Source organism: Sphingobacterium sp. MYb382 (assembly GCF_037572665.1).
Lineage (GTDB): Bacteria > Bacteroidota > Bacteroidia > Sphingobacteriales > Sphingobacteriaceae > Sphingobacterium.
Window position 1 is genome coordinate 1 of record NZ_JBBGZT010000029.1, and the last position, 57,671, is coordinate 57,671.

Sequence of the window (57,671 nt, forward strand, 5' to 3'; positions counted from 1 at the left end):
TCATTAACTAATGTAGTAATTGTCTCAAATCCTTTGACAATCTCTTCAATATTCAAATTCTGAATATTACCACTTCCATCAATGTAAGTGAACTCAGAACCATTATACGTTACGTTACATGCATTTTCATTAATAAACGTATTCAAGATCTCTTGAACTTCTGTCTTATTAAAGATCTCTTGGAAATTGTTTACCACATCCGCTGGAACATCGATCTTAACCTCAGCACCTGCTTCGTTAGTATAGGTGTAAACACCTGAACCATCATTAACTAATGTAGTAATTGTCTCAAATCCTTTGACAATCTCTTCAATATTCAAATTCTGAATATTACCACTTCCATCAATGTAAGTGAACTCAGAACCATTATACGTTACGTTACCTGCATTCTCATTAATAAACGTATTCAAGATCTCTTGAACTTCTGTCTTATTAACGATCTCTTGGAAATTGTTTACCACATCCGCTGGAACATCGATCTTAGTCGTTGTTCCATTTTCCGATGTATACGTATATGTACCGTCACCATTGTTTGTTAACGTAGTAACCGTTTCAAATCCTTTGACAATCTCTTCGATATTCAGGTTCTGAACATTACCACTACCGTCGATGTAGGTAAACGAACTACCATTATACGTTACGTTACCCGCATTTTCATTAATAAACTGGTTCAAGATTTCTTGAATTTCTTTCTTATTAACGATCTCTTGGAAATTGTTTACCACATCCGCTGGAACGTCGATTTTCGTCGTTGTTCCATTTTCCGATGTATACGTATATGTACCGTCGTTATTATTAATGAATGTAGTAATCGTCTGATTAGCAAGAATAATTGCTGGCAGATCAATTACAACGGGGTTCCCCGCGTCATCGATATAACTAATAATATAAGTTGTTGGGTCATAATGAATATTACCTGAAGCATTCGCTCCACCCGCAGCAATCCATTTAGTACCATCATTATAAAAAATACCTGGTTTAATGGCTGCGCTGGACGTGGTATTATATACCATCATACCCGCTACATGACTCTGCAATGGTGCAGGAAGACTTGTATCAACTAACTCTACCCTCGAAAAGAGTAATCCTTTAAATTTACTTTCAAGCTCAAAGAGGGCATCTTTATTTGGCATGCTTGTCCCATTCGGAAGCGTGCCATCGAAAACCTTCTGCTGAGCGCGAACTGCCCCTACCGAAAGAAACAAGATGAAAGCAAATACATAAAACTGCTTATTCATATGTTAAAAATTTATTTTCACTTTATATTTCATTTATTAAACACTGGTTGCACTTTTAACTAACAATAATCTTTTGTAAACTTACCCTCGACCTCGAACTTCAAGCAATCTCAGTAAAAGAGAGAGTCAAGAGTAAAACTATTTATTATCTATTAGTAAAATAATTTCACACAAAGGTAATCAGACTATCTATTAACGAAGGCCAAATTAAGCCATGATACTATTAAAAAAAGACCAAAAACGAACACTGAACAAAAACACAACTAGCTAAAAAACAAAATGATAAATATAAAAAAGGACTATAATCACTCTTTTATCAAATATTTAAGACTGTTTTTCAATTACTGGTTATTAAGATTAAGCTTCTAAAAAGGCTTAGTCCATTCATTATTTACAAGGCAAGAAATGAGTTAGTTACAAAATATATCACTATACACATTATTAAAAAACAGTAGAATATCCATTTTGTTCAGCCGATTATCGTAATAGTTAACAACATGTTTAAACAACATCCTGTTTCGGAATAAATAATGCAATCAATTATCAATAAAATGTTATAAGACAAAAAAGCTATTGATTTTCAAATAAATACGGTCAACTATTCTTAAAGGGATAAAATTGAACGAACAGCCTTCAATTTTTAGGAGTAACAGAAAAAAAATAAAAAAAAACTATTTTTTTATTGAACTATTCAATGGAATATCTTTTTACCCAAAATTAAATTCTTATTGAGTGAGAATAGTTTATTATTATACAAGACTAACGGTGAAATTCCGGTTATTACAATAGCACAACTTCTATGTTATGAGTCTATGCTCCTATCCAAATCACAGACAGACACTTTATACGCTGTAGCATTTTTATTTAGTTTCAGCAGCACGGTAACTTTCGCCTTAAAAATATAGTAAATTTGATTTTTCGATTTTAGAATATGAGTCGGTGATGTAGCTCCGGTTCCAATTCAGTATTTAATTGGAGTTCAATAAACCATAGCGTAAACATGTCCAAACACAATAAGAATATACCGACGAACTCAATGGCCGATGATTTCAGCCAAGGTATTTCTATTGACAAAATCTACATCAATAGTTTTAACGAAAATAAAGACGAACACTTTCATGAGGCCACACAATCTCATCGTGATGAAGGCCATACCTTCCATATCGTTGAAGAAGGAACCGTGCTTATCGAGATTGATTTTAAAAAATATACGATAACCGCCCCCACCATTGTATATATGCACCCCAATCAGGTACACCGTATCTTAAATTTCACAAACACAACAGTGTGTTCGCTATCTATCAAGAATGAGAATCTAAATCCTGAGTATATAAAACTTTTAGAAGAAATAGCCCCTACCGAGCCATTGCCCTTAACGACAGAAATACATATTGATCTCTCTACCACCTTTTCACTCTGCTTACATTTTTCCAAGCAGAAAAGTAATCGTATGCATCACTTGATTCTAAAGGATAGCTGTAACACATTAGTAGCCCTAATTATATCACTTTTCTTAAGTCAAGCAAAATGTTCAAACAAACAATCTAGGGATGAATTCATAACAAAATCATTCAAAAACAATTTAGAAGAAAACTATGCTTCCGTTAAGCGACCTGCCGATTATGCAACTCGCCTCAACATATCCACCCATTATTTAAATCAAAGTGTAAAAAAAACAACGGGCCTACCTGTATCCCAACATATTCAAGATCGTATTATACTAGAAGCGAAACGCCTCCTACATCACACCGATAAATCGGTTAAAGAGATAGCCGTACTATTAGGCTATGAAGATTATTCCTACTTCTCTAGACTCTTTTCAAAAGCTACAGGAATGTCGGCTCTATCATTTCGAAGCAAAAGACACGGATAGTCCACTATTTACCCCGATTGGTTATTTACAATCCATAGCCCACACTAGAACTTTGTGCTCTAGTGTTTAAAAGAAAAATATATGGAGCAAAATAAAAAAGTGCTAATATCAGGAGCTAGCTTCGCGGGATTAACGACAGCCTATTGGATGCATAAAATGGGCTACAAGGTAACTATCATAGAGATTGGTAGCGGTATAAAAAAAGGAGGTACCCCCGTAGATATTAAAGATCAGACAGTAGATATCGTAAAGCGTATGGGTATTTTCGAATCTATAAAAGCAAATAGAATTGGCCCTGAAAAATGGGAGTTTAAAAATACGGACGATGTAACGGAGCATACTATGCTATTGGATAAATTGCCCGAACATGAGTTTGAAATAGAAAGAGACATCCTCCTCAACATGCTTTTTGAATTGATAAAAGACAACGTTGACTTCCTATTCAACAATAGCATTGTTGCTATAGATGAAAAAGAAGACTCCGTAGATATTACCTTCAAAAATGGATCTAGCGACCAATTTACCTTTCTATTTGGCTGTGATGGCATACATTCCACTGTTCGGAAGATATGGTTTGGAGAAGAAAGTAACTATTGCCATTTCTTAGGTCAATATTTCTCGATAGCCATAGCAAATAAGCTGTTAGTTGAAGAAGGTACTTATCAAATGTATACCGAACCGAATAAAGGCCTAGCACTATACGCTTACAACGGTAAAACCGACATTGTCTTCACCTTCCGTCCGGAAGAGGAAATACGATATGATTTCCGTGATACAGAGCAACAAAAGGAGATAATTTCAAAATATTTTGACGGTTTGGGATGGAGGGCCAATGAACTCCAAAAAGAACTCCTCAATTCTACATCTTTTTACTTTGACAAGTTCTGCCAAATAAAGATGCCTACCTGGACGAAAGGTCGCGTAGCCTTAGTGGGTGATGCTGGCTATTGTGCATCCCCCGCAGCAGGCATGGGGGGGGCGCTAGCCATAGTTGGAGCAACAGCTTTAGCTGATGCTTTTGAACAACACAATGGAAACTTTAAACTTGCTTTTGAAACGTACGAAACTGACCTACGTCCTTTTGTAGAAGAGGTGCAAGCGGGCGCTGTAGAGATGTTAGAAAAACTACTACCACGAACGGAAGAAGAGATACGCCAGAGAAATAAAAATGGATTTGATTTTTAGTAAATTTCACATCAACAAAACATCGTCCTCGTTTGTAACGAGGATGCCTTAGAAAAGCGTTTGTAACGATGAGGCTTTAGGCACTCCCTTCAACAAACTCAGGATGACATCCTCCGATTTCTAGCATTGCACAGACCTACCCACTTTGTCATGCTGAGCCCGTCGAAGCATCGTGTTGTGCCCTTTTACCGCAACAAACATCGTCCTCGTTTGTAACGAGGATGCCTTAGAAAAGCGTTTGTAACGCTGAGAAAAACACTACCCTAAAATACCGTCATCTCGAGCGAGCGAAGGAAGCGTTAAGAAAGTTTAGTCCTTAGTTATTAAGAGATTATGCGTAACCCTTCGACAGGCTCAGGGTGACATAATCGGTTTGTAGGATTGCTCAGACCTACCCAAATTGTCATGCTGAGCCTCTCGAAGCATCATGTTGTGCTCTTTTACCACAACAAACATCGTCCTCGTTTGTAGGATTGCACAGACCTACCCACTTTGTCATGCTGAGCCCGTCGAAGCATCGTGTTGTACTTTTTTACCACAACAAAACATCGTCCTCGTTTGTAACGAGGATGCCCTAGAAAAGCGTTTATAACGCTGAGAAAAACACCTCCCTAAAATACCGTCATCTCGAACGATCGCAGGAAGCGTTAAGAAAGTTTAGTCCTTAGCTATTAAGAGATTATACGTCACCCTTCGCATCATATTGTGCTCTTTTACCACAACAAAACATCGTCCTCGTTTGTAACGAGGATGCCCTAGAAAAGCGTTTATAACGCTGAGAAAAACACCTCCCTAAAATACCGTCATCTCGAACGATCGCAGGAAGCGTTAAGAAAGTTTAGTCCTTAGCTATTAAGAGATTATACGTCACCCTTCGCATCATATTGTGCTCTTTTACCACAACAAAACATCGTCCTCGTTTGTAACGAGGATGCCCTAGAAAAGCGTTTATAACGCTGAGAAAAACACCTCCCTAAAATACCGTCATCTCGAACGATCGCAGGAAGCGTTAAGAAAGTTTAGTCCTTAGCTATTAAGAGATTATACGTCACCCTTCGCATCATATTGTGCTCTTTTACCACAACAAACATCGTCCTCGTTTGTAACGAGGATGCCCTAGAAAAGCGTTTGTAACGCTGAGAAAAAAACTACCCTCAAATACCGTCATCTCGAGCGACCGTAGGAAGCGGTGAGAAAATTTAGTCTTAGCTATTAAGAGATTATGCGTAACCCTTCGACAGGCTCAGGATGACATAATCGATTTGTAGGATTGCACAATCCTAACATACGCTCGGGATTGGCTCAGCCCCACAATCCCCCCACACAGCCCTGAGCCTCCTGCGGACCGAACCCCGGCCCACGCAAGGTTCGAACCCTCGCTAACGCAAAAACCCTTCTTTGGGAAGGTCTTTTCTGCGGAGAGCAGACCTATAAATATCATTCATTTACAATGAATATCATTTGCACAATCCTAACATACGCTCGGGATTGGCTCAGCCCCACAATCCCCACACACAACCCTGAGCCTCCTGCGGATCGAACCCCGGCCCACGCAAGGTTCGAACCCTCGCTAACGCAAAAACCCTTCTTTGGGAAGGTCTCTTCTGCGGAGAGCAGACCTATGAATATCATTCATTTACAATGAATATCATTTGCTCAGACCTAACATACGCTCGGGATTGGCTCAGCCCCACAATCCCCACACACAGCCCTGAGCCTCCTGCGGATCGAACCCCGGCCCACGCAAGGTTCGAACCCTCGCTAACGCAAAAAATCCCTCATCTTTCGATGAGGGATTTTTCTGCGGAGAGCGAGGGATTCGAACCCCCGAACCTGTGACAGTTAACAGTTTTCAAGACTGCCGCATTCGACCACTCTGCCAGCTCTCCGCGACAAAAGTACAAATTTTATCCTTCTCTCAAAATTTTATTTCACTTTTACCGAAAGAAAAACCGCACTCATGATCTATTAAACTGATTTTTAAGTCAATATAAATTGAATATTAGCTTCAAATTTCACATCGCTACTCACCATTACACCTCCTGTTTCGAGTACGGTGTTCCAAGTCAAGCCGAAATCCTCTCTTTTTATTTCACCTTTCACGGTAAATCCAGCTTTTTTATTCCCCCAAGGGTCAACAGCTACACCACCATTCTCTAGATTAAGCTTAACGGCCTTTGTTTGTCCTTTAATACTAAGCTCTCCTTCTAGGGTATAATCGTCGCCTCCTTTCGCTGTAAGCTGCGTTGAAGTGAACGTAATTTTAGGAAAGGCGCCTACATTAAAGAAATCCTCACTACGTAAATGCTGATCACGCTGCTCATTCTTCGTATTGATAGAATTTACAGCAATGCTCACCTCGACATGTAAACTAGCAAGATCAGCAGGATCCCCTTGAACATGAACATCGAAATCATCGAACAGTCCTTTTACCGTTGAAATCATCATGTGCTTGATGCGAAACTCTAGTTCGCTATGCGCTTTGTCTAAACTCCATGTAGCCATCGTAATTAAATTTTATGTTTCTAAATAAACGATGAAACAGCAAAAATGTTCTCACAAAAATGATATTCATAAGCGACTTAACAAGCTTTAACATATCCTCAAATCGACAGTCCGTAAGAACAAAAAAAATGCTGCTTTTACAAAAGTATAAGCAGCATAGCAGACGTTAAGACTAGCCCCATTATAAGATAACGAAACAGCTTTTCTGGTAATATTTTGACGAGTCGAATTCCGATGATTCCACCCAACAGGATGAAAGGTATAGCCATCACATTGAGATAAAAACCTGCCCAACTCAGATTGTGCCATACAAAAGCCTGCAAAGGTACCTTCGTGAGATTTAAAAGCATAATAAACCAGGCAGACGTTGCAGCGAAGGTGTACTTATCCAATCGCTTAGAAAGCATATAAACGGATAGCGCAGGCCCCGCAGCATTGCCAATCATGGTGGAGAAGCCTAGTATAAAGCCAAAGAAAGGTGCATAAGCTTTATGCTTCACTAAACGGTCTTGACGCTCCTTGGAGCTACGCTCTAAACCTAGCATCACGATAATACCGACAATAATACAAGCGCCCATCAAGATTTTAAACAATTTATCATCAATAAACTGTCCGAGAAACAAGCCCGTGAATAACCCGATTAAAGACATGGGCAGTAGTTTCTTTACTTCCGACCATAGAAAAGCCTTACGGTAGTAGATGACAGCAATAAGGTCGGCGAAGCATAGGAGGATAAGCACAATCCCTGTAGACTGCTTAGCACCAAAAAGTAGCACAAACAGCGGAACGGTGAGTGTCCCTACATTTTGAATTCCCGTTTTGGACATACCGATGAGCATGGCACAACAGAAGTACAAGGCCCAGCCTTGTGGCGAGCCTATTAAAGCTAAACTTTCCGATAACATCACTTACCCTTTTAGCAGCTCCATAACTTTAGCTGCATTAATTTCCGAATAGTCGTTGATATAAAAAGAGCAAGGCGGCAAATCAGCTTTAGCATGGGTGCTCAATACGCCCACTACCTTCATTCCTGCGTTCAAACCAGCCGTTATCCCGGAGAAAGAGTCTTCAAAAACAAGACAATTTTCTGGCGGCACGCCAATAGTATTCGACGATTGTAGGTATACTTCAGGATGTGGTTTGTGGAGCTTAACATCCTCACTTGCTAAAATAGATTGCATCATGGTTCGAATACCCAATACATCAACAATCAGATCCATATTCGCACGCGGTGCGGAAGTAGCAATAGCTGTCGCAAAACCAGCCTCTTTTAACCCATTTAAGAAAGGAATATAGTGAGGAATCGTCTCTACGTGATCGGCATAAATCTTACGGAACAACCCTTCTTTTTCTTCCTCTAGCGCTACCAGTTCGGCACCATGAATAGGACGTTTAAAGAAGTACGTCATAATATGGCTATTATGCTTACCATACATATGATCTTCAAATTCCTTTTCGGTGTAAGGAATATTGTACTTATCGAAAAAAGCTTGAAAAGCCAAAGCATGAAAAGGATTCGTGTGACAAATCACCCCATCCATATCGAAAATAACGGCATATTTACTCATACCGGCAAAGGTACAAAAACTACAAAGCCCAGACGATGCCTGGGCTTTGTAAAATAAGTTATATTTTTAGATTGAAAAATAAGTCTTCATAATTTGCGCTAGATCTTCGGGGGTATCAACTGCCACAGTCTCTAAGGTTGTTTCAGCGACTTTCACCCGGTAGCCGTTCTCTATCCAGCGTAGCTGTTCTAAAGATTCAGCCTGCTCAAAGGGAGAAGCCTCCAATTGGGTAATACCCTTTAAAATGGCACGACGGTAGCCATAGATACCGATATGCTTGTAATAGGCTTGCTTATCCAGCCACTGTTCTTTGGCTACGCCACGTTGAAATGGAATCGTCTGCCTAGAGAAGTACAAAGCCTGCTTATTCGTGGTAAAAACCACCTTCGGCGAATTTTCATTAAACAGCTCCTCATAATTGTGAATACGCTTCACCAAGGTACCGATATCCGTATCGGCCTCTTCAAATAAAGAACATAGCAAACTGATCTGCTCGGGATTGATGAAAGGCTCATCGCCCTGAATATTAATTACGACATCGTAGTCCGGAAAATCCTGCATCACTTCGGCACAACGGTCTGTTCCCGAGGGATGCGCCGCGGAGGTCATAGCCACTTTACCGCCAAAGGATGCTACATGTTCTTTTATACGTAAATCATCCGTAGCAACGATTACCTCAGACAGCGCAGCACAAGCCTTCACTTGTTCATAGACACGTTGAATCATGGACTTACCAGCGATATCAACCAGAGGCTTGCCCGGAAACCGGGACGACGCATAACGCGCAGGAATAACACCTATAATTTTCATGCTTTCTATTTTATTGCTTTAAAAGAGCGACTACCTGCATCTCGTATGCATCCACAAACGGACAACAAAAGGACATAAAATCAGCTCTTCTACAAAAATAGAAAAATACAAGTAGCGACATCGCTCATCTACCTATTTTTAATCAATATCTTCTTACTTTGAAGCAATCAAAAGATCTTTATATTCGGGGAAACGCTCAAATACAGAAAGCGCAAACTCCGATTGCAATTTAATTTTCAATTGCAACACCTTCGCCATATCTACTGCCGCCAATAACAAATCGCCCACCACACTATTACTACGATAATAGGGCTCTATTTCCATCGCTGTAATTACTAACTCCTGACCTTCTAAAAGGTAATGTAGTTCGCCTACCTGAATCTCATCATTTAACGCCAACCATTTACTTTTTTCATTGATGTGTGTAATTTCCATAATGTTTCTTTTTAAAGGGTTTTTGAATCTTTTAGGATCTCGCAAAGCGAGAATTTACTAAAACCGAATAGCCTTAAAAGCATCTACCTACTTAGAACGAAAAATTATTCTTTCTATTTTCTGTATGGTTATAAATTAGGTAGCGATTGACTTTTAAAGTAGCAGTCAGCTTGGACAAATAACAGCCCTGTGAACGGAAAAGCGTCCTAGAGAGCCTCATTATTATTTGTGTAAGGTTAAATATAGTAATAAAAAAATAAAGTAAAGCATTACTATGTAACAACTTAGCATAGTATCACAAACTAAACAAACCTTGAAACCTACTACTTTAAGACAAGATAGCTATTTGCATATAAGCTCATGATGAAGTAATTATTAGCTTTTTGTAAACAAAAAAGGTCTACCCAAATTTAAATTAGGCAGACCTTTTCAGCTTACGCTCCCTCGGGAGCATAGTGCTACTTAATGATGTGGATAGACTTCCAGCACTACACGTTGTCTTTCGGCCTGGTCGAAAGTCGATAATAAAGGAAGAATATCTTCGCATTTATCTAGGATAACGACGTCTTTCTCTTGACTTTCTAGGCGCATAGCCAGATCATTCAATGTATCAACATCATCATCAACCAAAATAAAACGATCATAGCTGGCGATGGCGTCATCATTGATGGCTGTCATGGTGCCAAGAGCATCAGGGTGTACAAGAACGAAAGTACGGTTAATGTGCATAGGGTAATAGTCTAAAAAATATAGTTAAAACATGCTGAGGCTTATCACAAACGCATAGAAAGCCTCAGCAATATGTTATAGGGCGCCGCCGCCCAGAGATCTATACAAGACCGCAATAGCCTGTAGTTTTTGCGCTTTTATCGTTGCTACATCAAGCTCCGCTTGAAGCTTATTGGTTTGTGCACTGATAACTTCTAGATACGTAGCATCATTGTAGGTATACAGCTTTAATGCATGATTGACCAACTGGCTCGAACGACCTAAGATCGATGCCGCCACTTGCTCCTGCTCTTGCAATTTTTCGATGCGTATTAATGCATCGGAAACCTCCCCTACTGCGCCCAATAAACTTTGCTTAAAGTTAAGCTCCGCTTGATCGGCCGCAATCTTAGCCTGCTCATAGCGTGTTCTCAACTGACGACCATTAAAAATGGGCTGTGCAATAGTTCCTGTTGCTAAACCAAACAAGGAACCTGGTACATTAAACCAGTTATGTGCTTTTAAAGCATTCAACCCCCCTTGTGCGGTGATATTTAAACCTGGATACATGCTTACTTTCGCGACATGGATGGAAGCAGCGCTACGACGTACATCGAGCTCACGGCTTCTGATATCAGGTCTATAGCTCAACAACTCGGTAGGTACACCTGTTGCTAAGTTCTGCGGCACAAACACCTCATGTAGGCTACCTTTACGCGCAATACGATCAGGCATCGACCCTGTCAAAAGGCTCAATGCATTTTCCTGAATCTGAATAGCACTCTCCAAAGCAGGGATGCTTTTCTTAATCTGATCAACCACCAAAGCTTGTTGCTCGACCGCCAAAGAATTGACAATACCCAACTGCTGCTGCTTATCGATAATCGCTAAAGTGCTATCCGCAAAGAGCAAGTTCTCCTTCGTCACCCCCAGCTGCGTATCGAGCATCAACAAATTGTAATAGCCTTGTACCACTTCGGTCACCAAGCGTGTTTTCACGGCACGGCTGGCTTCTTGAGTTTTCAAGATATCAATCAATGCCTCTTGCTTCTGCCCTTTGATCTTTCCCCATACGTCCAACTCCCACGATATATTTACCGCCGAAGTATAATCCATCGTATAGCGCTGTCCCATAAATTGGCTAGCCATCATCCCGTTCATACTGTTATTAGAAGGACGATTGACGGAAACATTACCCACATTAGCCTGCACCACGGGTGCATAAAGCCATTTCGCTTGCTTATACCCTTGTTCGGCAATATCTATTTGTTTCAAAGCTACCTGCAGATCATTATTCTGTGCCATCGCTTTGTCGATTAAACCTACTAGAACGGGATCTTTGAAGAAGTCTCCATAGCCAATTTTCGCAATGCTACTATCCAGCTCCAAAACCTTATTATCCTGTCGAAAGGTATCTTGAAGCACCAAGGCAGGGCGCTCCCGCTGCTGTACGCTACACGAACTCCACAGCACGGTGGCCAAGAGCGACATACTGCTTACGTATCCTATATTTTTACTCAATTTCATGTGTCTACATTATTTTTCAAAGGCTACCGCCTACCCTAGAGCAGGCAGCTACCCTGTTTTACATTAAGATTCCCAAACGCTTTCTTCGATTTTCTTACCGCTTATGCGCTCTTGGAAATACTGGAATACCACAAACAATACCGGCGTCAAGAAGATACCTAACGCAGTACCAACAAGCATCCCGAAAATTGCCGCATAACCAATAGAATGGTTTCCTAAAGCTGATGGACCGACTACCGATACCAAAGGAGTGATACCCAAGATAAAGGCAAAAGAAGTCATCAAGATAGGTCTCAAGCGTGCTTTAGCACCCTCTACCGCCGAGGCGATAAGGCTCTTTCCGGCCAAACGGCGTTGCAAAGCGAACTCCACAATCAAAATACCGTTCTTCGCCAAAAGCCCAATCAACATGACCATCGCAATCTGTACGTAGATATTATTAGCAATACCACCGATACCGATACCCATAAATACACCCGACAAACCAGCAGGGATAGATAATAGAACCGCAAAAGGCACTAAATAGCTTTCATATTGAGCAGATAACAAGAAGTATACAAAGACAATACACAAGATAAAGATGACCGTCGTTTGCGAACTCGCCTGACTTTCCTCACGGCTCATCCCTTTATAATCGTAGCTATATCCTTGCGGTAAAGCATCTTTACTAACCTCCTGCACCGCCGCCATCGCTTGACCTGTACTGAAGCCTGGAGCTGCCATTACCGTCAAGTTGGACGCATTAAACAAGTTGAAACGCTCTACGACCTCTGGCCCTGTGATAGACTTCAACGTCACCATTGTGCTCACTGGTACCATCTCTTGTTTTGCATTTTTCACGAAGATGCTCTCCAATGACTTGGAATCTGTACGCGTCTCCGGCGTAGCCTGCACCAACACACGGTAATATTTACCAAAACGGTTGAAGTCGGAAGCCTGAATACTACCATAGTACCCTTGCATCACGCCCAAAATATCACTCACCGTAACCCCTAACTGGGCAGCCTTCACCTCGTCAACAGCGACCTCATATTGTGGAAATGTAGCGTCAAACGTCGTAAATGCGAAAGCTATTTCTGGACGCTGCATTAACGCACCCATCATACCGTAAGATACATTACCTAGCTGCTGCAAATCACCGTTGTTACGATCTTGCAAGACCAGCTCCATACCACTGGTATTACCGAAACCATCCACCGTAGGTGTGTTCAACACGAAGAAATTAGCACGCTTATCGACACTCAATCCTTGCTGCACTTGGCCAATAACGGTATTAATATCTTTAACCTCACCACGGTGTTTTGGGTCTTTAAGTTTAATAAAAAATACACCCGCTGCTGAAGATGAAGATCCACTAAAAAGGTTAAAACCATCTACGCCGATTACTTCATTTACAGCCGGTGTTTTCAGCAGAAAATCTTCTGCATCACTCATCACCTTCGCTGTACGATCTTTCGATGCACCTGGTGCTAAGTTTACCGTAACGATAATAAAGTTTTGATCTTCATCAGGAATGAATCCTTTCGGAGTCGTCATGGTATACCAGCCAAACAAACCGGCGAAAATAGCCAGGATAGAGAAAGCTAACCATTTGCGCTTCAGCAATAGCAACACGGCACGACCATAACGCATCGTTAGCTTGTCGAATGCCGCATTGAAGCCCGCGAAGAAACGCTGCTTGAAGCTCAATTTCTTATGCTCCTCACCTGGTGCATGATCATGCTGTTTCAACAAAAGCGCACACAAAGCTGGGCTTAGCGTCAAGGCATTTACCGCCGATATGATAATCGCAATGGCCAAGGTCAACGCAAACTGCTGGTAGAAAAGACCTGTAGAGCCATCCATGAAGGCTACCGGAATGAATACCGCCGACATGACCAAGGTGATAGATACAATCGCTCCCGAGATCTCGCTCATCGCCGACATCGTGGCAGCGCGTGCATTCAATCGCTTTTTCTCCATCTTAGCATGGACGGCCTCGACGACGACAATCGCATCATCCACCACAATACCGATGGCCAATACCAACGCGAAAAGCGTTAATATATTAATCGAAAAGCCGAACAACTTGATAAAGAAGAACGTACCTACAATAGATACAGGCACGGCTATCGCCGGAATTAAAGTCGAGCGGAAATCCTGTAAGAACAAGAATACCACCAAGAATACCAAGATAAAGGCTTCTGCCAACGTGGTCATTACTTGTTTGATCGACTGATCTAAAGACTCCTTCGTCGCGTACGGAATTTTATATTCCATCTTCCCTGGGAAATATTTCCCCAGCTCTTTCATGCGCGCTTCAATCGCGATTTGTACCTCATTAGCATTGGAACCTGCCATCTGGAAGATCGCCATCGATACGGCACCTTTTTTATTATAGCTGGATATTACACCATAGTTGTATGCATCAAATTCTACACGAGCCACATCACGCAAACGTAATACGGAACCGTCATTCTGCGCGCGTACCACCAACTCTTCGTATTGAGCGGGCTCGGTAAATTTACCTTTATAGCGCATCATGTATTCCTTAGCTTCCGTGCTACGCTCACCAAAACGACCTGGAGCAGCCTCTAAGTTTTGCGACTGTATAGCACGTGCAATATCATTAGGCGTTAATCCGTAAGATGCCAGCTTCGCTGGATCCAACCAGATACGCATGGAATAATCTTTATTACCATACACCATCGCATCACCAACGCCTTTGATACGCTTAATCTCTGGAACGACGTTAATCTTCGCATAGTTTTCTAAGAAAAGGTCATCCATAGAGCCGTCCGTACTCGTAAGCGTCAATAAAGCGATCATACTATTTTGACGCTTCAAGGTGGTGATACCACTCTGGATAACCTCTGCAGGCATCTGGTTGGTCACCTGCGATACCCTATTCTGCACGTTAATAGCCGCCTGATCGGGATCGGTACCCAACTTAAAGATCACCGTGATGTTCAACGTACCATCGTTACTCGCTGTAGAAGTAATATAATCCATATTCTCTACACCATTGATTGCATTCTCTAAAGGAGGAGCTACCGAACGGGCAATAGTTTCCGCATTGGCACCCGGATAGATGGCCGTCACCATCACCGTTGGCGGTGCGATATCTGGAAATTTTGTAATCGGGAGACTCAGCATCCCCACCACCCCGAGGATCACCAATAGCACGGAAATAACCGTTGCTAATACGGGGCGTTTTATAATTTGCTTTAACATGTAAAGGTTTTTTTATTTTTTGTTTTCAACTTGTTTTTGCTCCACAACAGGCATTCCGTTTTGTAATCTTTCAAAGCCGGTAGCGATATACTTATCACCTTCTTTAAGACCTTCGCTCACCATGTAGTCATTGCCAGACTTACCGCTTACCGTTACCGGTACTTGCGCCACTTTGCCTGCTGCATCAACGAGGTATACAAAAACTTTATCCTGAATCATCACCGTCGAGGCTATAGGAAAAAGCAATACATTTTCCATATGTCTTTCGATTTTGATTTTGCCCGTGTTTCCACTGCGCAATTCTCCTTTAGGGTTGTCAAAACGAGCACGTAAAGTAATCGAGCCTGTACTTTTGTTGAACTGACCTTCTACCGCATCAATACGACCTTGAACGGCATACGTTTCTCCATCGGATAGCAACAAGGAAACAGGTGCACTATTCTTCAGTTTCTCCGCAATATTATTACCTGTATGTTCGCGTTGGAAAGCCACAAAATCATTTTCACTTAAGCTGAAATAAGCATATACCTGGTGATTATCAGACACCACTGTCATCGGCAAAGCATTGCTTGGCGCAATTAAGCTTCCCAAACGGTAGTTAAAACGACCGATATAGCCACTTACAGGTGCTTTGATAGTCGCAAACTCCACATTGATACGTGCCGAAGCTACGGTAGACTTCGCTTGCGCTACGGCCGATTTTGTAGCGTCATAGGCTGCCTGTGCTTCGCGCACCTGCAAATCAGACACAATTTTGCTCGTCGCTAACTCTTGCTTACGGTCTAAGTTTATTTTTGCCGTCACCAAGTTCGCTTCTGCTGTTGCTACAGCAGCTTTAGCCTGGTTTAATTGCTCTTCGTAAACACGGTCTTCGATTTTAAAAAGTACTTGTCCCGCGCGCACATAATCGCCCTCATCGACCATAATTTTGGTCAAATAGCCGGATACTTGTGGACGGATTTCAATATTAGAAAGCCCTTCTATGGCTGTCGCATACTCGCTTTGGATAGTCGCATTTCCTGTAGCGACCGTTGCCATCGGTACTTCAGCTGGTCCCTGCTGATGCCCCTCGCCTGCGTTGCCTTGTCCGCAACTAGCAAATAGTAGTAAGGAAGAAAGAATGAATAAGGATGTCGTAAAAACGAAATTTCGCTTCATAATGAATTTGCTTTAATTTTATCTGGCAGCAAAAATCATTATTTTTTGGAGGTAGGAAGCAAATGCTAAGTCGCCAAAACTTGTCCAAAAGACACCACAGAAGTGCAATTCAGCTCTTTTCGACAAAAGTGTGACAGACCACCTAGAAGAGGTCTGCCATCTTATATTCGCTCGGTTTCACACCGCTATGCTTTTTGAAAAACTTGCTAAACACAGCAGGGTCAGAGAACTTTAAGCTTTCCGCCACTTGGTTCACATTGCTCTTGGAATTACGCAATAGAATCTTGGCTTCAATAAGCAGCACTTGATTGATAATATCTTTCGGCGATTTGGCCATTGTTTTCTTGACAATTCGGCTCAAATATTTACGACTCACGTGCAAACAATCTGCATAAAACTGAACATCATGGTGCTCTACGTAATGATCACGCACAAGCGTGAAAAAGGCAGTCGTCAACTCTTCCTCACGGGAGCTGTTCGTCAACTGTTCGGGCACCGCTCGGTGGAACACATCAATCTCATACATCAACAAAGAGAAATGGTGCCAAATCATCTCATCAGCATAGTAGTTTTCTAATGCTGCGTCGTTTAAAGCTGTCAGCTCGCTGATATGGAACGACAAACGCCTAAAAAGGCTCTCTTCATGTCTTATGATATAAGAGATATTATTGGAGAAACTTTTAATAATATCATTCGTGCGGTAGTTGAAACCAGCGTCATGAAGCATATCAATAGAAAATGAAATCTGCTTTCCTTTTACGTCGGGCGATAAGTACAGAAAACGAAAAGCTTCCTTAGGCACACAAAAAAGAATATCACCTTTGGTAATTTGATACTCATGGTCCCCAATACTGTAAAACATGCTTCCCTCCTCCAGAATCATCACGCCAAAGCAATCCGAACGATACAGCTTATTCGGTTGAATCCGGATATTTTCAATCGTCACATCGGCCGCATAAAACTCTTTAGATCGCAAAGGAAAAGATGAGTTTGACGTAAACTCTTCCAGTGTTATCAGCGACACTATACTATCATTCATAAAAGGAAAAAAATTAAGAAACTAAGATAAGTCCTTCATTTCACATAATGGGACTATCAAAAAAGATATTGCGTAAGTTTTACTTTTCTAGCATCATGGGATGCCAAAATATGAAAAATGATGTTCATCACCTTAGGGAATCCATTCTCTTTATTCTTCCTATCTTTATCTGCTTAAAGAAAAACATGTTTGCGACACTTCTAATCCTTCATTCCATCATTCGTTGGTTGCTTCTGGCCACCCTTATCGCCGGAATTACACGCAGCTACTATGGTTTAAAAACAAATAAATTATACAGGCAGAGCGACCGCTTCTTAGGTTTAAGCTGTATATCTATCGCCCATATCCAACTGCTTATCGGACTTTCGCTATACAGCCTAAGTCCCATTGTTAACTATTTTCTGCAAAACTTTAAAGAGGGAGTCCACCTGCGGGAAATCCGTTTCTTCGGCATGGAGCATAGCTTAATGATGGTTATCGGCGTCATCCTCATCAGCGTAGCCACAATTAAATTAAAAGCTAAAAACAACGACCGCGATAAATTCAAAACCATCTTAATTTGGTATAGCATTGCCTTGTTCATCATCTTTACGTCTATCCCTTGGTTCTTTTCGCCATTGGTTAATCGTCCTGCGCTACGCTGGTTTTTATAGTAATAATCAAAAGCAACCCAGCGGATATCAGCTAGTCTTGCTGCACGTTCATACCTAAAAAAATAGGCTACCTCCCTTTGGGAAAGTAGCCTATTTTTTAAAGTATCGCTTCGCTTACAGCATGCCGATACCACCTATGCGGTAGCGTAACCCTACCTCGTGGGTATTGTTGGAGATACGCTGATTTACCGTTGTACTCTTCGGGCTAAATTGGTAGCTATAGCCTAAGCCAAAATCACCGAAATTAAGCTGCATCAATGCAGATAAATCCCCTTGACTCTGCAAGCCCATACCGAGGCCGATTTTCTTACCCATAAAGACTAAAGCACTTAGGTCAAACTGCATATCACGGTCATCCTTTTTCGTAAATAAAACAGAAGGACGCACATGAAAAGCATCATCCAATTGGAACAAGAAACCTGCCGTTGCATAGTAGATATTACGGAATTCATACTCTCTATTTTTATCGCGAATAAGCGATAAACGTGGAATAGAAATTCCGGCATAAAAACGGTCCTTACGGTAAAAGGAAGTACTGATGCTTAAAATACCATTGGTTTCGCGAATGTTATCACGAAACGAAGGATCACCACCATCCAGTTGGTTATAATTCCCTTGAAAGTAGATTAATCCGCCCCCCATAGATAAACTTAAATATTCATCTTCCGAGATGCGTACCGCTTTAGCAATAAAAGCAGTGGCCTCACTCTCTTTAACCACACCGAGGCTAGACTGCTTAAAATCTACCCCTACCGACATATCGATGGGACGAAGCTTCACGTTTCCAGATGCCCAAACAGATTTAGGAGCCCCATCAACTCCCACCCATTGTCGACGTCCTAAAACAGAGAAGCTACCGTGCTCATCCATCGTGCTTAACGAATTATTAAACGTATTCTTTAGCTGCCCAAATTGGTTATAACTAACGCCATGTTGCGCCCTACCTAAAAAAGGTAGGAGCAACATTGCTAGGCCTATAATATGTATCTGATATTTCAACATTGTATTTTTCATAAATCACCTAAATCAATTATCTAGCAGAACGTTTAAGCACAAAGAATCCTTTTTGTCTTTTCCATTGATTACCATCTTTCACATCGATGTAATAGAAGTAGGTACCATCTGTTTGACGATCTCCTGTAAACACACGGTCCACATTGTTGTATCCTTCAATCACTTGAAGTACCGTTCCTGCCTTGTCAAAAATGGTCACCTTATTTTGTGGGAAGTCTTTGATACCTTCCATAATCAAGAAGTCATTGATTCCATCTCCATTTGGCGATAAAGCCTGATTCACGATGATTGGTATTTGTGCATCTGGCGCTGCCACTACACGAACTGTTACCGAAAGTGGCTCGGCAGCTTCGTAGTTTTCATTGCCAGGCTGCGTAGCCGTAATAACGACCGTACCTAGGCGCAACACTTCTAATCGATGATCTTTAACCGTTGCCACCATCGGGTCGTCAACCTTTAAGAATACCGGTAAACCGCTCACCGAACGTACCTCTACTGGAATATTTCCAGCATCACGACTCAAGGTAGCTGGCACATTCACCGCTAGAATCTTCTGAGGCCCTTTCTTAATAATTAAGTTAGCCTTTAAAGATACAGCTGTGTAGTTTGCCGTTCCTACTACTGTTGCCGTCACCAAATACTGACCAGCTTTATTTTGACCATTATTGTCATACGTTAGGGTAACGAAGCTTGGTACCAGCCCATCAACAGCAAGCGACTTCGTATTCGCATCATATACATACGTCTTATCCAAAAGACGTAGATAGCTTAAGTCAAGTTTATCGATCTGCAGGTTCGCCGTCAGCGTTTGGTCAACATAGTTGTTACCACCGCTCACCAGCGCTTGTACTGCATACAAGCCTGCATTCGCTTGTGCATTATTGATATAGCTTACAGAAGCTCCTGAAGGCAATGTGCCAACCAGTGCTAATGATTTGCTTGACGTATCATAGGTATAACGCGCAGCCGGCAAACTTAATCCAGTTAAAGTAGCCTTATTAATCGTCAAGGTAGCATGCTGCGTTTCTCCGATATAATTATTGCCGCCATCAATTACCGCATCCACCGCATATTGACCTGCTTCCGTCTTACCATTACCGACATAGCTGAACGTAACGCCTGCAGGCAAGCTGCCAATAAGCGCTAATGACTTCGCTTTTCCATCGTAGGTGAAGCTCGCATCCTGGAAAGTAACCCCTGCTAAAGCAGCCTTCGCGATGATTAACGTGCCCGTAATTGTTTTATCTACGTAGTTGTTGCCACCAGCAAGCATCGCCTCTACCGTATACGTACCTGCATTCGTTTTCGCATTGCCCGTGTAAGCAGCTACCGTTACGCCTGTCGGCAATGTACCAGCTACCGCTAAAGACTTCGCTGTACCATCATAGATATAGCTAGCATTTGGCAAGGTAAGGCCTGTAATCTGCGCTTTGTTAATCGTCAACGTAGCCGTCAATGGTAGATCTTGATAGTTATTACCTCCCACAATCGTAACCGCAACCGGATAAATACCTGCATCCGTCTTCGCATTTCCGACATAGGTACCCGTCGTTGCTCCGCTCGGTAAGGTACCTGTCGTAGCTAGAGATTTAGCCGTACCATCGTAGGTATAGGTAGCATCAGGAAGCGTAACACCCGTTATTGTCGCTTTAGAAATCGTCAACGTACCCGTTAAGGTTTGATTGTTGTAGTTATTACCACCCAACAACTGTACGCTCACTGGATACACGCCTGCATTCGTTTTCGCATTCCCAGTGTAAGCACCAACAGTGACTCCTATCGGCAATGCACCTGTAACAACTAAAGACTTGTCAGTACCATCATAGATATAGCTTGCATCCGGCAACGTTACGCCTGTGATGTTTGCTTTAGTGATTGTCAGCGTACCGGTTAACGTTTTATCCGTATAGTTAGCTCCACCAACAAGGTTAGCTTCAACAGGATAAGTACCAGCATTTATTTTGCCATTGCCTACATATCCAGCTATCGTCACGCCTGCTGGCAATGTACCTGCCACCGTTAATGATTTGGCAATGCCATCATAGGTGTAAGTAGCGTCAGCAAGCGTAAGACCTGTAATTTCCGCTTTATTAATTGTTAAGGTTCCAGTAAGCGTCTTATCTAAATAATTGACTCCACCCGTCACAAGCGCTTCCACATCATATTCACCCGCATTTGTTTGACCATTCCCCGTGTAGGAATCAATGGTTACGCCTGTCGGCAATGTACCAGCTACCGCTAATGATTTGGCTGTTCCATCATAGGTGTAGGTAGCATTTGGCAAAGTAAGCCCGCTGATAGCCGCTTTATTAATGGTCAATGTACCTGTTAAGGTTTTATCTATGTAGTTATTACCACCAGCAAGTGTAGCCTCCACGGTATATGTACCTGCATTCGTTTTTGTGTTACCCGTATAACCAGCTACCGTTACGCCTGTCGGCAATGTACCAGCTACCGCTAAAGACTTCGCTATACCATCATAAGTGTAGGTAGCATTTGGCAAGGTAAGCCCTGTGATCTGCGCTTTGCTAATCGTCAGCGTAGCCGTCAACGCTAAATCTTCATAGTTGGTTCCTCCAGTAATAGTAACCGTAACCGGATAAGTACCAGCATCCGTTTTCGCATTACCGACATAGGTACCCGTCGTTGCTCCGGTCGGTAAAATACCCGCAGCAGTTAAAGATTTAGCGGTACCATCATACGTATAAGTAGCATCGGCAAGCGTAACACCCGCTATTGTCGCTTTAGAAATCGTCAACGTACCCGTCAACTTTTGGTTGTTATAGTTATCACCACCCAATAGCTGCACCGTCACCGTATGGATACCGGCATCTGTTTTCGCATTACCGGTATAAGTACCAATAGTCACTCCAGTAGGCAATGTACCTGTCGTAGTAAGAGACTTCGTTGTGCCATCATAGATAAAACTTGCATTCGGCAACGTTACGCCTGTGATGTTTGCTTTAGTGATTGTCAGCGTACGGCTAACAACAGGCGCTGCTGCATACAGATCATTCCCCAGTTGGCTCGCGATGATATCGACCTCTCCGGCTTTCAAGAACTTAACTTTCCATGCATTACCATCCGCAGCATCTTGATAAACGGAAGCTTTGGTAGCGTCTGAAGTCTTAAATGTGACTGGCAAATTAGAGCTCGCTGTCGCTTGCAACAAACGATCCGCTGTTCCATATACCGCATCGTTTAAAGCTGCAAAGTTAATGGTCTGCGTAAATTTCGGCGAGAATTTGAGGGTCGCTGCTACGCTCACATTTCCAGGAAGATCAAAAGCCGTCAAACCAATCGTTAATTCTTCACCCGGTTCAAAACCAGTCAAGTCATAACTGGTTACGGTTTTTCCAAGGGTTTGATTCAGGATATTTGCTCCACCCGCATCAATATTCAACCTGTAGCCTGTTAAGTCAAATTCCGTGTTGGCATTCCATGATATAACGACTTTATCAGGCGTACCAGCGACAAACACAGCCTTTAGGCCAGTAGGTTTGGCTGGAGGTGTCTTATCGATCTCGAAATTCACGATTGTCGTGTTTCCAGCATCATCCGTTACGACAAGCACATAACCTCCATCAATCTTAACGACAGTTCCCGAGGTAAAAGCAGCACCATTTAAAGTTGCTGTTCCTTTATTAAAAGTAATGGTACGATCGGTATTATAAACCGTGTTATTCGCAACTCCTGACACAACAGGAGCGGTCGTCATCAAGTTTATACTCCTAACTATAAGACCCTTATTTCCTACTGCAGTTGTCAAACGTAGATAAACTAGTTTTGCTCCATCACCATCGCTAAGTGTCCATGGGATTCCCGCACTAGCAGCCTGCACCGTCGTCCAAACTGTTTCATCATTAGATAGCTCTAATTTATTCACGTTCGGATCTGAAATCGAAGTGAAAATTTTAACGTTTTTCGTATTGGTGTAAGTGCCCCCTTGATTAATGGTAAAATCGCCCGTAGGTATTGTTCCATCTATCCGTATTGGAACTCCGGTAAGATTACCAGGAGCATCGATAGCTGGTAGAGTTATGGTAGAAGGCACACCGCTAACATTATTAATCGATGCCCCTTCCAAAGTTAAACTTGTTACATCGTAATAATTTAGCTTCGTGCTTGCCACATCCCCCGCCAACACGATATACTTAAAGCGCACTGTGCGATTTGCGGCTGATTGAAAAACAGCTGTCCTCGTTACATTATTATCTAATCGAAGTTTTAATTTCGGTCCTTCAGCTGTCTTACTCACAAAAATGGGCTTATCGAAATTAACATCAATATAAACGGCATCGCCCGCTATAAAAATTTTATTAAGATTGGGACTTGATACCGTAGACACAGAAGCAGCTGTTTCTTTAACTAAAATTTTAGACGTCGTTACCGCACTTTCTAGCGTCCCATTTGATACCTTATAACTAAAACTACCCTCCCCTACAAAATCTTTAATAGGTGTAAATGTAAAAGATCCGTCAATAGTATTGAGCGTAAGCGAACCATTCGTTTGGCCTGTAACAACCTGCACTTGTAAAGTACCTCCATCTAAATTTATAACATCCTTCAACAGCCCATCTGCAGCAGCAACGGTTAATGTCGTATTTTTAAATGTCGAATAATTTTGTGCAACAAGGACTGGAGGTCTTCCTACCGTAACAGCGGTCGTTGCCGAAGCAATATTTACGGTCGGAGTCAGCTCTTCTACTAAGGTAAGATTGACATTAATATTCCCATAATAGTCCGTGCTTGGTATTAATTTAACAGCACCACGGGCTAAGAAAGTATTTAGATCAGGTCCTGTTCCCGTGATTGTTAAATTTTTGTTTTGATTAGCACGACTAACCGATACATCCGCTGTTCCCGTCGCTGCTAACTCGCCAACTGTGGTTTGTAAACTTAAGGTATAGCGTGTTGTATTTCCGACAACGTTTACAATATTGATATTCAACAAGGCTAACTCGGTATTCCAAACCATAACTAACGGTCTAGTCGTTAGAGCTGGGCCTAATGTGAATGAATCACTATAAATAACCTGTGCTCCCATTAATTTAACGCGGTACCAAGTCGACTCCGTTGTTGGCATTAAGGTATATATAGAGTTATCAGCTCCTTCTATATCTGTAAACGTCACATTATCGGTACTCTTTTGCCACTGAAAATAACACGCATTAGAAACAATACTAAGCTGGTTATCTTGTTTTTGAATGGTACTTTTTGTTGGCGCATCCGCATTCCAAGTTATGGCTAAATTGGCTAATTGTACCGCATCGCTATTTAAGCTCGTAAAGTTCGTAAAGTTGGTCGCTGCCACTTGCTGTCTTAACGCGGCGCGATTTCCGGTAAACGTTAGCGCACTGCCCCAGCGAGCTTGAAAAGCATCTTCATCAGCGGAGCTGACAATTTTAAGCTGCTTCTTTGCCGCATCAATTGCCGGCGCCACAGACTTACTGGAAGATGTAACTCCTACCGCAGTGTCCCAACTGGCTTTATTAATTAGTAGTGCGGCTTCAATACTGCCGGGCACATTATCTTGACGGTAGGCAAATAACTGATCACCTCCTAGGCCAAAGCCAAAGTTTCCGCGGATTTTTTCGATCGTCCCGCTAGAAGCGATTAGACCTCCTACTTTAATAACGATATGTGTTCCCGCAACTAGTGCTGTGGATGTCGTCCATTTTAAGACACCATCCGTTTTGGCATTAACAATATCTTGAAAAGCTGTTGTTGATGTTAAACCTAGATCGGTAAAATAAAGCGACGTGTTTGCAGGAATATAATCCAGCAGGACAAAAGAAAATTGATCTTGCTGACCTTGCGGATTTGTTTTGTCTGCAATTTGATAACCTGTAAAAGCAACAAGACCGAGACCATCGGTACATTGTGCGCTTAGCGTCCCTATTACACTAAAAAAATGTAGTAAGAAGGCGAAGCAATACAGCAGGTATTTTTTTTTCATATCTATGAAATAAAAGTTTCTTTGTTAGTACTAATTACTCCGATTTACGGACGGCTTGGAAAAATTCCGTTAAGCGCAATAATAAAATTCACACCCAACGAAGGTTGCATATTTTCATGTGGTATATTACCACCTTCAGACGTCAAGTTAGCTGAAAGAATAGAACTTGTACTATCCGTACCTTTTGTCTTCCCATACTGCTTTAAACCTGGCACAATAGCTGAATACTTACCTGATGAAGACGACGACGTTCCAGAAGACGATCCGTTGCTATACTGCTTTACGACAAGTTTCAAATTGGAAACATCCAAACCATGAGCATGCATTGGTAGCTGTGTCACCAAAAGTGTCACACGCTCCTCCCCCCCAGACAGTCCTAGAGCTCTATTTGTAAGCCCCGCTCCTTGGCCCCGCCCTAGCGGCACACGCCCACGCATATCAGGCAATGCAAATGTTGTCTGGCCATCGCCACCATAGGTATTTCCTATTAAGACAAATAAAGCATCATTCCCCGAGATAGGGAGTATTTTTCCATCACAAAAGCTCCAGCCTCCAGGCGCCCGTTGACCAGCAAACATTCTGATCTCTCCGATGTAAGTATCCTCTCCTGTGTAACTGCTATCGCTGGGAAACTCGCCTGAATAACAAACACCAAAATTCAGCGCCAAATAAGGCTGCATATTATTATGTGGCATAATACCCCCAACGCCACCAGGAACAACCTTACTTGTGCTAGCTATGGGCTCTTGTGTAGATTGACTCGAGTATAACGCTTCAGTACTCGGCGCGTAATAATTTCCTACAGGATTAATACTGTCAGCAGTTGTCGCTACAGGTGCTGATGCCTTCAAAGAATGCGAATGCGAAGGCATCTCAGTTGGATCAAGCTTTACATCACTTTTCCCCAATTTTCCCCCTAAATCACGATGCGTTAACCCAGGTCCCTGACCAATCCCTAAAGGGACTCTACCTTGTAAATCGGGTACAGCAAAAGTTGTCGTACCATTTCCACCATAAGTGGTTCCTAGAATAGCATAAAGTGATGTAAGGGTGGGAGACCTGATTGGTAGCACTTGTCCATTACATGCAATCCAACCGGCTGGGATATAATTAAATCCAAATATTCTGATTTCTCCAATAATTCCTGCCATAATAATTAATCTCTAGGTGGATAATCGCCAGTTACGGCTATACAAAACTGTAAAGCAAGGAAAGGTTGCATATTCGGATGCGGTATATTACCACCGGTTATGCTACTATTCGAATCGAAGATAAGCTCCATTTCTTCATCATAATCGGAAGAAAAACGGTTCGCATAAGTCGCATTGTTTCCTGGAATAGCATTTTTTGGTGTAGTCTGATTAGCCTGCCCCCCCACGTGTTTCTTAATTTCAATATTGCTAGTTTCGTGGTTATGCCAAGGTATTTCACTGACCAACAATGAATGGAATTCTGTTCCCGCTTGCTGTCCTTGAACATAATTATAAGAATTTGAATCAACACCAATAGGCACACGTCCCCGTAAATCCGGCAAAGCAAAAGTGTTCATACCATCGCCGCCATACATAGTTCCTAAGAGGGCGAATAAGGCCTGATTCGTTCTTATAGCCATTATCTGCCCATTGCAGGCCGCCCACCCTCGAGGTATAAAATCATAAGGAAAGATCCCAATCTCTCCTAGATAAGGCTCGAAACCACCAAAATTAGTTCCTTCAGCTCCCTTACCGAGAACCGACCCCGAGAGCATAAGACTCCCCAAAAGCAAGCCACTGTGCTTCAAAAAATCACGACGATTATTATTATCCATAAAGTAGTAGTTGTTTAACAAACTGTATTGCGACTTAAACAATACAACCCGTAATATTCATTTCAGTATACCGCACAAGCGGTCGGTTAAAGGTTAGTTAATCCTTTACTACTCTAAGTACGGAATATAAAGAGATTACCTCCAAATCTTGAGGGGGGACAAATAGGGGACATCAACACAATTAATTGATTATCAAATAAATAAATTAATAAGTGAATTTACTATGAGAATATTTTTTTAACTCCATTCTGAAGCAATTAACGCTTATTTTTAACTTTAGTGACCAATATTACAGTCGTTAAAAACAATTGTTAAAACACTTAAACTGCCATTTTACGTATTTTATACGCCAGCTGCACTTAACAAAAGTGTACACGAAACCGACTACTAAATAGCTAAAAAAGTAAGCATAGGACACATCACTACCCCTGTTAAAAAAGCATAATGAACGCGTAGATGACACGAAGGAATACATCAAGCGCGGCCTTCGCCAAATTATCCCTATAAAGAAAATTAATCGCAAAAGTCGACACGTACTAGCTTAGCGATTCTAATTCGCTTCCTATGAATTTGGCAGAAAAATAAGCCTATTTTTAAGGCGCATTACGATTGCACAGGTAGCAATCCATCGCTAGCAATAATAAAATTAACCGGCAAAAAAGGCTGCATATTATCATGTGCCACTTGCCCGCCTTCGATGGCCGTTTCCGCAGATAATACGGCACCAGTCTTATGCGTTGATGATGTCTTTCCAAACTGCTTCAGCATCGGTGTAATGGTTGGATATTTAGCTTGCGCAGTAGGGCTAGCAGACGCCCCCGAAGCAGAAGCTAAAACATAGCGGTTAGCATGCGTTTTTAAAGCCTCTGTATTAAAATGTCCATGGTCAGGAATTTGGCTTAACGACAAGGCTGCCGTTTCTGAACCACCAATTTGGCCAAGTGTATAGGTTAAATCAAAGGTGTTATCTTTCCCGTAATGTATAGGCACACGACTGCGTAAATCGGGTAAACGAAAAGTCTGCACACCATCGCCTCCATAAGTAGCACCAATAAGCTCAAACAGTTTCCGATGCTGTGCGATGCCTAACTCTCGACCATCACACAACAACCACCTGCTCGGGATATCAAAGGACGACAACATCCTAATCTCACCCAAATAATAATCGTTGGCCGTACCCGATGATAAGTCTCCTTTTTCGGAAACACAAAAATTTAAAGTCAGAAAGGGTTGCATATTATTATGTGCTTCATCCGCTCCACGAGATTGAACAGCTGCACTTCCGAAGGTTTCATTGCCTACAACAGCACCATATAGATTTTCACCAACAACTTCTGCAGGATAGCTATCTACAGGATTAATTGTATCCGCAGCTTCGGCAACAAGACTAGAAAAAACAACTTTATGGCTGTGGCGAGGCAATCCGTTCGTGGTAATATTGACCACCTTACTTCCGCCAGCACTCCCCGGATAATGATACTTTAAACCTGGTCCCTGCCCTAGCCCTAAAGGAGCAGCCTCTTTTAAGTTGGGCAACCTAAATCGACCCGGCTCAGCCCATCCATAGGTAGTCTTTCCAACAGCTTTGTATAGCTCTTCGTAAATACCCGTAGCAGGTAGATCGACGCCGTCACAAGGAATCCATCCCTTAATATCGCTCCTAAAGGAAAATATACGGAGCTCCCCTAAGAATGACTTTGGTGCAGCCAAAGTGGTGCTATCTTTAGGAAATCCATGTACACAAATACAAAAATTAAGCGCTAGATAAGGCTGCATGTTTTCATGGGGCTCTGCCGCTTCAACATGTAGTTTTACTTCATCGATTAGCAAGTCATTTCTTTCATCAAAAGTACCTGCAAAACGGTTTACATAGGTATTACTCTTTGCTGGAACATTAGCCTTCGGGCTGCTAGACACAGCCTCCCCTCCAAAAGCATATTGCAAATTGGCACTACCTCCATGATTATGACTTGGCAACTCTGCGAGCGTAAGGGTATGCTTTGGCGCCCCTTCTGCTATGCCTAAAGCATTATAATTACCCCCTAAATTAATAGGCACACGACCGCGCAAATCGGGTAATTGGAATTTCCCATTAGCAATCGAGCCATAGGTACCACCAATCATATTAAATAGCGCTTGGTAGTCGCTAACGGATAGCATACTTCCATCACAAGACATCCATCCGGCGGGTATTAAACCATAAGGAAATAAACGGATCTCACCTAAATAGGCAGACGACACGATTGGATTTGCTGCCGGAACCCGTCCCATAGCCTTCAATTCGCTTACGAGCATTAATCCACCCAATAGCATTCCGCTATCTTTCAAAAATTTCCGACGATTATTCCCCATCATGTATACAACTGACTTTCTGCCTATTAAAAAACATTAACTCGTGTTTTCGCACGCCTGCCTTAAATTATCCTATTAGACAATTTTAAGCTCATGAAAATAAGCATATTTTCCATTATCCAATCATGTTCAAATCGTAATAAATAAAAAATATAACTGAGATAAATTTTTGACTGTAAGACTTAAATATTGCTGAGGTAATCATTTAATGATTGCTCGGTTTCGATACCCAGCTTTTTACGTAATCGGTAACGATGAATTTCTACTCCGCGGACCGATATATTCTGCAATTGTGCGATCTGCTTAGACGTAAAATGCAATCGTAAATAAGCACAAACTTTCAAATCATTACGCGACAATGCAGAATGCTTTTGCTTCAAACGATGTAAAAAGCCATCATTAAGCTCATCAAAATGTGTGGCAAACTGGTCCCAATTACTGGTGTTACTCTCTACATCTTTCAGGAGCGAAGTTATACGCTTAAGGTCGTCCGTCTCCATCCCTTTATCAAGCTTCGTCAACTCCATACGTAAGCGTGTCAGCGCACCCGAGTTCTCCATCAACTGCATACTGGTGCTAGCCAACTCTTTGGTCTTCGACTGAATCTCATGCTCTAGGTGTTCATTTTTAAGCTTAACAATCTCTTTCTCATTTTTATCCTTCTCCAGCTGATGGATATAATGAAGCTCGGCCACACGCGCATCAAATTTACGTTGCTGCATCGCGGCAGCCCGCTGCTGTGCTTGCCTTATGAAATAAAATAAACAGGAAGCCAATAACAGATAGATAAAATAAGCCCAAATAGTTTTGTACCATGGCGGACTAATCACAAAGGTATAGCTGGCAACAACGGACTCCTCATCAAGATTATTTTTAGCCTTCACCTTAAAGGTATAGGTCCCACTAGACAAATTTGTATAGTCTTTCTCCGTTTGTTTCGACCAATTAGACCATTTTTTATCATATCCTTCCAGCATATAGCTGTAAGTAAGGTAAGCGTGCACACCATAGCTCGGTGCAGCATATTCAAAACGATAAGAATCAAAAGATGAAGCTAAGTGTGGAATCTGTGCCTTTCCTTGCTCCTGCTTTGCATTTTCTTGGTATAGAAAGTAACCATTAAAAAGCGTGGTATCACTCAAGCCGATATTTCGAACACTCGCGATAAGTACTTCTGGCTTATGTGCCTCCTTGCGGTACTGTTCATCATTGATATGGATTACTCCTTTTTCAGCACCTATGTATATATTGTTCCAATCGTATGGATTGATATTCTCAAAACCAGAGGTATGCAGACCTTCAATTTCAGGAAAGAACGTGATTTTATAGCGGCCATCTTGTGGCATATATCGAGCTACACCGACCTTCTTACCGCTCGTAAACCACAGATTACCTTCGGCATCCTCCTGCATAAAAGTAACTGCCATCCCTTTAAAGGCAGCATAAATAGGTGCTGGTACAAAACGTTGCGTTTGGTTATCAAACGTATAGATACCTTCAGCCGTCGTAAAAATCACTTTATTTTTAAGCTTAAACACATAATTCTGAAAGGCAGAAGGCAAGCCTTCTTTATCCGTAAAGAGCTGCGCTTTGTACGCTCCTTTTGCGACATCAACTTTCAAACGATAAATACCGCGATACGGATGAGAGGACCAAACATTACCGAGCTCATCTTGCGCAAGAAATCGATACGAATCAAAATGGCCCTTCAACGAGCGATGTGTAAATTGGTTATCTGTATAGCTTAACAGATCGATCCCAAAGTAAGTACCCACCAAGCTGTGCGCTACGGGATAAGTTGCCGACAACGGGAGCACGCGCCAAACACCGACTCCCGAAGACAAAGGCCGCAACTGCTCCCTTTCAAACTTGTAAAGGCCACGATTGTGCCCTAAGAAAAGCTCCTTATTCGATACTTCCAAGCGCCACGCTTCACCACGATCACTCTCGGTAATTAAGGTAAAACGACCCGCCGAAAAACTATGATCCTTCGCTGTCGACGACAAAGGAGCACGATAAACACCATTGGACGACGACATATACAACTGATTATTAAAAACAAGTGTTGAATATCCGGTCACATCATTCGACAAGTTTGGACGAAAATAACGAATGGCACTTCCATAGCTAATCACTGATATCGCATTGTCGACGGCAAGCCATATATTCTTCTGCTGATCAACAAAAATGCTAGATACATTCCGATTAGGGAGCCCCTCGGCAGCCCCAATCTCCTGCTGCAATTCACCGTTCATCCGATACACCACATAACCTTTAGATGCTGTAGCAACAACATACTCGGCATCATTGATTTTTTGCGCCGATGGCGTATAATAATCACGATAGCTAGACTCCGCCAAACGTTCCAATTGGGAACCTTGCAAACGGTAGCTTTTATTGTTTTGCGTCACCATGCGCAGCTCGCCATCTTTAACTTCAAAAATAGCCGCTATTTTTACACCCGAAAAAAGAGAAGATGTGGCAATGGATACCCAGCGTCCTTCCTTATATTCGAGAAGACCTTGCTTCTTGTCTTGTGCAAAAAGTCGCCCTGCGGCCGTCCCCATAAAATCCCATTCCTGGAGTGCTCGATGCACCTTTATCTTACCGTCAGACCATTCAAAAATAACGTGACTTGTCCTAAAAAAGATGGAAGAACCGAGCTCCACAGTATTCCATACATCAGAAAAACCTTGATACACCTGCGGCACTTTGTTCTTTAACGAAGTATAGCTTAAGTCGCCTTCTGTGCCAGCCTCGAAGTAGCCGAACTCGCCTTGTCCGCCGATATAAATACGATCCTTGACATCTATAAATAGTGAACGAGCAATGGTATGATTGGGTAAAACGTAGCGCTTCCATTGCTTACCATTGAAGGTTATCATCCCTTCATTATTGGCAAAATACATAATACCACGTCTATCTTGTTTGATATCCCAGGTACGACTTCCTCCTTGAAACACCGTCTTACTATACGTATACAGCAGCGGAATACCGAGTAGATTTTGAGCTAAAAGTAGATAAGGAGCAAAAAATAAGAAAACAAAAAAGCAAAATTTTTGAATGTTCATATATAGGTGATACCAGGAGCTGATGTACCTCCGAAGTAGCACAAATATAGGAAAAAGAGCCAAAAACGCAGTATGATGTATAAATGATGTAGTGCTTTTTTAGGGAATAGCCAGCAAATGCCTTTATTTTTGAGGTCAACTATATTTATAAATCTTTAATTCCTACATGTTAATTCAATCGTGCATGAAAAACAAATTACTCCTATTTGCGGTAGCGACACCATTATTGGTGGCTGTCAATAGCGCACAAGCACAAAACAAAACCATTACGGGAAGGGTATTATCTGACCAACGAGCACCCCTCGCGACCTCCATTACGGTAAAGGGACAACCTGGAATCGGAACAACAACGGATGCACAAGGTGCCTTCACGCTTGCTGTTCCTGCCACGGCAGACTCCCTACAGCTTTCGTCGATCGGCTACAAAAAGTTGACCGTTGCGATTAATGGCTCTTTAATGAACCTACAATTACAGAAAGATGCAGACTTCCAACTGGACGAAGTAGTTGTTGTCGGTTACGGTACGCAACGTAAAAACGACTTGACAGCGCCAGTGACTACGGTCAATATGGAAGAGGCAAACAAGCGTACCGTTACCAACCCAATGGACGCCCTACAGGGTGCCGTTTCTGGTGTTCAAATCGTGAGCTCGGGCGCTCCCGGTTCAAGCCCAACGGTACGTATCCGTGGTGTAGGCTCCTTCAATAACGAAGGTCCTCTTTATGTTGTTGATGGTATGTTTATGGACAACATCGACTTCCTAAACTCGAACGATATTGCCGATATCTCTGTTCTTAAAGATGCCTCGGGGGCGGCAATCTATGGGGTAAGAGCAGCCAACGGTGTTATTATTGTTACCACCAAGAAAGGTACGCTAAACATGAAAACACGCGTTAGCTACAATGGCTATGCAGGTTTCCAAACAGCAAGTAATGTCCTTAAGATGGCCAATGGGCAGCAATATGCAGATTATGCTATCGCCAAAGGCGATAAATTTATCGTCGACAACTCCATTGCTAAATTTGGTGGTGAAAATGGCAAACCGACACAAAACACCAACTGGTACGATGAGTTGCTACGTTCTAAAGCGTTAATCACCAACCACAACGTGGATATTCAAGGTGGAAGTGATAAGATTACCTATACTTTTGGTGGTAACTTCCAACACCAAGATGGTATCATGGATGCGGAGAACTACCACCGTAGATATAATATGCGTATGCAAACAGAAGCACGCTTAGCGCCATGGGTGAAAGTTGGTTTTTCTGTTCACATGAACAACTTCAACTCGTTCTCACCAGATAACGTAGCCTTCCGTCAAGCTTATTTTGCATCACCATTATACCCTAGCTATGACCCTACTTTGCCAGGCACGGATCCTATCCCATTCGGTAGTTCATCATCACTAGGTATTAATTCAGGCTTTTGGTTCAACAATCCGTTGGCTACAGCCCATTTCAACAATAACCAAGGCAAAGGATTCCAAGTGTTGCCAAATGCGTATGTAGAGGCTGATTTCTGGAATAAAAAATTAACATTCCGTTCGCAGCTTAGCCAACGTCACCATTCATCACACCGCACACAATACAACCCGATATATTATATCGATACCAACCAGCGTAACGACCGTTCTTACTTACGTTCGACTCAGTCAAGAAATAACAACTATATTCTGGACAACCTCTTAACGTATAAAGACAATGCTGGCGATCACCAATGGACAGTACTCTTAGGTCAATCTACACGTGAAGAGCGTTGGCGCGAAACTTGGGTATCTGCTAATGATGTGCCTGCAGCTAAAGAATTTTGGTATGTAGGCCAAGGCGCCCAAGGGATAGGTTCAGCAACAGGTTATGGCGAGAATGGATTCCGCAATTCGGGAGTTTCTTTCTTCACCAGAGGTACCTATGCTTACCAAAATAAATACCTTTTAACAGCAACATTCCGTGCCGATGGTAGCTCTAAATACCAAACGAAATGGGGATACTTCCCTTCTGTAGGTTTAGGCTGGGTAATCAGTAAGGAGAAATTCATGGAGAACCAAAGCCTATTTAGCAACCTTAAAATACGTGGTAGCTGGGGTCTCTTGGGTAACGATGGTATCCAACCAAATGCTGGATATGCAATTGTTAACTCAGGCAATGGCAACTCTGCAATATTTGGAAGTACAGCCGATGCTATCGGTAGCCGTGTTCCGGGATATCGTGTTAACCGTTTCTTCACCAATGTAAGTTGGGAAGTTGTCGAAGAATGGGATGGTGGTTTAGATTTCACCATGCTAGACAATCGTTTAACGGGTACAGTTGACTACTACCACCGTAAAACAAAAGACCTTGCTTTCAGCAGACCAATTCCATTTATGTGGCAGCGTGTCTATGGAAACTGGGGTACGGTAGACAATAGTGGCTGGGAATTTAGCTTAGATTGGAAAGATAAAGTAGGTCAAGTAGGCTACAATGTAGGCGCCAACTTAACAACATTAAAAAATAAAGTTACCAATCTTGGTGGCCTTGCCAATATTATGAATGGTTTCCCAGATTGGTCGGCAGAGTTCCCTGCGCGTATCGAAGTTGGTCAACCGATTAACTACTACTACGGTTATGAAGTAGCCGGTGTTTACCAAAACCAAGCAGAGATCAACGCAGATCCAATTGCAAGCCGTTATAATGAGCAAAATCCTAATAACCCGATTAAACCAGGTTATCTGAAGTATAAAGATCAGAATGGAAACGGTGAATTAGACGAGTCTGACCGCGTAAACTTAGGTAGCTACTTGCCGAAATTAACATTCGGCCTAAACCTAGGGTTAAGCTACAAAAAGTTCGATATGAGCGTAGTATTACAAGGTGTTTCTGGAAACAAAATCCACAACTTAAACCGTGCGATGCGTCGTAAATATCCTCAAATGAATGCTGATGCAGCCTTTATCAATGGTTTATGGACAGGCGAAGGATCGACAAATAAGTCACCATCGGCTGAAGGTAGCGCTGCTGCATGGAATTTACAATCGAGTTCTTTCTTTGTAGAAAATGGTGCTTATCTACGTGTTCAAAATATCCAAGTGGGCTATAGCTTCAACTTGAAAGAGAACATTCCTGTTCGCGTATTTGCAACAGCAGACAGACCTTTAATTTTCACTAAATACAGCGGTTTTACACCAGAAATTACAGGCATGGGCTATGACGCTAACGTCTACCCTACGGCTTCAACGTACAGCTTAGGCTTTAAAGTAACTTTCTAATTTTTTGTAAACCTTAAAAATGACGATCATGAAAAACTATAAATTACTCCTGTTAAGTGGCTGCATAGGGTTAGCATCGCTTACAAGTTGTGATAAATTCTTAGATAAACCTTTGGAGAACCAACAGCGTTCTGAAGAAATAAACTATAAAAATACAGCGTTAATGTATCAGCCGGTTTCTGGCGTATACCGTTCCGCTTCGGATGATAACCTCGTCCATTGGATTGACCTTTCTATCCGTTGTATGCGTGATGACGATTTCCAACAAGGGGCACCAAGCCCAACCGACAACCCGGAGTTGATGGCCATCAAAAGCTTTCAACGTGACGTGACGGTTCAGTCTTACTGGGGTCTCAACCAGTCGTGGATTAGCTACTACAGTTTGGCTATTACAGCAAATAATGCCCTGATGGAGCTCGATCTGTTTGCTGCGCAAATCCCAGCAGACAATGCTAAAGACCAAGCCCTCAACAGACAGTATAAAGCGGAGGTTCGTTTTCTACGTGCCTATGCCCACCTGATGGCTTCCCGTATTTTTGGTGATGTGCCTATTCTTTTTGATAGTTCCGATATCGCTCGCCTAACTACCATTCATAAAAGTAGCGCACAAGAGGTTAGAAAATTCATCCTTGATGAGATGAATGCTTGTATTCAAGACTTACCAGCAATTCGCCCGAATGAAGCAACGACTCATAAAGGAGCTATCACGAAATACTCCGCTTTATTGCTTAAAGCAAAAGTTGCTGCCGACCTAGCTGGAAATGACAATGGTAGTGCCTACTGGGATGACGTATTAGCATCGACAGATGAAATCATCAACAGCAACAAGTTCTCTCTACACAGTGATTTCTACCAATTATTTAAAATTCCAGGAAAACTGTCTAATGAATCTCTTTTCGAGCTTCAATATTCGGATTTCGGTCTGCCTACAGGCGATATCGTTCGTCCTGGTGTGGATTGGGGAACCTTCTTTAAATGGCAAGGACCTGCTGGCGAACAAAAAGGAAGCGCCATTAATGGTGCTGGATGGATTCCACCTTCGCAAGATATCGTCAACTTCTTAACCGAGCGTGGTGATCTTACACGTCTAAATACAACAATCCTCCACTGTGGAATAGATGGCAAGCCTGACACCTACAAAGAGACGCCTAGTGGCGATAAAGTATATGGAAACGTGCACGGAATCAAGTATTTCAATGGAAAATCTTACTTGCCAACATCGCAAATGACAGCTGGCAGATTAGAATATGGAGCAAACAACAATGTTCGTATTTTACGTTACCCTGATGTTTTATTATTAAATGCTGAAGCAAAAGTACGTAAAGGCCAAAATGGAGATACTCCGTTCAACTTAGTTCGTGGGCGTGCAAAAATGCCGACAATAACAGGCGTAAATCTGACACAAATCCTAGACGAGCGTCGTGCTGAGTTTGCTTGTGAGTGGTGGGGTGAGCGTTTCAATGACTTAGTTCGCACAGGAAGAGCACAACAGGTGTTTGGTAGCAAATTTGTACCGGGACAAAGTGAATCTATTCCTATCCCACAAACACAAATTGACACAAATCCAAATTTTAAATAGATAATTCCCTATCTTTCAGGAATAAAACTATAGGCTGAATGCTCTCGATACACATCGACATTCAGCCTATTTATAGATTAGTCAGTTAGCATACCAAGCCCTTTGATAATCAACCTAACAATTTAAATATGAAAATTAAACCTGTACTGCTGTGGATTGTCCTGAGTATATTCTCCGTCCACACGACAGCTTTAGCTCAAAAGCAAAAGCCCGTCAAAGCCACCATCGTGGAGACCAAAACTGGTTTTCAACTCCTACGTAATGGTAAACCTTACTTTATTAAAGGTGCTGGTGGCACAAACTACATCGACAGACTAAAAAACTATGGTGGTAACTCCATACGTACCTGGAGTACGGCTGGCGCCGGAAAAACACTGGACGAAGCGCATAAACTAGGGCTTACCGTGACTTTAGGCCTCCGTGTAGGTGTTGAAAGACACGGATTCGACTACAACGACCCTAAAGCTGTAGCCGAGCAATTGGAGCGTTTACGCAAAGAAGTTATTGAATTCAAAGACCACCCTGCCCTACTCGCTTGGGGTATTGGAAATGAACTAAATCTACACTACAGTAACCCTAAAGTATGGGATGCTGTAAATGAAATTGCCGATATGATTCATTCGGTAGATCCAAATCACTTGGTGACAACTATGCTCGCGGGCATTAACAAGAAAGAGATTGATCTTATAAAAGCTAAATGTCCTTCTTTAGATTTAATCGCCGTACAAGTATATGGTGGATTAGCGTCCGTACCGCAACAAATTCGCGAAGCGGGATGGGAAAAAGCATATATTGTAACAGAATGGGGTCCTACAGGCCACTGGGAAGGCCCACAAACACCGTGGAAAGCTTCCATCGAGGAAACAAGTAGCGAAAAAGCAGCTGTTTACAAAAGCCGCTATGAAGCTTCCATTGCCAAGGACAAAAACTGCCTAGGTTCTTATGTTTTCCTTTGGGGACAAAAACAAGAAAGAACACCTACTTGGTATGGTCTTTTCACCGAGAAGGGTGAAGAAAGTGAAGTAGTCGATGTCATGCAATACTTATGGACAGGCAAATACCCTAAAAATCGTGCGCCACATATTGAATCAGCATTGTTGGCAGGCAAAAAAGCAACAGACCATGTGGTATTAACACCAGGACAAGAATATACGGCAGAAGCATTCGTGACGGACCCAAACAATGATAAACTAACAGCGCGCTGGGAACTGCTTCACGAAAGCACCGACCTTAAAGAAGGTGGCGACCGCGAAAATAGACCTGATGTTATCGGCGATTTGGTACACCCGCTAGCCGAAAATAAAGCAACAATCACAGCACCAACAACACCTGGTGCCTACCGCCTGTTTGTTTACGTCTCTGACCCATACAATAAAGTAGCGACAGCTAATATTCCATTCTTTGTGGGCAACCCTTTAAATGCCGCTACCGCAGCACCTATTGCCGATAAACAACGCTTTGCAAGCCAGCCATCGTGGTCTGATGAATTCGACTACAAAGGTCTTCCTGACCCAAAAAAGTGGTCTTATGATGTAGGCTCACAAAACAACGGATGGGGAAACAATGAGCTACAATACTATACGGATGCAAATGCTAAAAATGCATATGTAGATAATGGTGTCCTTAAAATAACCGCTATCAAAGAGCAAAAAGATGGCTTAAACTACACTTCAGCACGTCTGGTAAGTAAGGGTAAGGGCGATTTCCTATATGGTCGTTTTGAAGCCCGTGCAAAGGCACCACATGGCGTAGGCACATGGCCTGCCGTATGGATGCTTCCTACAGACTGGAAATACGGCGGTTGGCCAAGCTCTGGCGAGATCGATATCATGGAGCATGTGGGGTATGACCCTGATGTTGTTCATATTTCGGTTCACACCAAAGCATATCACCACTCTATTGGTACGCAAAAGACAGCAACAAAAAAGATAAGTAAAGCATCGGACGAGTTTCATACCTACCGTATCGACTGGACGCCTGAATACATGAAAGGCTTCGTTGATGATATTGAACTTTTCCATTTCGACAATGAGAAAACAGGCCATGAAGCTTGGCCTTTTGACCAAAAGTTCCACTGGATTTTAAACTTAGCTATTGGCGGTTTCTGGGGTGGACACAAAGGTGTTGATGACAGCGCATTCCCTGCTGTGATGGAGGTTGATTATGTTCGTGTTTACGACTATATCCCTTAATCAAAAAGCATAGAATTAACCCACAAGCCTTCCGAAGAATATTCGGAAGGCTTTTTTATTGGCCTAAAAGGTCATAGCGCATAGCAGGAACGCGTATTAAGCTAGACTACAGCTCCTGTTATGCAAAGAAATTCCTAACTTTGAATATGAACATCCTTATTATTGAAGACGATCTTCGTGTTGCCGAGCTTATACAAAGAGGTTTAACCGAGCACGGTTTTAGCAGCAGCCTGGCCTATGATGGCCTATCGGGCAAGAAGCTAGCGCTACAGCATGATTATGATCTCGTCATTACGGATGTTATCCTGCCTAAAATGGATGGCCTAGACCTCTGTAAGGAGATTCGACAAACGAAACCCGACCTTCCCATCATTATGCTAACAGCTCTAGGGACAACCGACGATAAAATCGAAGGCTTCGACGCTGGCGCGGATGATTATCTCGTTAAACCCTTTGAGATGCGGGAACTGCTCGTCCGCATTCGTGCCCTATTAAAAAGGAATAATAAATCCAGTCAACATACAGGCTTCATCATACGCTATAGCGACCTAGAAATGAACCTGCATAGCAAATTGGTAAAACGTAGCAACAAGGATATTAGCCTGACGCCAAAGGAGTTTAAGCTCCTTGAATATATGCTACAAAACCCCGAACGTGTACTCTCACGCGCTGAAATTGCAGAGAAAGTATGGGACACTCATTTTGATACAGGAACCAACTTTATCGATGTGTATATCAACTACCTCCGTAAGAAAATTGATAAAGACTTTGACAATAAGTTGATTCATACAAAATCGGGTATGGGTTTCATTTTAAAAGCTGAATAATGCAAATCAGAACTAGAATCACCCTACTCTTTACTTGCATCACTGCGACTATATTATTCATTTTCGCAGCGCTCATCTACTTCTCTGCCAAAGAGAGTCGAGAAAAGGAATTCTATACCCTACTGACAAAAGAGGCTTATACCAAAGTGAACCTCTTCTTGGATGCACAGGTTGATAAACATACGCTACAAGAAATATATCGGAACAACCGTAAAATACTAAACGAGGTGGAAGTAGCGATCTACAGCACCGACTTTAACCTCCTCTACCATGATGCCGTAGATATAGACTTTGTCAAAGAAACCCCAAACATGCTGAAGGATATACGCAGCAAAGGGCAGGTACATTTCTATCAAGGTCCTTGGCAAGTTGTTGGTCTTATGTATTCCTATGCTGGCAAGCAATATATCGTTACGGCTGCTGCTTTGGATCAATATGGATACACCAAGCTAGACCTACTTCTTAAAAACAGTAGCCTAATTTTTATCCTTTCCATTATACTGCTTTTTATTGCTGGACGATTATTCTCGAAACGTGTGTTTAGCCCAATCAATAGCATGACGGAAAAAGCACAAATTATCTCGGCGACAAACCTAGACCTTCGACTCGAAACAAATAACAATAAAGATGAACTCTCCGTGCTAGCAAACACCTTCAACCAAATGCTAGAGCGTCTGGAAAGTTCTTTCGATGCCCAGAAGAGCTTTGTCTCCAATATATCTCATGAGCTGCGTACTCCCCTTTCAGCCATCATTGCTGAGCTAGAACTCTCCACCATCAAGGAGCGATCTACAGCAGAGTATAAAGCCGTTATTGAAAATACGCTGAGCGATGCACATAAGCTTGTTAAGCTATCCAACAGTCTTTTAGATTTTGCTAAAGCGAGCTATGATCCTTCCGAAATTGCCTTCCGTCCAATTCGGGTTGATGAAACCTTACTCGATGCACGACAAATGGTGCAGCAGGCCAATAAAAACTACCGTGTTAACATCCATTTCAATAGTGAAATCGATGATGAAAGCCAGATATCTGTTAATGGTAACGAGTACCTGCTAAAGGTCGCCTTCGTCAACCTTTTCGAAAACGGATGTAAGTTCTCCGACGATAAACAGTGTACCGTAAATGTGAGCTTTCAAGACAACAACATTGTATTAGACTTTACCGACAATGGTATAGGCATCCCGAGTAAAGACCTCGAGCATATCTTTCTTCCTTTTTATCGTGGAGAGAATAAAACTAGAGCCGATGGCAATGGAATCGGGCTACCGCTTACCCACAAAATTATTCAGCTCCACCACGGAGCGATTCGTATTCAGTCGACCGTAGACTTAGGAACAACCTTTACACTAGCGATTCCACATTTGTAAGAATCAACAAATTTTTATCATTTAAAGTCTACTTTAAATGGGTAAATCAAATATTCTGATTGCAGAAAAAGCCGCATTGTACTTTCATACAATGCGGCTCACTTCAATTATATTTTATTATTTATGGGAAACTTTATTCCTATTTTGCAGCCATTTCATCTACATAATCTTCATTTTTAACGAAGTCTGCACTAATTAGCTCTGCGTAATTAGGTTTCTCTTTGTTACCACTTAGGCGACGGCCGATGCTATCGAAAATCGAGTAGACAACAGGAACGACAACTAGCGTTAAGAATAGAGACGAAAGAAGGCCTCCGATAATAACGATTGCTAAACCACGGTTCATATCGGCACCATCACCCGTTGCCGTAGCAATAGGTACCATACCAATTACCATGGCAATCGTTGTCATCAAGATTGGACGGAAACGCGCATGGTTGGCCGCTAATAGCGCCTCATACGTAGAGAATCCAGCCTCTTTCTTATGGTTTGTAAAGTCGACAAGCATGATCGCATTCTTGGCCACCAAACCAATCAACATGATAATACCTAAAATCGTAAAGATATTTAAGGTTTGGTTTGTCAATGCCAATGCTAATAACGCACCAATAAACGATAGTGGAATCGAGAACAAAACGACAAAAGGAGTCGCAAAGTTATCATACAAGGCAACCATAACAAGGTAAACCAAGATAATCGAAGCCAGCAAAGCTACCCCCAAAGTACCAAATCCCTCTTGTTGGTTTTCCATATTACCACCCCATTTAAACGAAACACCAGGCTTCAATTTAATTTTCTCAAACTCCGTCTGCCATTCTGCAGCCACCGTACCTGCTGGCTTACCAACTACTTGTGCCTGTACAGAAACAGAAGGTGATTTATCACGACGCTCCAATAATGAAGGACCAGAACTGTAAGAAACATCAGCAAATTGCTCTAGCTTCATTACGTTACCTTTATCGTTGATAAACTTCAAGTTCTTAACGTCATCAATATTACCACGACCAAACTCGTCATAGCGGATATTAATATCATACTCGGTATCTCCAGCACGGAATTTAGTATCCGTATTACCAGAGAAAGCCGTTTGCATGGTCATACCTACATTAGATACATTCAAGCCCAAAGAGTTCATCTTATCACGGTCTACCTTAACGTTGATCTCTGGGTTACCATCCTCAGACGTTAATTTAACTTCGGAGGCACCAGGAATATGGCGTAATGCATCCGCAAAGCTACGTGCCGCCTCTAAAGCGTCGGCTTGCGATGACCCGATAACTGTCAATGTCAATGGCGCTTGTTCCGCTCCCATTAAACCCATGTTCACCGTTTTCACTTTAGCACCCACTAGAACATTCTCCATCTCACGTCTTAACTTCGCTGAATATACCTTTGTAGGCTCTTCTTGATTATGCCCTTTCTTGAGCATGATGTGAATCTCAGACTTGTATTTCGTTCCCGAAGTATTTACCATACCATCCGAAGCCTGCCCTACCGTAGTAATCATACTTTCAATTTCCGGCTTTTGAGATAAATAGTTCTCCGCCTTCTGTGTCATAAAGTTCGTTTGCTCCAAAGAAGCATCTTTATTTAACTCAATCTGCAAGTAGAACTCACCTTTATCATTACCTGGGAAGAAATCGGTACCGATATACCCTTTACCAATAAGCATAAATGAAGCTACCAATAAGATAATAGAAACCAATAAGGTTAAAACTTTATTAAGACGAGTTTTCAATGCCCATTCCAACATAGCAGAAATACCATGCGTCAATTTCGACAACCCAGCTTCAAAACCATGAAGGATACCACCAAAGAAACTATTTTTATTGATATGTGCTAGCTTACCCATACGCGAGTACAACCAAGGTACCACCGTAAAGGAAACCAATAAGGATAGCATCGTCGAAACCATAACCGTCACACAGAACTGACGTAAGATATCCGATACTAAACCTGATGACAAGGCAATAGGGAAAAATACAACCACGATAACCAAGGTAATCGCAGAAACGGTAAACCCAATCTCTTTTGCTCCATCAAAAGCAGCACGCACTTTATTTTTACCCATCTCCATGTGGCGGTGAATATTCTCGATTACCACAATCGCATCATCCACCAAAATACCTACTACAAGAGATAAACCAAGTAAAGACATTAAGTTTAATGTATAACCCAATAAGTAAAGGAAAATAAAGGAACCTACTAAAGATAATGGTATCGCCACAACAGCGATGAAGGCATCACGCAAACTATGCAAGAAAAACAACATGATAAACGCTACCAAGGCAATCGCAATCATTAAATCGTGCATTACATTGCTCGCTGCTGTCAACGTATAGTTTGTGGTATCGTTTGCAATTTGAATATCAATACCTTGTGCTTTATAATCATTAGCAACAACGCCAATAGTTTTATGTACCAAAGAAGAAACTGCTACCGCATTCGCATCCGATTGCTTATATACCTGCATTAAGATGGTATTCTTACGATCAAGACGGGATATTTTCTCCACATCTTTGATACCATCTTGCACATCAGCAATATCGCTCAAGCGGATAGCAACACCTTTAGGCGTCGTTATAGGCAGGTTACGTAGCTCCTCGATAGACGTAAATTTTCCCGATAGACGTAAAGTCGTTTGGTTATCACGCGTTTTCACATTACCCGTAGGAAAATCTAGATTGGAAGCAGCAATAAGCTGTTGAACCTGTATGATAGACAAGCCATAGCCTTCCAATTTACTTGGATTCACACTGACCTGAATTTCGCGTTCTTCACCACCAATCATATCTACTTTTGCAACTCCGTTGATACGTGCAAAAACAGGCTGAATTTTCTGATCTAATAGATCGTACAATTCTTTCTCCGATAAGTTTGATGTCACCGAAAGGTTGATAATCGGTACGTCATCTAGCGAGAATTTAGATAATGCTGGAGTCTTCGCATCATCAGGCAGCTCATTGATAACCGCATTGATTTTACGTTGCGCATCCGTCAGCAAGAAGTTCACGTCGGCTCCGGTATTCAGCTGAATAGCGACAACGGATACGGACTCCATGGACTTGGATTCAATTTTCTTCACGTTTTCTAAAGAGGAAACCGCATCCTCAATAACTTTCGTTATGGACGTTTCCACCTCGGAAGGTGCAGCACCAGGGTATACAGTTTGCACTGTAATCACGTTAACCTCAAACTTAGGTATCAGCTCGTACCCCATATTCTGGTAGGAGAAGACCCCTCCTAGCGTTAGTAAAATAAAGAGTACTATAATTAAACTAGGCCTCTTTATTGAAATTTCTGATATTTTCATGGAATAGATTTCGCTTACTTAATAATTTCTACTGGAGTTCCGTTCAACAAGTTGATTTGACCTGATGTGATTACTTTAGCACCTTGCTCTAAGCCAGAAACTACTTCTACCTCATCACCAAAACTTCTTCCGGCAACAACATTTTTTAATACAGCTTTTCCGCCTTCAATCACAAATATTTGGTTGGAGCTTACACTACCTACAAACGCATTACGAGGAACAACTAATAACGTAGATAATTGCTCACCACCGAAATAGGCAGTACCATACATACCCGCTTTCAAGTCGTTGGCCGCGGAGTTTTTAATTTCCAACTCCACAGGGAAGTTTAAGCTTTCATCCGCTTTAGGCGCGATAAAAGTAACAACACCATAAAAAGATTTATCAGGCAATACATCAGAACCAACTTTAATAGACTGACCCAACTTAACCTGTCCAATATTTTTCTCGTCAACTTTAATCTTTAACTTCAACGTAGACACGTTAACAATTTCAAACATTACATTTCCTGGAGCGATATAGGAACCAGGCTCGATATTCTTTTTGTTAATGATACCCGAGAATGAAGCTGTAATATTTACGTCAGAAGCACTAATACGCGCTGATTTCAAGTTATTATTCGCTTGGTCCAACTGAAGCTTCGCTTGATCCAATTGTTGCTTAGTGACCCCACCTGTTGAGAAAGCACTTTCAAAACGTGCAACTTCATTTTTCGCATTATCATAAACAGCTTGTGCATTGGAAACACTCACATTTTGCTTATCACCATTAATAACGGCTAAAGTTTGTCCTGTCTTAACGAAAGAACCTTCTTCTACCAACACGCGAATAACTTTACCAGATACCTCTGAAGACAAATTAACCTCTTGCTTAGGTGCGAAAACACCATTCGTAATGTATTGTGCATTCACTTCTTTCATATTGGCATCTTCAGCACGAACAGCAACAGCAGCATTCTGCACCGCTACAACAGCAGTTTGTTCTTCATTTTTCGCCTTATTCTTATTTAAAAGAAACATAATACCTGCTAAAGCAGCTCCAACAATTATTACGGTTATTATTATACGTTTCATCGTTTTATAATTTATATTTTTTTGAGTGAGATGACTCTTATACTCAGATTGGTTTAGTATTATTAATTATTTATTGACTAGGGTTTTCAACTGACCTTTAGCTTTAACAAGCTGTACTTCTGCAACTTTATAGTTCAACAATGAAGTATTCAAGTTATTTTGCGCATCAGCATAAGCTTGTTCCGCTTCTAACAATTCGGTCAAGGTCGCTAAACCATTTCTGTAGTTATTAGAAGTGTTGCTCAACACGTCGTTTGCTAAGTGCACGTTTTCACGATTAGAATTTACCGTCAGCAAGCTATTTTTAACCTGTGCCTTCGCATTCTCGTTCATCATACTCAACGACAATTTGGTGTCATACAAATCAATCTCTGCTTTCTTAAGGTCCACATCCGCCTGTCTAACTTTCGACCGTGTCTTAAATCCATTAAAAATTGGAAAAGATACATTAACTCCTAGCGTACTGAAATTAGACCAACTAGCATCTGGACGACCATGAAAAAATGGAACTTTATTTCCAAATCCGGTATATCCATAGTTTGCAGTTAAAGAAACCGTTGGATAATAAGCTGCTATTTCCGCCTTTTTGTTCAACTCCAACAATTCAATTTGCTTATCCATCAATTTTACTTCCGTACGTGAATTCACATCCGCAAAATCCATCAAGATAGCAGCATCAACTTCAAAAGTTTCTTTAGGCAATACGATTGGTGCAGTGATATCCATACCAATAGCAAATTTCAAAGCATTTTCCTTTAACTGTAAAGCGTTTACCAACTGCTGCTTTTGTGCCATCAAATTATTGATATTAACAACGATACGATCAAGATCAATCTTCTTACCTAAACCAGCTTGATACAAGCCTTCGATAATTTTTTTGTTCTTGTTAGCGTTATCAACATTCGTTTGCACCGTTGCCAAATTCAACTGCGACGTATATACATCGTAGTAAGAAACAGCAACCTTTTCAATCAGTTGCTCTTCAGTCAGCTCATTATTGATAATGTAAAACTCACGCGTCGTGCTTGCGGCCTTAAGTCCGGTAAAAACCGACTGGTTAAAAATCTGCTGATTTAAGGCTACAGTAGGTGTCGATTGCCACTTTTGTCCAAAGGCAGCAAGGATTGTCTCTCCTGGCCTACCAAGCATCTCACCTGGTAAAGCTACCTTTTGAATAATAGGGTTATACGTAAGCCCGGCAGTCAACGTAATCTGTGGTAATGCTGCCGACCGAACCTCATCGATTTTGTTTTGCGCATTTACGACATCGAGTTTAGACTTTTTCGCATCTGCTTTCGAATGCAGTGCAAATTCAATAGCTTGTTGAAGAGTTAGCAACTCTTGTGCCCAGCTCCTACTCACTTGGAGCAATAGGCCAACAGCCAGAACAGTTAGATACTTTAATTTCATCCTTTAGAAAAATTATCCTGCTTTATTTATGTTGTTAAGTTTATTACTAAGGATAAAGTCGACCGCAGCTTTTTGGCTACGTAAAATATCGTCAACCTTATCAGAATTAGGCATACCGGAAAGAATATCATCCACACTGCGCAACAGACTCAATCCGCGTACAATTTCTACAAATGAAACTGCAGATTGTTCTACATCATACAAATACAATTCGCCCGACTCGATAGCCAGGTTAAAAAGTATCCTAATAACCTCAATATCCCGCAAATGAATCTCTTGCAGCAAACAGGCAATCCCCTGCCCCTTAATCCACTCTAAATTCTCATTAATATGCAAAATATAGTACTCACGCATATACCTAGCTCTCAATTCAAGAAGCTGATGCGCTATTTCCCGTACGTTTCCTTGATACTTCGCCACAATCACCATCTCTTCTTCAACAACGGCACTCGTGATAAATTCCAACACATCTTTAATCAATGCATTTTTATCTAGGTAATAATAATACAGGTTAGCCTTCGTAATATTCAAGTCTACAGCAATCTCATTCATTGTGGTTTTGTGAAAACCATAATAAGAGAAACGCTTCAATGCAGCTTGAATTATTTGTTCTTTTTTGCTATCCATTTTTACTTTAAACTTTCTGACTTTTTTCTGAAAACGTTCAAAAGTAAAAAAAGTAAATGGCTTGACCATCAGGAAATAGTCAATAAATGTAATTTTATTGTAATTTTTAGTAAAAAGCTTGTAGATACCGTTTATTCTACGGCAAAAGTCTTCTCAAATTTGCGTTTATCAAACTTATAAAGCCGAGCAGCTCTATAGGAAACACCCTTCTGAACTTCAGATAACTCTTTCAAAAAGCCAGCATTAGCGATCTTCTTTCTAAAATTACGCTTGTCCAAAGGTTTGTTTAAAATTGCCTCATAAACTTGTTGCAGTTGGGTCAACGTGAATTTCTCGGGAAGAAATTCATAGACCACGGTAGAATAGTTGATTGAAGTTTTTAGCTTCTGCAAACTTTTCTCGATGATCTCATTATGGTCAAAGGCCAACTCTGGCAGCTCCTTCACAGAAAACCATTGTGCTTGTCGCATATAGTCTGTAACTGGGCGTACTCGAGATTTAACATCATCATATTTCACAATAGTGGAGTAAGCAACAGTAAGAATACGCCCTTGCGGATGGCGCTTAACGCCAGCAAAAGCCCCCAACTGCTCCATAAAAATGTCTTTCAATCCAGTAAGTTCATAGGATATCCGTTTCACAGCATCTTCCATTTCTTCATGTTTGTCAACAAAGAATCCGGGAAGTGCCCACCAGTCTTTATACGGATATTCGTTGCGTTCGGTCAATAAGACCTGCAAATTTCCTTCATAAAAACTATAAACAACACAATCTATGGTAAAATATGTTTGCAAAATAATCGTATTTTTAAGTTTGTATTACCTGCCTATTAACCTTCAACAAAAATATCCTAATTATATCGTTAATAGCCAAAAAAACAAAAAAAAATTTAATAGTGTAAGAAATACACATTATATTCGTAAAACCTAAAATGAGAGATTTAGTGAAAGAAATAAATAGAATAGGTGTTTTTACCTCAGGAGGTGATGCTCCTGGCATGAATGCCGCCATTCGTGCAGCGGTGAGAACAGCGTTGTACAATGGAAAAAAAGTAACTGGGATCTACCATGGTTACCAAGGAATGATCGAAAACTCCATGTTTGATATGGATAGTCGCTCGGTGAGCTCTATTATTCAAAAAGGAGGTACCGTTTTAAAAACGGCTCGTTGTTTAGAGTTTAGAACCCCTGAAGGTCGTGCTACAGCTTATGCCAATGTAAAAGCGGCAGGAATTGATGCACTTGTGGCTATCGGTGGTGATGGTACTTTTACAGGTGCTGAAATATTCTCCAAAGAATATGATATCCCTGTAGTATGTATTCCTGGCACAATCGACAATGACCTTAATGGAACGGACTTAACCATCGGTTATGATACGGCGAATAATACAGTTATTGATGCAATTGATAAGATCAGAGATACAGCAGCTTCCCACAACCGTCTTTTCTTTATTGAAGTAATGGGTCGTGACTCGGGTTGTATTGCCTTGAATGCTGGTGTAGCTGGTGGTGCTGAAGCAATTTTATTACCTGAAAAAGAAACCGCTATCGATGAATTAATCGAAATGTTGGAGTCTGGCGCAGACCGCAATAAATCGTCGATGATTGTTGTTGTAGCGGAAGGTGATAAAAACGGCGGAGCGTCTAATGTGGCGAAACGCGTCAATGAAAAATTTGATTATTATGACACAAAAGTTAGTATCTTAGGACATCTTCAACGTGGAGGTGCACCGAGCAGTGCTGACCGTGTATTAGCGACCCGTATGGGCTATACAGCCGTAAACGAATTGCTAAAAGGAAATACACGCATAACCATCGGTGTTCGTGGCAGCGATATGGTAACAACTCCACTAGAAGAAGCATTGAGCAAGAAAGAACTTAAGCTTAATGAAGAACTGGTAGAGATTGCAAAAATTATGACGTTTTAATTTCAAATATGATTGTTGTTGTTTTTAGTGGATCGCGTTATGCCGATTGGCGAATAGCAGATAAAAACAGAATCTTGCACGGATTCCGTACGTCTGGTATAAATTCGTATATCCAAGACGAGCGCTATATATTGCAGCTACTTAACAAAAACACGCACCTTATCAATAACGCGGAAAGGATAAAAAAAATTTACTTCTTTGGTGCTGGTGCTTCATCGCCCGAACGCCAAGAAAAAATTGAACGTGTATTCCGACAGTTTTTCAAAAACGCACGCGTAAAAGCAAACCACGATCTACTGGCTTCCGCTATTTCCACCTTCGGTGATGAAAAAGGCGTGATTGGCATTATAGGTAGTGGCTCTAATGCGGCCTACTACAATGGCAAAAAAGTCATCCCTAACAATTATGGTCTAGGCTATATCTTGGCCGATGAGGGATCTACCAACTGGCTAGGCAGACAGCTAATGAAAGACTTCCTTACGGAGGTTATGCCTATTGGTATTCGTGAGAAACTATTGAATAAGTATAATATCGACAGACGCACGGTATTGGACAGGGTTTATCACAACCCCAACCCCAACCTCTTTTTGACCAGCTTCGCTGAATTCATATATGAAAACAAAGAGGATACCTACATTGCGCAACATATAAAGAAAGGTCTAGAAACATACGTTAAGACCTACTTAATTCCGCTTGCGGAAAATTATCCCGACACACAAATTAACTTCACCGGATCGGTAGCCAACAACTATGGCGATTGGTTGAAGGAAATATGTCGAGAATATGGGCTTATCATCGGTGATATCATCAGTGAGCCTGTTCAGAACTTAGTAAAGTATTACATTAACAAAAATTGATAAAATGAAAATTGGAATTAACGGATTCGGCCGTATCGGTCGTTTAGCTTTCAGAGCTGCTATCAACCGCAGCGATATCGAGGTTGTAGGTATCAACGATTTAGTTGAGCCAGACTACTTAGCATACATGTTAAAATACGATTCAACACACGGTAGATTTGACGGTACTGTTGAAGTTAAAGACGGTAACTTAATCGTTAACGGTAAAACTATCCGTATCACTGCTGAGAAGGATCCTGCAAACTTAAAATGGAATGAAGTAGGTGCTGAAGTAATCATCGAATCTACTGGTTTCTTCTTAACACAAGAATTAGCACAAAAACACATCGAAGCTGGTGCTAAGAAAGTAGTTATGTCTGCTCCTGCAAAAGATGATACCCCTACTTTCGTAATGGGTGTAAACCATAAAGAATTAAAAGCTGAGTACAATATCGTTTCTAACGCTTCTTGTACTACAAACTGTTTAGCGCCAATCGCTAAAGTGTTAAACGATAAATTCGGTATCGTTGAAGGCTTAATGACTACAATCCACGCCGTTACAGCTACACAAAAAACTGTAGATAGCCCTTCGTCGAAAGACTGGAGAGGTGGACGTGGTGCTTACCAAAACATCATCCCTTCTTCTACAGGTGCTGCTAAAGCAGTAGGTTTAGTTCTTCCTGAATTAAAAGGTAAATTAACAGGTATGTCTATGCGTGTTCCTACAGCTGACGTTTCTGTAGTAGATTTAACAGTACGCTTAGAAAAAGGTGCTTCTTACGAAGACATCAAAACAGCAATGAAAGAAGCTGCTGATGGCGAGTTAAAAGGTATTTTAGGCTACACTGAAGACGAGGTTGTTTCAACTGACTTCTTAGGTGACGCTCGTACTTCTATCTTCGACGCTAAAGCGGGTATCTCTTTAAATGATAACTTCGTGAAAGTTGTATCTTGGTACGATAACGAATGGGGTTACTCTAACAAAATCATTGATTTAGCACAAGAAATCGGTAAATTATAATCACCGATTCCCAAATAAAAAGGGGCTTATCATATGATAAGCCCCTTTTTTATAGCGTTAATAGGAGGTTTTATCGCATTAAGAAACCACCACCAAGTAAATCGTTTCCTTCATAGAATACAGCCGACTGTCCTGGCGCAATACCTTTCACGTTATGCGTAAAATCAACACGCATCGTCGTTCCATCTTGCGTCAAAATAGACTCCGCTCCGGCATCTTTATAACGGATTTTCGTAATAGCCTCCAGTGGTTGATCCAATGAAGCATATTTAACCAAGTTAATATCGCGTACGAAAGCCTGTGCACGTTCAAGCTCATGCTCCTCACCCAATACCACAGAATTGCTCTCTGGCAAAATCTCGATAACAAACATAGGCTTACCCAAAGCAATACCTAAGCCTTTACGTTGACCAATAGTGAAATAAGGATAGCCGATATGCTGACCTACAACGGTACCGTCTGATAAAAGAAAGTTACCATGACCAATCTCTTGGTCTAGTGTAGGACGTTTATGGCGTAAGAACGCTCTATAATCGTTCTCCGGAACGAAACAAATCTCGTAGCTCTCGGATTTCTGCGCCAACTCTTGTTGTCCCATATCTAAAGCCATTTGACGGATCTCTTTCTTCGTGAAATTACCTAACGGAAATTGTGTACGTGCTAAGTTCTCTTGCGACACACCCCACAACACGTAAGATTGATCTTTATTCTCATCGCGTCCCTTAGAAATTACGTAACGACCACTATCTTGCAAACGGATGTTCGCATAGTGTCCCGTTGCGATAAACTCACAGTCCAGCTTATCTGCACGTTTCATCAACGCAGACCACTTAATGTGTGTATTACACAATACGCAAGGATTTGGTGTACGTCCAGCAATATACTCGTCAACGAAGTTATCAATGACATAGTCACCAAATTCATCGCGTATATCCAGAATATAGTGTGGAAAACCGTAACCTACCGCCAAAGAGCGTGCATCATTAATACTATCTAAACTACAGCAGCCTGTTTCTTTCGAAGAACCACCTGCCGAGGCATAATCCCAAGTTTTCATGGTTATGCCGATTACCTCATAGCCTTGTTCGTGCAACATCACCGCGGCAACGGAACTATCCACCCCACCACTCATTGCAACCAAAACTCTACCTCTTTTACTCATATTATTTTTGTGATGTGCAAAGATAGGCTAATTTGAGAAATAGCTATGTTTATTTCATGTAATTTTATCTCAATAAAAATCAACCACTTGAAAGAAACCTTGATATTTTTTAGCACAAAAGTTTTTAAATTCAAAAAAAGCCCCTACATTTGCAACACAATAAAGGAAAACATCGCCGCTAAAACGGTAAAGAATTCCAAAAGGTGCCATAGCTCAGTTGGTAGAGCAAAGGACTGAAAATCCTTGTGTCGCTGGTTCGAATCCAGCTGGCACCACCGCAAAATCTGAAAGTAACAGAATCAAAATAAAAACTTGAAAGGTGCCATAGCTCAGTTGGTAGAGCAAAGGACTGAAAATCCTTGTGTCGCTGGTTCGAATCCAGCTGGCACCACAGAAATCCTTGAAGACGTAAGTTTTCAAGGATTTTTTGTTTTACGACGATTTTTGAAAATCTCCAAGAAAACCAAAAACGCCCAGATATCAATCTCTCTGAATTTCAAACAACTACACACAAACGTCTTTAAAGAGAAAAATGCAGTGCCTAATTTTTTGTTTATCTTTAAGTATATTCACACCTACCCTCTTTACAAAACTTCATTTTATGATAAACTACAACGGAAAAATATTTAAGCCAATCAGTAATTCCGAAAATGGAGAAACTTCAGACGAAACTTTTTTTTATTACCAGCAGACTGAAAATATACTAACAGCAACTTATCAGGGCGGTCAAATTAAAACAGGTCACTTAATCGGTCTAATCGACGATCAGGGAAATATAGACATGCAATACCATCAAGTAAATAAAAATGGAGCGCTTATGACGGGAATCTGTAAATCTACACCTGAAATTCTTGCTAATGGAAAAATACGATTGCATGAAGTTTGGGAATGGACTTGTGCAGATAGATCTAAAGGAGAATCTATAATTGAAGAGCAGTAAAAATGTACTTCGTAGCGAATCAACAGCATCAAAAGAAAAGTTTAAAACAGCAAAAAGTTCAGACCTAAAAAAAACAATTTACAAATGAGTCTATTATACGATACGTCAGGTTTTAAACAAACAAATCCTTTCGATTCACAATAAATAGTGTATATTTGCAGCATAAGCTGGAAACGGCTTATAGCTGAACGTAACAGACTCCCAATAAAAACGTGAAAGGTGCCATAGCTCAGTTGGTAGAGCAAAGGACTGAAAATCCTTGTGTCGCTGGTTCGAATCCAGCTGGCACCACGAAAATCCTTGAAGACGCAAGTTTTCAAGGATTTTTTGTTTTCAGGGTATTTTGCAATAAAAAACCCATCTCTATAGGATGGGCTTTTCAATACTTTGCTTAAGGCACTACTTTGTTTTTGTAAATGCCATTTTAACGGCCATGTAGCATAAAACACTGCCCATAAACCAACGTTGATATTTTAACCAAACGGGATTGCTAGAGAAGAAAGCTGCTATTCTCGATACGGAAAGCACAATCACCGTATGCACCGTAAATGTCATAATAATCTGGATAAACCCTAGTTCTAAATTCTGCATCAACACAGACCCCATTTCTGGCTTTACAAATTGCGGGAACAGCGATACATAAAACACGGCAACTTTTGGGTTTAGCGCATTGGTCAAAAATCCAACGCTAAACAGTTTTCGTGGAGAGTCTATAGAAACGTTTTGATCGACATCAAACAAGCCTTTACTATTGGATCGAAAAGCCTGTATCGCTAAATACAGCAGATAGGTGATTCCAAATATTTTCAATGTCAGATAAGCATACGGAACGGTCATCAATACGGCCGTAAGACCTAGAGAAACCAAAACGATATGAAATAAAAAACCACAAGCTACTCCCGTGATGGATAAGAAGCCGGCTTTTCGGCCTTGTACCAAGGATCTTGAGATTAAGTAAATCATATTTGGTCCCGGACTCATTATCAAAATAAAAACCGTGACAATAAATAGGAAGACATCGGGTAATTGTACCATGAGAATTTTGTTTTATTCGAATGTTGTAATTGACTTAAAATGACTTTGTGCGTATGCTATAGCAGCACAGTGGCGAATATAGGATATTTTATTCTTTAAGAGCAACTGCAATATTCAATCTTTTGAATCTACATATCTAAATTGTTATGCTGTCCTTCGATAGGCTCAGGATGACGAATCTAAACATCCTGCTAGAAAATTTTATCTCCATGGCCTATCGTCCTCGTTTGAAACGAGGATGATCGAGCACAGCGTTTGCAACGCTGATTGCAGTCTTTTTCTTAATGGAGTACCTGTCCTTAGCCAGGACAAGGACTCAAACTTTTCCTTGATGAAAAGTTTGCAAAAATCAAGGCTGGCATAGGCTGCTATCTACGCTTGTAAATTCCGGAACGAAACTAAACTCGCTACGCTCAGACAACGTTTAGTTCTTGCGGAATTTACTACCCTACGATTTTACGCAGCAGATGCCTAAGCCTTTTTCTTAGCAAAGCAAATTAGTTCTGTTTTGCAGCTCATCTTTCTTTTGAACTTCCTTTTCCTATTTGTCATGCTGTCCTTCGACAAGCTCAGGATGACGAGTCTAAGCATCTTGCTAGAAAATCTTATTTGCGCAACCTATCGTCCTCGTTTGAAACGAGGATGCCCGAGCATAGCGTATGCAACGCTGCATGTAGTAAAATGTACACATTTCATGCTATTCATACTTCACTTTGTTAACATCTGAATATTTTAGACAGTGAATTGTTTAGCTATAAAAAGTACTTCAGCCGAAAAATTCGTATTTTAACATATACAACGTGAAAATTGTCTTTATGCCGCATACTGCAACGCCAAATCCAAAAACACACCAAGGTCGCAATGTAAAACGCTTCCGTGAAATGCTTGGTATTAAGCAAGAATCTTTAGCTTATGACTTAGGTGATGAGTGGAATGAGAAAAAGATTCTTTTATTAGAGCAGAAAGAAATCGTTGAAACTACCGTCTTACAGCAAATTGCTAACGTGCTAAAATTCCCCTTAGCCGCCATCCAAAATTTTAACGAAGAACAGCCTGTGAATATTATTGCAAATACTTTTGACAATGGCTCAATAGCCTACCAAAGAAATGAAAATTGTACCTTCAATACCGATCTCATAGAAAAATGGATGGAGGCAATAGAAGAAAACAAAAGGTTACAGGCGGAATTGGCTAAAGTAAAGGATGAACAAATTAAACTCTTGCAGCAGCTTCTTGCTAAAAAGCACATGTAACAATCTACCAAAGCAACAATGCTTTTTGTTGCTTCTAAAAATGCTAAACAAATAAAAAAAATCACTTTTTTTTGCGGATGTTTCAAAAAAACATATATTTGCGCTGTACTTCGTTCGTAGTACACTAATCAAAGCCTTTCATTAGGTCTTGATTTATAAAGAAGTGGCGAGAGACTGGCTCTATGACCCACTGGCAACCTTCAATAGGATTGAAAAGGTGCCAATTCCTGTCCTAAGCAATATCGCTTGGGAGCATATAAATAACATAAGATAATGAAAGAGATCAAAAAAATAACAACAAACAATCCAAAATTCTACCCGAGTCAAACATCACATAACCTGTGTTGTTCTATCATGCGAATGCGCTAGTCGTTCATGATCTTGGAATTGTTGTACCTCATCCTATTCAATTTTTTTCCTTATCATCTTGCTGAACGACCAAGCTCAACTCTTTTGGACTGGATTTCATTATTTTTCACTTAAAAACCATTAATTATGTCAACTGATAATAAAAACTTAAAATTCGAGACTTTACAAATTCACGCTGGACAAGAAGCCGATCCTACGACTGGCTCCCGTGCATTACCTATATACCAAACAAGCTCTTACGTATTTGAAAATGCTGAGCATGGTGCAAACTTATTCGCGTTAAAACAATTCGGGAACATCTACACCCGTATTATGAACCCAACGACGGATGCTTTTGAGAAACGTATTGCAGCGCTAGAAGGCGGTGTTGCTGCTGTAGCGGTAGCATCAGGCCAAGCGGCTCAATTTATTGCGTTAAACAACATCCTAGAGGCTGGCGAGAACTTCGTAGCAGGTTCTAACCTTTATGGCGGTACTTACAACCAATTTAAGGTAGCTTTCAAACGTATCGGTATTGAAGCACGCTTTGCCCTAAACAGCGAGGTTGAAAACATCGAAAAACTAATTGACGATAAAACAAAAGCGATTTTCTTGGAAACTATCGGTAACCCGAGCTACAACATTCCAGATTTCGAAAAAATAGCCGCTTTGGCAAAAAAATACGACCTACCCATCATTGTAGACAATACATTCGGTGCGGGTGGCTACTTGTTCAAACCTTTTGAGCATGGTGCACACGTTATCGTGGAGTCCGCAACAAAATGGATTGGTGGTCATGGAACAAGCATCGGTGGTGTCATCATTGACGGTGGTAACTACAACTGGGGAAATGGTAAATACAAACAATTCTCAGAGCCTTCTGAAGGATACCATGGCTTAGTTTTCGCTGACGTCTTCGGCGCTAACGGACCGTTTGGAAACATCCAGTTCGCTATTCGCGCACGTGTAGAAGGTCTTCGTGACTTTGGCCCTGCCCTATCCCCTTTCAACTCTTTCTTGCTAACACAAGGCTTAGAAACCTTATCCCTACGCGTTCAAAGACACGTAGACAATGCATTGGAAGTAGCACAGTGGTTGGAGCAGCATCCACAAGTAGAACAAGTGAGCTACCCTGGATTGAAAAACCACCCTTATCACCAAAATGCACGTAAGTACCTTAAAAATGGATACGGTGGTGTGTTATCCTTCACGATTAAAGGCGATGCGCAAAAAGCGAATGACTTCATTGACGCATTAGAGTTAATCAGTCATGTAGCCAATGTGGGCGATGCTAAAACATTGATTATCCACCCATCTGCAACGACACACCAACAGCTGTCTGCCGAAGCACAAGCAGCAGCAGGCGTTTATCCAGGACTTTTACGCCTATCCGTAGGTATTGAGC

The 57,671-nt window shown here is 41.4% G+C and carries 38 protein-coding genes, 4 tRNA genes and 1 riboswitch (1 of these 43 running past the window's edge); of the genes, 17 read left to right on the forward strand and 25 right to left on the reverse strand.

Annotated elements, in window-relative coordinates; translation table 11 throughout:
- Positions 1-1,238: hypothetical protein (locus WH223_RS17830; protein ID WP_340049206.1), on the reverse strand; the 1,238-nt coding region annotated here is incomplete at its 3' end.
- A gap of 1,000 nt (positions 1,239-2,238) precedes the next feature.
- On the opposite strand from WH223_RS17830, the gene WH223_RS17835 reads away from it, so the two are divergent.
- Together WH223_RS17835 and WH223_RS17840 are read left to right on the forward strand one after the other, a co-directional pair.
- Positions 2,239-3,111, forward strand: a complete 873-nt coding sequence (locus WH223_RS17835) for a helix-turn-helix domain-containing protein (protein ID WP_340049207.1) — start codon at positions 2,239-2,241, stop codon at positions 3,109-3,111.
- An 81-nt stretch (positions 3,112-3,192) separates the two neighbouring features.
- Positions 3,193-4,296 (forward strand): FAD-dependent monooxygenase, encoded by a 1,104-nt coding sequence (locus WH223_RS17840; RefSeq protein WP_340049209.1) that lies wholly within the window; start codon positions 3,193-3,195, stop codon positions 4,294-4,296.
- Positions 4,297-6,100: 1,804 nt separating this feature from the next.
- On the opposite strand, the gene WH223_RS17845 is transcribed toward WH223_RS17840, so the two are convergent.
- From WH223_RS17845 to WH223_RS17895, 11 genes are all read right to left on the reverse strand, one after another.
- Positions 6,101-6,185 (reverse strand) — tRNA-Ser (locus tag WH223_RS17845).
- Positions 6,186-6,276: 91 nt separating this feature from the next.
- The gene (locus WH223_RS17850; protein WP_340049210.1) at positions 6,277-6,801 is read right to left on the reverse strand and encodes a YceI family protein; all 525 of its coding nucleotides are present in this window, start codon (positions 6,799-6,801) and stop codon (positions 6,277-6,279) included.
- Positions 6,802-6,938: 137 nt separating this feature from the next.
- Positions 6,939-7,706, reverse strand: coding sequence for a sulfite exporter TauE/SafE family protein (locus WH223_RS17855; protein WP_340049211.1), 768 nt, complete (start codon positions 7,704-7,706; stop codon positions 6,939-6,941).
- 3 nt (positions 7,707-7,709) lie between these two features.
- Positions 7,710-8,369: an HAD family hydrolase gene (locus WH223_RS17860; protein WP_340049212.1), complete on the reverse strand. Its 660-nt coding sequence runs from the start codon at positions 8,367-8,369 to the stop codon at positions 7,710-7,712.
- A 66-nt stretch (positions 8,370-8,435) separates the two neighbouring features.
- Entirely contained in the window at positions 8,436-9,179 is a 744-nt protein-coding gene (gene kdsB, locus WH223_RS17865) for a 3-deoxy-manno-octulosonate cytidylyltransferase (RefSeq protein WP_340049213.1), read from the reverse strand.
- Positions 9,180-9,332: 153 nt separating this feature from the next.
- Positions 9,333-9,614: a GNAT family N-acetyltransferase gene (locus tag WH223_RS17870; RefSeq protein ID WP_340049214.1), complete on the reverse strand. Its 282-nt coding sequence runs from the start codon at positions 9,612-9,614 to the stop codon at positions 9,333-9,335.
- A gap of 462 nt (positions 9,615-10,076) precedes the next feature.
- Entirely contained in the window at positions 10,077-10,343 is a 267-nt protein-coding gene (locus WH223_RS17875) for a hypothetical protein (RefSeq protein ID WP_340049216.1), read from the reverse strand.
- Positions 10,344-10,418: 75 nt separating this feature from the next.
- Positions 10,419-11,849, reverse strand: a complete 1,431-nt coding sequence (locus WH223_RS17880) for an efflux transporter outer membrane subunit (RefSeq protein WP_340049217.1) — start codon at positions 11,847-11,849, stop codon at positions 10,419-10,421.
- A 63-nt stretch (positions 11,850-11,912) separates the two neighbouring features.
- Positions 11,913-15,062 (reverse strand): efflux RND transporter permease subunit, encoded by a 3,150-nt coding sequence (locus tag WH223_RS17885; RefSeq protein WP_340049218.1) that lies wholly within the window; start codon positions 15,060-15,062, stop codon positions 11,913-11,915.
- 12 nt (positions 15,063-15,074) lie between these two features.
- Positions 15,075-16,220, reverse strand: a complete 1,146-nt coding sequence (locus tag WH223_RS17890) for an efflux RND transporter periplasmic adaptor subunit (protein ID WP_340049219.1) — start codon at positions 16,218-16,220, stop codon at positions 15,075-15,077.
- A 142-nt stretch (positions 16,221-16,362) separates the two neighbouring features.
- Entirely contained in the window at positions 16,363-17,259 is an 897-nt protein-coding gene (locus tag WH223_RS17895; RefSeq protein WP_340049221.1) for a helix-turn-helix domain-containing protein, read from the reverse strand.
- Positions 17,260-17,444: 185 nt separating this feature from the next.
- Here WH223_RS17895 and WH223_RS17900 point away from each other — a divergent pair, with 185 nt between their 5' ends.
- Positions 17,445-17,912 (forward strand): hypothetical protein, encoded by a 468-nt coding sequence (locus WH223_RS17900; RefSeq protein WP_340049222.1) that lies wholly within the window; start codon positions 17,445-17,447, stop codon positions 17,910-17,912.
- Between the two features lie 114 nt (positions 17,913-18,026).
- Here WH223_RS17900 and WH223_RS17905 read toward each other — a convergent pair whose 3' ends face one another.
- The 6 genes from WH223_RS17905 to WH223_RS17930 form a co-directional block, all read right to left on the reverse strand.
- Positions 18,027-18,926 carry a PorP/SprF family type IX secretion system membrane protein gene (locus WH223_RS17905; RefSeq protein WP_340049223.1) on the reverse strand — a complete coding sequence of 300 codons (900 nt, stop codon included), beginning with the start codon at positions 18,924-18,926 and terminating at the stop codon, positions 18,027-18,029.
- 16 nt (positions 18,927-18,942) lie between these two features.
- Positions 18,943-24,885 (reverse strand): MBG domain-containing protein, encoded by a 5,943-nt coding sequence (locus WH223_RS17910; RefSeq protein WP_340049224.1) that lies wholly within the window; start codon positions 24,883-24,885, stop codon positions 18,943-18,945.
- 44 nt (positions 24,886-24,929) lie between these two features.
- Positions 24,930-26,036 (reverse strand): phage tail protein, encoded by a 1,107-nt coding sequence (locus WH223_RS17915; RefSeq protein ID WP_340049225.1) that lies wholly within the window; start codon positions 26,034-26,036, stop codon positions 24,930-24,932.
- 5 nt (positions 26,037-26,041) lie between these two features.
- Complete coding sequence (locus WH223_RS17920; RefSeq protein WP_340049226.1) at positions 26,042-26,692, reverse strand: phage tail protein; 651 nt, start codon at positions 26,690-26,692, stop codon at positions 26,042-26,044.
- A gap of 603 nt (positions 26,693-27,295) precedes the next feature.
- Positions 27,296-29,047 carry a phage tail protein gene (locus WH223_RS17925; RefSeq protein ID WP_340049227.1) on the reverse strand — a complete coding sequence of 584 codons (1,752 nt, stop codon included), beginning with the start codon at positions 29,045-29,047 and terminating at the stop codon, positions 27,296-27,298.
- A 179-nt stretch (positions 29,048-29,226) separates the two neighbouring features.
- Positions 29,227-32,115, reverse strand: coding sequence for a triple tyrosine motif-containing protein (locus WH223_RS17930; protein WP_340049229.1), 2,889 nt, complete (start codon positions 32,113-32,115; stop codon positions 29,227-29,229).
- 184 nt (positions 32,116-32,299) lie between these two features.
- Between WH223_RS17930 and WH223_RS17935 the strand changes: the two genes are divergently transcribed.
- The 5 genes from WH223_RS17935 (at position 32,300) to WH223_RS17955 (ending at position 41,321) form a co-directional block, all read left to right on the forward strand.
- On the forward strand, positions 32,300-35,356 hold the full coding sequence (locus tag WH223_RS17935) for a SusC/RagA family TonB-linked outer membrane protein (RefSeq protein ID WP_340049230.1): 3,057 nt from the start codon (positions 32,300-32,302) through the stop codon (positions 35,354-35,356).
- Positions 35,357-35,384: 28 nt separating this feature from the next.
- Entirely contained in the window at positions 35,385-36,935 is a 1,551-nt protein-coding gene (locus tag WH223_RS17940; RefSeq protein WP_340049231.1) for a RagB/SusD family nutrient uptake outer membrane protein, read from the forward strand.
- A gap of 128 nt (positions 36,936-37,063) precedes the next feature.
- Positions 37,064-39,127, forward strand: a complete 2,064-nt coding sequence (locus WH223_RS17945) for a family 16 glycosylhydrolase (RefSeq protein ID WP_340049233.1) — start codon at positions 37,064-37,066, stop codon at positions 39,125-39,127.
- A gap of 146 nt (positions 39,128-39,273) precedes the next feature.
- Entirely contained in the window at positions 39,274-39,954 is a 681-nt protein-coding gene (locus WH223_RS17950; protein WP_340049234.1) for a response regulator transcription factor, read from the forward strand.
- Positions 39,954-41,321: a HAMP domain-containing sensor histidine kinase gene (locus WH223_RS17955; RefSeq protein WP_340049235.1), complete on the forward strand. Its 1,368-nt coding sequence runs from the start codon at positions 39,954-39,956 to the stop codon at positions 41,319-41,321. The genes WH223_RS17950 and WH223_RS17955 overlap by 1 nt, the downstream gene beginning before the upstream one ends.
- A gap of 139 nt (positions 41,322-41,460) precedes the next feature.
- Here WH223_RS17955 and WH223_RS17960 read toward each other — a convergent pair whose 3' ends face one another.
- The 5 genes from WH223_RS17960 to WH223_RS17980 all read right to left on the reverse strand — a co-directional run bounded on the left by WH223_RS17960 (position 41,461) and on the right by WH223_RS17980 (position 48,538).
- Positions 41,461-44,634: an efflux RND transporter permease subunit gene (locus tag WH223_RS17960; protein ID WP_340049236.1), complete on the reverse strand. Its 3,174-nt coding sequence runs from the start codon at positions 44,632-44,634 to the stop codon at positions 41,461-41,463.
- Between the two features lie 14 nt (positions 44,635-44,648).
- A complete protein-coding gene (locus WH223_RS17965; protein WP_340049237.1) occupies positions 44,649-45,707 on the reverse strand; it encodes an efflux RND transporter periplasmic adaptor subunit in 1,059 nt (352 codons plus the stop codon).
- Positions 45,708-45,773: 66 nt separating this feature from the next.
- A complete protein-coding gene (locus WH223_RS17970) occupies positions 45,774-47,117 on the reverse strand; it encodes a TolC family protein (protein WP_340049238.1) in 1,344 nt (447 codons plus the stop codon).
- A gap of 12 nt (positions 47,118-47,129) precedes the next feature.
- Positions 47,130-47,744: a TetR/AcrR family transcriptional regulator gene (locus WH223_RS17975; RefSeq protein WP_340049240.1), complete on the reverse strand. Its 615-nt coding sequence runs from the start codon at positions 47,742-47,744 to the stop codon at positions 47,130-47,132.
- Positions 47,745-47,875: 131 nt separating this feature from the next.
- Positions 47,876-48,538 (reverse strand): NUDIX hydrolase, encoded by a 663-nt coding sequence (locus WH223_RS17980; RefSeq protein ID WP_340049241.1) that lies wholly within the window; start codon positions 48,536-48,538, stop codon positions 47,876-47,878.
- 137 nt (positions 48,539-48,675) lie between these two features.
- On the opposite strand from WH223_RS17980, the gene pfkA reads away from it, so the two are divergent.
- From pfkA to gap, 3 genes are read left to right on the forward strand one after another with little or no spacing between them, the layout of a single operon-like run.
- Complete coding sequence (pfkA, locus tag WH223_RS17985; RefSeq protein ID WP_445265628.1) at positions 48,676-49,671, forward strand: 6-phosphofructokinase; 996 nt, start codon at positions 48,676-48,678, stop codon at positions 49,669-49,671.
- Between the two features lie 8 nt (positions 49,672-49,679).
- Entirely contained in the window at positions 49,680-50,528 is an 849-nt protein-coding gene (locus WH223_RS17990) for a hypothetical protein (RefSeq protein WP_340049242.1), read from the forward strand.
- A gap of 4 nt (positions 50,529-50,532) precedes the next feature.
- Complete coding sequence (gene gap, locus WH223_RS17995) at positions 50,533-51,528, forward strand: type I glyceraldehyde-3-phosphate dehydrogenase (protein ID WP_340049243.1); 996 nt, start codon at positions 50,533-50,535, stop codon at positions 51,526-51,528.
- Positions 51,529-51,598: 70 nt separating this feature from the next.
- Here the strand turns inward: gap and mnmA are convergent, their stop codons facing one another.
- A complete protein-coding gene (mnmA, locus tag WH223_RS18000) occupies positions 51,599-52,690 on the reverse strand; it encodes a tRNA 2-thiouridine(34) synthase MnmA (RefSeq protein ID WP_340049244.1) in 1,092 nt (363 codons plus the stop codon).
- Positions 52,691-52,892: 202 nt separating this feature from the next.
- Here mnmA and WH223_RS18005 point away from each other — a divergent pair.
- From WH223_RS18005 to WH223_RS18020, 4 genes are all read left to right on the forward strand, one after another.
- A tRNA-Phe gene (locus WH223_RS18005) sits at positions 52,893-52,965 on the forward strand.
- A 43-nt stretch (positions 52,966-53,008) separates the two neighbouring features.
- Positions 53,009-53,081 (forward strand) — tRNA-Phe (locus WH223_RS18010).
- 210 nt (positions 53,082-53,291) lie between these two features.
- Positions 53,292-53,630, forward strand: coding sequence for a n-acetylglutamate synthase (locus WH223_RS18015; protein WP_340049245.1), 339 nt, complete (start codon positions 53,292-53,294; stop codon positions 53,628-53,630).
- A gap of 218 nt (positions 53,631-53,848) precedes the next feature.
- Positions 53,849-53,921: transfer RNA gene (locus WH223_RS18020), tRNA-Phe, on the forward strand.
- A gap of 108 nt (positions 53,922-54,029) precedes the next feature.
- Here WH223_RS18020 and WH223_RS18025 read toward each other — a convergent pair.
- Positions 54,030-54,665, reverse strand: a complete 636-nt coding sequence (locus WH223_RS18025) for a LysE family translocator (RefSeq protein ID WP_340049246.1) — start codon at positions 54,663-54,665, stop codon at positions 54,030-54,032.
- Between the two features lie 800 nt (positions 54,666-55,465).
- Between WH223_RS18025 and WH223_RS18030 the strand changes: the two genes are divergently transcribed.
- Positions 55,466-55,918, forward strand: coding sequence for an XRE family transcriptional regulator (locus WH223_RS18030; protein WP_340049248.1), 453 nt, complete (start codon positions 55,466-55,468; stop codon positions 55,916-55,918).
- Positions 55,919-56,068: 150 nt separating this feature from the next.
- A riboswitch (SAM riboswitch) is annotated at positions 56,069-56,181 on the forward strand.
- Between the two features lie 232 nt (positions 56,182-56,413).
- On the forward strand, positions 56,414-57,671 hold the 5' portion of the coding sequence (locus tag WH223_RS18035; protein WP_340049249.1) for an O-acetylhomoserine aminocarboxypropyltransferase/cysteine synthase family protein. It continues 53 nt past the right edge of the window; 1,258 of the gene's 1,311 nt are visible here — the first part of the coding sequence; the start codon lies at positions 56,414-56,416; the stop codon falls past the right edge of the window.

Coding starts and splice junctions, on each gene's coding strand:
- WH223_RS17955 (WP_340049235.1), top strand. CDS start 39,954: ATGCAAATCAGAACTAGAATCACCCTACTCTTTACTTGCATCACTGCG.
- WH223_RS17965 (WP_340049237.1), bottom strand. CDS start 45,707: ATGAAACGTATAATAATAACCGTAATAATTGTTGGAGCTGCTTTAGCA.
- WH223_RS17920 (WP_340049226.1), bottom strand. CDS start 26,692: ATGGATAATAATAATCGTCGTGATTTTTTGAAGCACAGTGGCTTGCTT.
- WH223_RS17915 (WP_340049225.1), bottom strand. CDS start 26,036: ATGGCAGGAATTATTGGAGAAATCAGAATATTTGGATTTAATTATATC.
- kdsB (WP_340049213.1), bottom strand. CDS start 9,179: ATGAAAATTATAGGTGTTATTCCTGCGCGTTATGCGTCGTCCCGGTTT.
- mnmA (WP_340049244.1), bottom strand. CDS start 52,690: ATGAGTAAAAGAGGTAGAGTTTTGGTTGCAATGAGTGGTGGGGTGGAT.
- WH223_RS17940 (WP_340049231.1), top strand. CDS start 35,385: ATGAAAAACTATAAATTACTCCTGTTAAGTGGCTGCATAGGGTTAGCA.
- WH223_RS17935 (WP_340049230.1), top strand. CDS start 32,300: ATGAAAAACAAATTACTCCTATTTGCGGTAGCGACACCATTATTGGTG.
- WH223_RS17930 (WP_340049229.1), bottom strand. CDS start 32,115: ATGAACATTCAAAAATTTTGCTTTTTTGTTTTCTTATTTTTTGCTCCT.
- WH223_RS17860 (WP_340049212.1), bottom strand. CDS start 8,369: ATGAGTAAATATGCCGTTATTTTCGATATGGATGGGGTGATTTGTCAC.
- WH223_RS17840 (WP_340049209.1), top strand. CDS start 3,193: ATGGAGCAAAATAAAAAAGTGCTAATATCAGGAGCTAGCTTCGCGGGA.
- WH223_RS17910 (WP_340049224.1), bottom strand. CDS start 24,885: ATGAAAAAAAAATACCTGCTGTATTGCTTCGCCTTCTTACTACATTTT.
- WH223_RS17960 (WP_340049236.1), bottom strand. CDS start 44,634: ATGAAAATATCAGAAATTTCAATAAAGAGGCCTAGTTTAATTATAGTA.
- WH223_RS18025 (WP_340049246.1), bottom strand. CDS start 54,665: ATGGTACAATTACCCGATGTCTTCCTATTTATTGTCACGGTTTTTATT.
- WH223_RS17890 (WP_340049219.1), bottom strand. CDS start 16,220: ATGAAGCGAAATTTCGTTTTTACGACATCCTTATTCATTCTTTCTTCC.
- WH223_RS17880 (WP_340049217.1), bottom strand. CDS start 11,849: ATGAAATTGAGTAAAAATATAGGATACGTAAGCAGTATGTCGCTCTTG.
- WH223_RS17850 (WP_340049210.1), bottom strand. CDS start 6,801: ATGGCTACATGGAGTTTAGACAAAGCGCATAGCGAACTAGAGTTTCGC.
- WH223_RS17975 (WP_340049240.1), bottom strand. CDS start 47,744: ATGGATAGCAAAAAAGAACAAATAATTCAAGCTGCATTGAAGCGTTTC.
- WH223_RS17885 (WP_340049218.1), bottom strand. CDS start 15,062: ATGTTAAAGCAAATTATAAAACGCCCCGTATTAGCAACGGTTATTTCC.
- WH223_RS17895 (WP_340049221.1), bottom strand. CDS start 17,259: ATGAATGATAGTATAGTGTCGCTGATAACACTGGAAGAGTTTACGTCA.
- WH223_RS17970 (WP_340049238.1), bottom strand. CDS start 47,117: ATGAAATTAAAGTATCTAACTGTTCTGGCTGTTGGCCTATTGCTCCAA.
- pfkA (WP_445265628.1), top strand. CDS start 48,676: ATGAGAGATTTAGTGAAAGAAATAAATAGAATAGGTGTTTTTACCTCA.
- WH223_RS17855 (WP_340049211.1), bottom strand. CDS start 7,706: ATGTTATCGGAAAGTTTAGCTTTAATAGGCTCGCCACAAGGCTGGGCC.
- WH223_RS17950 (WP_340049234.1), top strand. CDS start 39,274: ATGAACATCCTTATTATTGAAGACGATCTTCGTGTTGCCGAGCTTATA.
- WH223_RS17905 (WP_340049223.1), bottom strand. CDS start 18,926: ATGAAAAATACAATGTTGAAATATCAGATACATATTATAGGCCTAGCA.
- WH223_RS17870 (WP_340049214.1), bottom strand. CDS start 9,614: ATGGAAATTACACACATCAATGAAAAAAGTAAATGGTTGGCGTTAAAT.
- WH223_RS17875 (WP_340049216.1), bottom strand. CDS start 10,343: ATGCACATTAACCGTACTTTCGTTCTTGTACACCCTGATGCTCTTGGC.
- gap (WP_340049243.1), top strand. CDS start 50,533: ATGAAAATTGGAATTAACGGATTCGGCCGTATCGGTCGTTTAGCTTTC.
- WH223_RS17990 (WP_340049242.1), top strand. CDS start 49,680: ATGATTGTTGTTGTTTTTAGTGGATCGCGTTATGCCGATTGGCGAATA.
- WH223_RS17900 (WP_340049222.1), top strand. CDS start 17,445: ATGTTTGCGACACTTCTAATCCTTCATTCCATCATTCGTTGGTTGCTT.
- WH223_RS18015 (WP_340049245.1), top strand. CDS start 53,292: ATGATAAACTACAACGGAAAAATATTTAAGCCAATCAGTAATTCCGAA.
- WH223_RS17835 (WP_340049207.1), top strand. CDS start 2,239: ATGTCCAAACACAATAAGAATATACCGACGAACTCAATGGCCGATGAT.
- WH223_RS17925 (WP_340049227.1), bottom strand. CDS start 29,047: ATGATGGGGAATAATCGTCGGAAATTTTTGAAAGATAGCGGAATGCTA.
- WH223_RS17945 (WP_340049233.1), top strand. CDS start 37,064: ATGAAAATTAAACCTGTACTGCTGTGGATTGTCCTGAGTATATTCTCC.